The organism is Vibrio ezurae NBRC 102218, from assembly GCF_000467185.1.
In the GTDB taxonomy this organism is placed as follows: Bacteria; Pseudomonadota; Gammaproteobacteria; order Enterobacterales; family Vibrionaceae; genus Vibrio; species Vibrio ezurae.
The window spans coordinates 115343-171745 of the sequence record NZ_BATM01000020.1; the positions used below are offsets into that span (position 1 = coordinate 115343).

At 41.1% G+C, this 56403-nt stretch carries 60 protein-coding genes, 3 pseudogenes and 1 riboswitch (2 of these 64 only partly in view); of the genes and pseudogenes, 40 read left to right on the forward strand and 23 right to left on the reverse strand.

Going from position 1 to position 56403, the window contains the following annotated elements:
• Window positions 1–858: the 3' portion of a polysaccharide lyase 6 family protein gene (locus tag VEZ01S_RS07960; protein WP_021713508.1), read on the forward strand. 711 nt of this gene lie to the left of the window's left edge; only the last 858 of its 1569 coding nucleotides appear in the window; its start codon lies off the left edge, out of view; the stop codon is at window positions 856–858.
• Window positions 859–951: 93 nt separating this feature from the next.
• On the opposite strand, the gene VEZ01S_RS07965 is transcribed toward VEZ01S_RS07960, so the two are convergent.
• Window positions 952–1746: a hypothetical protein gene (locus VEZ01S_RS07965; RefSeq protein ID WP_021713509.1), complete on the reverse strand. Its 795-nt coding sequence runs from the start codon at window positions 1744–1746 to the stop codon at window positions 952–954.
• 355 nt (window positions 1747–2101) lie between these two features.
• Here VEZ01S_RS07965 and VEZ01S_RS07970 point away from each other — a divergent pair.
• The 3 genes and pseudogenes from VEZ01S_RS07970 (at window position 2102) to VEZ01S_RS07980 (ending at window position 5789) form a co-directional block, all read left to right on the forward strand.
• Window positions 2102–3910 (forward strand): annotated as a pseudogene (locus tag VEZ01S_RS07970) (cation:proton antiporter).
• Window positions 3911–4057: 147 nt separating this feature from the next.
• On the forward strand, window positions 4058–4717 hold the full coding sequence (locus VEZ01S_RS07975) for an NAD(P)H-dependent oxidoreductase (RefSeq protein WP_021713512.1): 660 nt from the start codon (window positions 4058–4060) through the stop codon (window positions 4715–4717).
• A gap of 316 nt (window positions 4718–5033) precedes the next feature.
• Window positions 5034–5789, forward strand: coding sequence for an SDR family NAD(P)-dependent oxidoreductase (locus VEZ01S_RS07980; protein ID WP_021713513.1), 756 nt, complete (start codon window positions 5034–5036; stop codon window positions 5787–5789).
• 68 nt (window positions 5790–5857) lie between these two features.
• Here VEZ01S_RS07980 and VEZ01S_RS07985 read toward each other — a convergent pair whose 3' ends face one another.
• Together VEZ01S_RS07985 and nadE are read right to left on the reverse strand one after the other, a co-directional pair.
• A complete protein-coding gene (locus VEZ01S_RS07985; RefSeq protein ID WP_021713514.1) occupies window positions 5858–6820 on the reverse strand; it encodes a transposase in 963 nt (320 codons plus the stop codon).
• A gap of 288 nt (window positions 6821–7108) precedes the next feature.
• Complete coding sequence (gene nadE / locus VEZ01S_RS07990; RefSeq protein WP_021713515.1) at window positions 7109–7936, reverse strand: NAD(+) synthase; 828 nt, start codon at window positions 7934–7936, stop codon at window positions 7109–7111.
• Between the two features lie 94 nt (window positions 7937–8030).
• On the opposite strand from nadE, the gene VEZ01S_RS07995 reads away from it, so the two are divergent.
• Window positions 8031–8555 (forward strand): nicotinate-nicotinamide nucleotide adenylyltransferase, encoded by a 525-nt coding sequence (locus tag VEZ01S_RS07995; RefSeq protein WP_021713516.1) that lies wholly within the window; start codon window positions 8031–8033, stop codon window positions 8553–8555.
• A 44-nt stretch (window positions 8556–8599) separates the two neighbouring features.
• Window positions 8600–9079: a hypothetical protein gene (locus tag VEZ01S_RS08000; RefSeq protein ID WP_021713517.1), complete on the forward strand. Its 480-nt coding sequence runs from the start codon at window positions 8600–8602 to the stop codon at window positions 9077–9079.
• A 46-nt stretch (window positions 9080–9125) separates the two neighbouring features.
• On the opposite strand, the gene VEZ01S_RS08005 is transcribed toward VEZ01S_RS08000, so the two are convergent.
• On the reverse strand, window positions 9126–9725 hold the full coding sequence (locus VEZ01S_RS08005; protein ID WP_021713518.1) for a hypothetical protein: 600 nt from the start codon (window positions 9723–9725) through the stop codon (window positions 9126–9128).
• 198 nt (window positions 9726–9923) lie between these two features.
• Between VEZ01S_RS08005 and VEZ01S_RS08010 the strand changes: the two genes are divergently transcribed.
• Window positions 9924–11054: a 1-acyl-sn-glycerol-3-phosphate acyltransferase gene (locus tag VEZ01S_RS08010; RefSeq protein ID WP_021713519.1), complete on the forward strand. Its 1131-nt coding sequence runs from the start codon at window positions 9924–9926 to the stop codon at window positions 11052–11054.
• An 87-nt stretch (window positions 11055–11141) separates the two neighbouring features.
• Here VEZ01S_RS08010 and VEZ01S_RS08015 read toward each other — a convergent pair whose 3' ends face one another.
• Window positions 11142–11444 carry a DUF406 family protein gene (locus tag VEZ01S_RS08015; RefSeq protein ID WP_021713520.1) on the reverse strand — a complete coding sequence of 101 codons (303 nt, stop codon included), beginning with the start codon at window positions 11442–11444 and terminating at the stop codon, window positions 11142–11144.
• A 216-nt stretch (window positions 11445–11660) separates the two neighbouring features.
• On the opposite strand from VEZ01S_RS08015, the gene VEZ01S_RS08020 reads away from it, so the two are divergent.
• The 4 genes from VEZ01S_RS08020 to VEZ01S_RS08035 all read left to right on the forward strand — a co-directional run bounded on the left by VEZ01S_RS08020 (window position 11661) and on the right by VEZ01S_RS08035 (window position 14916).
• Window positions 11661–12125, forward strand: coding sequence for a TetR family transcriptional regulator (locus VEZ01S_RS08020; protein ID WP_021713521.1), 465 nt, complete (start codon window positions 11661–11663; stop codon window positions 12123–12125).
• Between the two features lie 329 nt (window positions 12126–12454).
• Window positions 12455–12961, forward strand: a complete 507-nt coding sequence (locus VEZ01S_RS08025) for a DUF3087 domain-containing protein (protein ID WP_021713522.1) — start codon at window positions 12455–12457, stop codon at window positions 12959–12961.
• Window positions 12962–13141: 180 nt separating this feature from the next.
• The gene (locus VEZ01S_RS08030; RefSeq protein WP_021713523.1) at window positions 13142–14245 is read left to right on the forward strand and encodes an AI-2E family transporter; all 1104 of its coding nucleotides are present in this window, start codon (window positions 13142–13144) and stop codon (window positions 14243–14245) included.
• Complete coding sequence (locus VEZ01S_RS08035) at window positions 14245–14916, forward strand: potassium channel family protein (RefSeq protein ID WP_021713524.1); 672 nt, start codon at window positions 14245–14247, stop codon at window positions 14914–14916. Before VEZ01S_RS08030 ends, VEZ01S_RS08035 begins: the two co-directional genes overlap by 1 nt.
• Window positions 14917–14980: 64 nt before the next feature.
• Here the strand turns inward: VEZ01S_RS08035 and VEZ01S_RS08040 are convergent, their stop codons facing one another.
• Both VEZ01S_RS08040 and VEZ01S_RS08045 read right to left on the reverse strand, forming a co-directional pair.
• The gene (locus VEZ01S_RS08040) at window positions 14981–15523 is read right to left on the reverse strand and encodes a YaeQ family protein (protein ID WP_021713525.1); all 543 of its coding nucleotides are present in this window, start codon (window positions 15521–15523) and stop codon (window positions 14981–14983) included.
• Window positions 15524–15617: 94 nt separating this feature from the next.
• Complete coding sequence (locus VEZ01S_RS08045; protein WP_017029576.1) at window positions 15618–15827, reverse strand: cold-shock protein; 210 nt, start codon at window positions 15825–15827, stop codon at window positions 15618–15620.
• 350 nt (window positions 15828–16177) lie between these two features.
• Here VEZ01S_RS08045 and VEZ01S_RS16530 point away from each other — a divergent pair.
• A pseudogene (locus tag VEZ01S_RS16530) lies at window positions 16178–16294 on the forward strand (OsmC family protein); the annotation flags it as partial.
• Window positions 16295–16402: 108 nt separating this feature from the next.
• On the opposite strand, the gene VEZ01S_RS08050 reads toward VEZ01S_RS16530, so the two are convergent.
• The 3 genes from VEZ01S_RS08050 to VEZ01S_RS08060 are packed head-to-tail and all read right to left on the reverse strand — an operon-like array spanning window position 16403 to window position 19576.
• Complete coding sequence (locus VEZ01S_RS08050) at window positions 16403–17506, reverse strand: phosphoribosyltransferase (protein WP_021713526.1); 1104 nt, start codon at window positions 17504–17506, stop codon at window positions 16403–16405.
• On the reverse strand, window positions 17503–18363 hold the full coding sequence (locus VEZ01S_RS08055; protein ID WP_021713527.1) for a radical SAM protein: 861 nt from the start codon (window positions 18361–18363) through the stop codon (window positions 17503–17505). The genes VEZ01S_RS08050 and VEZ01S_RS08055 overlap by 4 nt, the downstream gene beginning before the upstream one ends.
• Window positions 18364–18418: 55 nt before the next feature.
• Window positions 18419–19576 carry a DUF6035 family protein gene (locus VEZ01S_RS08060; RefSeq protein ID WP_021713528.1) on the reverse strand — a complete coding sequence of 386 codons (1158 nt, stop codon included), beginning with the start codon at window positions 19574–19576 and terminating at the stop codon, window positions 18419–18421.
• A 505-nt stretch (window positions 19577–20081) separates the two neighbouring features.
• Here VEZ01S_RS08060 and VEZ01S_RS08065 point away from each other — a divergent pair.
• Window positions 20082–20477 carry an OsmC family protein gene (locus VEZ01S_RS08065; RefSeq protein ID WP_021713529.1) on the forward strand — a complete coding sequence of 132 codons (396 nt, stop codon included), beginning with the start codon at window positions 20082–20084 and terminating at the stop codon, window positions 20475–20477.
• 159 nt (window positions 20478–20636) lie between these two features.
• Here VEZ01S_RS08065 and VEZ01S_RS08070 read toward each other — a convergent pair whose 3' ends face one another.
• Window positions 20637–20930 (reverse strand): putative hemolysin, encoded by a 294-nt coding sequence (locus tag VEZ01S_RS08070; protein WP_021713530.1) that lies wholly within the window; start codon window positions 20928–20930, stop codon window positions 20637–20639.
• A 132-nt stretch (window positions 20931–21062) separates the two neighbouring features.
• Between VEZ01S_RS08070 and VEZ01S_RS08075 the strand changes: the two genes are divergently transcribed.
• Window positions 21063–21581 carry an NUDIX hydrolase gene (locus VEZ01S_RS08075; RefSeq protein ID WP_021713531.1) on the forward strand — a complete coding sequence of 173 codons (519 nt, stop codon included), beginning with the start codon at window positions 21063–21065 and terminating at the stop codon, window positions 21579–21581.
• On the opposite strand, the gene VEZ01S_RS08080 is transcribed toward VEZ01S_RS08075, so the two are convergent.
• The gene (locus VEZ01S_RS08080; protein ID WP_021713532.1) at window positions 21573–22346 is read right to left on the reverse strand and encodes an ion transporter; all 774 of its coding nucleotides are present in this window, start codon (window positions 22344–22346) and stop codon (window positions 21573–21575) included. The two genes, VEZ01S_RS08075 and VEZ01S_RS08080, sit on opposite strands and share 9 nt — an antisense overlap.
• 258 nt (window positions 22347–22604) lie before the next feature.
• Here VEZ01S_RS08080 and VEZ01S_RS08085 point away from each other — a divergent pair, with 258 nt between their 5' ends.
• Both VEZ01S_RS08085 and VEZ01S_RS08090 read left to right on the forward strand, forming a co-directional pair.
• Window positions 22605–23225, forward strand: a complete 621-nt coding sequence (locus VEZ01S_RS08085; protein WP_021713533.1) for a LysE family translocator — start codon at window positions 22605–22607, stop codon at window positions 23223–23225.
• A gap of 113 nt (window positions 23226–23338) precedes the next feature.
• Window positions 23339–23686 (forward strand): YajD family HNH nuclease, encoded by a 348-nt coding sequence (locus VEZ01S_RS08090; protein WP_021713534.1) that lies wholly within the window; start codon window positions 23339–23341, stop codon window positions 23684–23686.
• A gap of 109 nt (window positions 23687–23795) precedes the next feature.
• On the opposite strand, the gene add is transcribed toward VEZ01S_RS08090, so the two are convergent.
• Window positions 23796–24797 (reverse strand): adenosine deaminase, encoded by a 1002-nt coding sequence (gene add / locus VEZ01S_RS08095; protein WP_021713535.1) that lies wholly within the window; start codon window positions 24795–24797, stop codon window positions 23796–23798.
• Window positions 24798–24827: 30 nt separating this feature from the next.
• A riboswitch (purine riboswitch) is annotated at window positions 24828–24927 on the reverse strand.
• Window positions 24928–25127: 200 nt separating this feature from the next.
• Between add and nirB the strand changes: the two genes are divergently transcribed.
• The 11 genes from nirB (at window position 25128) to VEZ01S_RS08150 (ending at window position 36255) form a co-directional block, all read left to right on the forward strand.
• Entirely contained in the window at window positions 25128–27686 is a 2559-nt protein-coding gene (nirB, locus tag VEZ01S_RS08100; protein ID WP_021713536.1) for a nitrite reductase large subunit NirB, read from the forward strand.
• A gap of 14 nt (window positions 27687–27700) precedes the next feature.
• Window positions 27701–28024, forward strand: coding sequence for a nitrite reductase small subunit NirD (gene nirD, locus VEZ01S_RS08105; protein WP_021713537.1), 324 nt, complete (start codon window positions 27701–27703; stop codon window positions 28022–28024).
• Window positions 28025–28138: 114 nt separating this feature from the next.
• Window positions 28139–28972, forward strand: coding sequence for a formate/nitrite transporter family protein (locus VEZ01S_RS08110; RefSeq protein ID WP_040890447.1), 834 nt, complete (start codon window positions 28139–28141; stop codon window positions 28970–28972).
• A gap of 146 nt (window positions 28973–29118) precedes the next feature.
• The gene (gene cobA / locus VEZ01S_RS08115; RefSeq protein WP_021713539.1) at window positions 29119–29883 is read left to right on the forward strand and encodes a uroporphyrinogen-III C-methyltransferase; all 765 of its coding nucleotides are present in this window, start codon (window positions 29119–29121) and stop codon (window positions 29881–29883) included.
• A 335-nt stretch (window positions 29884–30218) separates the two neighbouring features.
• Complete coding sequence (locus VEZ01S_RS08120; protein WP_021713540.1) at window positions 30219–31061, forward strand: hypothetical protein; 843 nt, start codon at window positions 30219–30221, stop codon at window positions 31059–31061.
• A 344-nt stretch (window positions 31062–31405) separates the two neighbouring features.
• Window positions 31406–31807 (forward strand): VOC family protein, encoded by a 402-nt coding sequence (locus VEZ01S_RS08125; RefSeq protein ID WP_021713541.1) that lies wholly within the window; start codon window positions 31406–31408, stop codon window positions 31805–31807.
• A 323-nt stretch (window positions 31808–32130) separates the two neighbouring features.
• Window positions 32131–32877, forward strand: coding sequence for a nucleoside recognition domain-containing protein (locus VEZ01S_RS08130; RefSeq protein WP_021713542.1), 747 nt, complete (start codon window positions 32131–32133; stop codon window positions 32875–32877).
• Window positions 32877–33344 (forward strand): YjiG family protein, encoded by a 468-nt coding sequence (locus tag VEZ01S_RS08135; RefSeq protein ID WP_021713543.1) that lies wholly within the window; start codon window positions 32877–32879, stop codon window positions 33342–33344. Before VEZ01S_RS08130 ends, VEZ01S_RS08135 begins: the two co-directional genes overlap by 1 nt.
• A 9-nt stretch (window positions 33345–33353) precedes the next feature.
• On the forward strand, window positions 33354–34478 hold the full coding sequence (locus tag VEZ01S_RS08140) for a M20 family metallopeptidase (protein ID WP_021713544.1): 1125 nt from the start codon (window positions 33354–33356) through the stop codon (window positions 34476–34478).
• 220 nt (window positions 34479–34698) lie between these two features.
• Window positions 34699–35880 (forward strand): putative endonuclease domain-containing protein, encoded by a 1182-nt coding sequence (locus VEZ01S_RS16360; RefSeq protein WP_021713545.1) that lies wholly within the window; start codon window positions 34699–34701, stop codon window positions 35878–35880.
• 9 nt (window positions 35881–35889) lie between these two features.
• On the forward strand, window positions 35890–36255 hold the full coding sequence (locus VEZ01S_RS08150; RefSeq protein WP_021713546.1) for a hypothetical protein: 366 nt from the start codon (window positions 35890–35892) through the stop codon (window positions 36253–36255).
• Between the two features lie 282 nt (window positions 36256–36537).
• Here the strand turns inward: VEZ01S_RS08150 and VEZ01S_RS08155 are convergent, their stop codons facing one another.
• On the reverse strand, window positions 36538–37587 hold the full coding sequence (locus tag VEZ01S_RS08155) for an alcohol dehydrogenase family protein (protein ID WP_162889465.1): 1050 nt from the start codon (window positions 37585–37587) through the stop codon (window positions 36538–36540).
• Complete coding sequence (locus VEZ01S_RS08160; protein WP_021713548.1) at window positions 37581–38102, reverse strand: TetR/AcrR family transcriptional regulator; 522 nt, start codon at window positions 38100–38102, stop codon at window positions 37581–37583. Before VEZ01S_RS08160 ends, VEZ01S_RS08155 begins: the two co-directional genes overlap by 7 nt.
• Window positions 38103–38268: 166 nt before the next feature.
• On the opposite strand from VEZ01S_RS08160, the gene VEZ01S_RS08165 reads away from it, so the two are divergent.
• Together VEZ01S_RS08165 and VEZ01S_RS08170 are read left to right on the forward strand one after the other, a co-directional pair.
• Window positions 38269–39018: a DUF1223 domain-containing protein gene (locus VEZ01S_RS08165; RefSeq protein ID WP_021713549.1), complete on the forward strand. Its 750-nt coding sequence runs from the start codon at window positions 38269–38271 to the stop codon at window positions 39016–39018.
• Window positions 39019–39112: 94 nt separating this feature from the next.
• Entirely contained in the window at window positions 39113–39730 is a 618-nt protein-coding gene (locus VEZ01S_RS08170) for a beta-phosphoglucomutase family hydrolase (RefSeq protein ID WP_021713550.1), read from the forward strand.
• Between the two features lie 88 nt (window positions 39731–39818).
• Here VEZ01S_RS08170 and bamJ read toward each other — a convergent pair whose 3' ends face one another.
• The 4 genes and pseudogenes from bamJ to VEZ01S_RS08190 all read right to left on the reverse strand — a co-directional run.
• Window positions 39819–40292, reverse strand: a complete 474-nt coding sequence (bamJ, locus tag VEZ01S_RS08175) for a BamJ family beta-barrel-assembly machinery protein (RefSeq protein WP_021713551.1) — start codon at window positions 40290–40292, stop codon at window positions 39819–39821.
• Between the two features lie 8 nt (window positions 40293–40300).
• Window positions 40301–40918, reverse strand: coding sequence for a thioredoxin domain-containing protein (locus tag VEZ01S_RS08180; protein WP_040890448.1), 618 nt, complete (start codon window positions 40916–40918; stop codon window positions 40301–40303).
• 95 nt (window positions 40919–41013) lie between these two features.
• Window positions 41014–42318, reverse strand: a complete 1305-nt coding sequence (locus tag VEZ01S_RS08185; RefSeq protein WP_021713553.1) for an inosine/guanosine kinase — start codon at window positions 42316–42318, stop codon at window positions 41014–41016.
• 208 nt (window positions 42319–42526) lie between these two features.
• Window positions 42527–42994 (reverse strand): annotated as a pseudogene (locus VEZ01S_RS08190) (CreA family protein); the annotation flags it as partial.
• A 150-nt stretch (window positions 42995–43144) separates the two neighbouring features.
• On the opposite strand from VEZ01S_RS08190, the gene VEZ01S_RS08195 reads away from it, so the two are divergent.
• The 3 genes from VEZ01S_RS08195 (at window position 43145) to VEZ01S_RS08205 (ending at window position 45087) form a co-directional block, all read left to right on the forward strand.
• Entirely contained in the window at window positions 43145–43702 is a 558-nt protein-coding gene (locus tag VEZ01S_RS08195; RefSeq protein ID WP_021713555.1) for a hypothetical protein, read from the forward strand.
• Between the two features lie 127 nt (window positions 43703–43829).
• A complete protein-coding gene (locus tag VEZ01S_RS08200) occupies window positions 43830–44486 on the forward strand; it encodes an HAD-IA family hydrolase (RefSeq protein ID WP_235868469.1) in 657 nt (218 codons plus the stop codon).
• 88 nt (window positions 44487–44574) lie between these two features.
• Entirely contained in the window at window positions 44575–45087 is a 513-nt protein-coding gene (locus VEZ01S_RS08205; RefSeq protein WP_021713557.1) for a LabA-like NYN domain-containing protein, read from the forward strand.
• Between the two features lie 104 nt (window positions 45088–45191).
• Here the strand turns inward: VEZ01S_RS08205 and VEZ01S_RS08210 are convergent, their stop codons facing one another.
• Window positions 45192–45407: a DUF2986 domain-containing protein gene (locus VEZ01S_RS08210; protein WP_021713558.1), complete on the reverse strand. Its 216-nt coding sequence runs from the start codon at window positions 45405–45407 to the stop codon at window positions 45192–45194.
• Between the two features lie 192 nt (window positions 45408–45599).
• Here VEZ01S_RS08210 and VEZ01S_RS08215 point away from each other — a divergent pair, with 192 nt between their 5' ends.
• Window positions 45600–46691, forward strand: coding sequence for a ketoacyl-ACP synthase III (locus VEZ01S_RS08215; protein WP_021713559.1), 1092 nt, complete (start codon window positions 45600–45602; stop codon window positions 46689–46691).
• A 157-nt stretch (window positions 46692–46848) separates the two neighbouring features.
• Here VEZ01S_RS08215 and VEZ01S_RS08220 read toward each other — a convergent pair whose 3' ends face one another.
• Together VEZ01S_RS08220 and VEZ01S_RS08225 are read right to left on the reverse strand one after the other, a co-directional pair.
• Window positions 46849–47919: a DUF1254 domain-containing protein gene (locus tag VEZ01S_RS08220; protein ID WP_021713560.1), complete on the reverse strand. Its 1071-nt coding sequence runs from the start codon at window positions 47917–47919 to the stop codon at window positions 46849–46851.
• Between the two features lie 217 nt (window positions 47920–48136).
• A complete protein-coding gene (locus tag VEZ01S_RS08225; RefSeq protein ID WP_021713561.1) occupies window positions 48137–49795 on the reverse strand; it encodes an FAD-dependent oxidoreductase in 1659 nt (552 codons plus the stop codon).
• A gap of 167 nt (window positions 49796–49962) precedes the next feature.
• Between VEZ01S_RS08225 and VEZ01S_RS08230 the strand changes: the two genes are divergently transcribed.
• The 3 genes from VEZ01S_RS08230 to VEZ01S_RS08240 are packed head-to-tail and all read left to right on the forward strand — an operon-like array spanning window position 49963 to window position 51142.
• Window positions 49963–50289, forward strand: coding sequence for an ArsR/SmtB family transcription factor (locus tag VEZ01S_RS08230; RefSeq protein ID WP_021713562.1), 327 nt, complete (start codon window positions 49963–49965; stop codon window positions 50287–50289).
• Between the two features lie 10 nt (window positions 50290–50299).
• Window positions 50300–50722, forward strand: a complete 423-nt coding sequence (locus VEZ01S_RS08235) for a YeeE/YedE family protein (protein ID WP_021713563.1) — start codon at window positions 50300–50302, stop codon at window positions 50720–50722.
• A gap of 3 nt (window positions 50723–50725) precedes the next feature.
• Window positions 50726–51142, forward strand: coding sequence for a YeeE/YedE family protein (locus tag VEZ01S_RS08240; RefSeq protein WP_021713564.1), 417 nt, complete (start codon window positions 50726–50728; stop codon window positions 51140–51142).
• 221 nt (window positions 51143–51363) lie between these two features.
• On the opposite strand, the gene VEZ01S_RS08245 is transcribed toward VEZ01S_RS08240, so the two are convergent.
• Window positions 51364–52263, reverse strand: a complete 900-nt coding sequence (locus tag VEZ01S_RS08245; protein ID WP_040890497.1) for an endonuclease/exonuclease/phosphatase family protein — start codon at window positions 52261–52263, stop codon at window positions 51364–51366.
• Between the two features lie 285 nt (window positions 52264–52548).
• Between VEZ01S_RS08245 and nrdD the strand changes: the two genes are divergently transcribed.
• The 4 genes from nrdD to VEZ01S_RS08265 form a co-directional block, all read left to right on the forward strand.
• Window positions 52549–54669: an anaerobic ribonucleoside-triphosphate reductase gene (nrdD, locus tag VEZ01S_RS08250; protein WP_021713566.1), complete on the forward strand. Its 2121-nt coding sequence runs from the start codon at window positions 52549–52551 to the stop codon at window positions 54667–54669.
• A gap of 50 nt (window positions 54670–54719) precedes the next feature.
• The gene (gene nrdG / locus VEZ01S_RS08255) at window positions 54720–55190 is read left to right on the forward strand and encodes an anaerobic ribonucleoside-triphosphate reductase-activating protein (protein ID WP_021713567.1); all 471 of its coding nucleotides are present in this window, start codon (window positions 54720–54722) and stop codon (window positions 55188–55190) included.
• Between the two features lie 265 nt (window positions 55191–55455).
• On the forward strand, window positions 55456–56094 hold the full coding sequence (locus VEZ01S_RS08260) for a hypothetical protein (protein ID WP_021713568.1): 639 nt from the start codon (window positions 55456–55458) through the stop codon (window positions 56092–56094).
• 194 nt (window positions 56095–56288) lie between these two features.
• Window positions 56289–56403, forward strand: the start of a protein-coding gene (locus tag VEZ01S_RS08265; protein ID WP_021713569.1) for a GIY-YIG nuclease family protein. 281 nt of this gene lie beyond the right edge of the window; only the first 115 of its 396 coding nucleotides appear in the window; it begins with the start codon at window positions 56289–56291; the stop codon falls past the right edge of the window.

The window sequence follows — 56403 nt, forward strand, 5'->3', positions numbered from 1 at the left end:
CGTTATAACGGCAATAGCTGGGAAGCGATTCGCATCGGCGATTCTAAATCGTCACAGTGGCCTTCAAATAGCCAATTTGTCGAAAACCTATTGATTAGTATGGATGGTGAGCGCGAGCTGATCTCTATTAAGTCAGGCGGTAATGTTATCGGTGGCAACACCATTTTTGAAAGCAGCTCTTTGATTTCTCTTCGTCACGGTAAAGCCAACGTTGTGGAAAACAATGTAATTTTGGGCAACGAAAAGCTTCTTACAGGTGGCATGCGTATTTATGATGAAGATCATGTGATTCGCAATAACTACATCGCTAATACTCGTGGACGTGATGGCTTGATTGCAGGTAACGCTGATTTACGCGGTGCTATCGTCATTAATACAGGTATTATTGATGTTAAAAATGGTGAGAAACTGGACCAATCAGTTAAGGGTAAAGAACTTAACAAGCAGTGGACACCAAAAAATATCACGATTGAAAACAATACGTTAGTTGATACTGAGTGGGGGATTGTCTATGGCAACCAAACTCACCGCGTAAGCCTGTTTAATAACAAAGAGGTGGAGAGTATTTTCGGCGGTGTTGACGTTCACTTTAAGGATAACTTGATTGACAACTCAAAGAATCCTGAGTTTGTTGCAGTTCGTGCAACAAAAGATTTTCCTTTAGTTGGCGCGACTTATACTGATGAAGTGTATGTTGGTTCGGTAACGGACGCCGAGCTTATCTCTGACTATTCTACTAAGTTGCCTAAGATCACAAACGTGGATGGTTTTGAGTCAGCAGAAAAAGTGGGCGCAGATGCATCTACATTGAAAGTTATTACGGCTGATGTTGCTGGGCCTGATTACGTAATTAAATAACGTTTTCGTGTTGATTCGTTAGTCTGAATATGGGCGAACCTAGAATGGGTTCGCCTTTTTGTTATGTGAGATTCGTGAGCTACAGTGGAGCTATTAGGCTTTTAATCTAGATGTATACTGTCTATTTAATTGGTGATTGATGAGTTTTTTATAGGTGATGATAATTTCATTGGAAATGTCACTAGTATCTTGATACATGCGTAGTGCAGAAAGAGTAGTATCTTTGACTAAGTATTGAGTCGATTTTTCTAGCTGATGGATAGCTTGCTGCAGATTTTGGTTGCTATCATCGGTGATATCTTGGCAACGCTTTACTTTATTGAGTAGGTTGTTTGCTCGTCCTAATAATAGTTTAGGATTGCGTAATCCGTGTTCTATAACCGATCCAATGCAGATACGATACTGAGTAAGCGCATCAATGGTGTCTAATATGCTTTGCCATTGAGCATGGTATTCTTTCATGCATAAATCATCCGTATTGATGCTTCGCAGTACCGCACTATCACAACAAAAAATCAACAAACGGATAGCTTGCCCATGAATAACAAGCTGTTTAGAAAATGCTAACGGTTCATCATCTTGACTAAGTGTTGCAAGCCTAGTAGATAAAATCCGCCTTTCCGCACGACTTCCTAAATACGGGTAGTTAAGAATATTATCACTCATATTGTTGAGCTGCTGTTTTACGCTATTCATCCTACTACGGTTCATTTTTTCACAGGCTAATTTTTTATAGGTATAGGAGCGATGCAAGCGCACAACATCTATCGCATCCAATACGAAATCTATACTTTGCTTTCCCTGCTGCAAAGATGATTTAAACGGTGAGGCAAGACTTTGCGTGAACTTAGACTGCTTTGCTAGAAACATACGGCTTGATATATCCATAATCAGATCCTTCTATCTCAATATTTTCAGAATAATTAAAGCAAGTATGATGCCAATGGGTAAGTTGTTGTTTTTATGGAATAAATTTTCCTTCTTTTGGTGCCTGCCCTTAATATGTGAGCATTCTTGGTGCAGCTACTTTAGATATAGGGCAGACATGATTGTGAATATAAGACCTAGTACTTTCGTAGACTGTCCTTAAAACTGATGTTGGATTTAGTGCCTGTCCTAAATGCGAAATAGGTAATTTGGGGTAGTGTTGGGATTGGTTTCTTCAAATATCGTATAAGATAAATGGTATTAGGCTTTGAATCGACTAAGGTTTTTAAAGGTATTTTAAAAGTACAGAGTCATTATGCACGAAGATTGGGCTGCGCTGGGTATTGCAACAATAGGCATTGTCGGTTTGGGGTGCCAATGGTTAGCTTGGAGGTTAAAACTACCTGCTATCCTATTTTTACTTTTGGCTGGGATAGTTGCAGGCCCATTGACTGGATGGTTTCAACCTCAGCAAGTGATTGGCGAACACTTTTTTGCTTTAGTGTCATTGGCGGTTGCTGTTATTTTATTTGAGGGTAGCTTAACGCTCAAATTTTCTGAAATAAAAGGTGTGACCAATACAGTATGGTCGATTGTATCCATTGGTGCTTTGATCTCATGGGCTATAACCAGTATTGCCACTCATCACCTATTAGGTTTTGATTGGCCATTAGCATTGATGTTTGGAGGGCTCACTGTCGTCACTGGACCAACGGTTATTGTCCCTTTATTACGAACCGTTCGTCCTACCTCTCGCTTGTCCAATATTCTTCGTTGGGAGGGGATCTTAATTGATCCGTTAGGTGCTCTATTTGTTGTAATGATTTACGAGTTTCTGATTTCAAGCAATTCGTCTCAAAGTTTTGAAGTCTTTGGTATTATTTTGGTTATTGGATTTGGTTTGGGTATTGCTGCTGGAGCGACGATAGCTGAGCTTCTCAGACGACGATAGTTACCTGAATATTTGCAACCTTTTGCGGTATTGACGATCGTGCTGGCGGTATTTGCGGTCTCTAACTACCTAGAGTCTGAATCTGGACTTTTAACGGTCACCGTAATGGGAATATGGCTAGCAAATGCTCGAGACGTCAACATTCAGGCTATTTTGCACTTCAAAGAACATCTTACTGTTATGTTCATTACTGGTTTATTTATTTTGCTTGCTGCACGTATCGATCTTGAGGATTTTCATGCTTTGGGATGGAGTGCCATAGTATTATTTATGGTCATCCAATTGTTTTCGCGACCGTTGTCGATTTTGATTTCGACGGCCCGTAGTCGTTTACACTTTAAAGAGAAACTATTCTTAGCATGGGTCGCGCCTAGAGGTATTGTTGCCGCATCTGTTTCTGCGTTGTTTGCAATCAAGCTGTATGAATTTGGGATTGATGAGGCTAAGTTATTAGTCCCTTTAGTGTTTATGGTGATTATTGGGACTGTGGTATTACAAAGTGCAACAGCTAGACCTTTAGCCAATTTTCTGGGAGTTGCTGAGCGTTCACCAAAAGGCTTTTTAGTTGTTGGAGCGAATGATGTTGCTCGTGTTGTTGCTCGTGTTGTTGCTTTAGCACTTGCCAAATATGATTTAAGAGTAGTGGTGACTGACTCAAACTGGGACTACATTAGCCAAGCTAAAATGTCTGGCTTAGAGTTCTATTATGGTAATCCTACATCTAGCCATGCAGACGAATACTTGGATTTGATAGGGGTTGGGCATGTTGTAGCGCTAAGTCCTGATAAACATTTTAATATTATGGCCTGTATGCAGTATTTGTCTGATTTTGGAGAAAATAAAGTCTTTTGCCTCAAAGATTTAAAAGGAGACGATACGGATAAGCATGCAGTAAGCAAAGGATCTTTTGGCCAGATTTTGTTTGAAGGTAAACACAGTTTTAAAAAACTGGCGAGTTTAATCAATCAAGGTGCCGAAGTTAAACATACCACTTTGACAGATACTTTTACTTATCAAGATTACTTACATCAATACCAAGACACATTGTTACAGCCACTTTTTGTAGTGACTGTCCTTAAAAGAATACACATGGTAAGCGATCATACTTTATTGTTTCCTCAGCCAGGAGAAACGGTTGTATCATTGGTACGTAATCAGAAATCGGTGCCTTAACGTGTTGCAATATTGCTATTACCGATGGAGTCCCGTCTTATATTGTGGACTATTTTATCCATAATGATTGGTGTGAATACCTCTTTTAGAAAGATAAGCAACTTCGTAGTATATACGCAATCGACAACGCTTATGAGGAAATTCTATATGTCGCATCCAATTATTAAAGATCTAAACAGCCGTTATACTGCTAAAAAATACGACGCGAATAAACGTATTTCAGCTGAAGACATGGAAGTACTAAAAGAAGCCATTCGTTTATCTGCATCTTCAATTAATTCACAACCTTGGAAGTTCGTTGTGATTGAAAGTGAAGCGGCAAAACAGCGTTTTCACGATACTTTCGCAAATATGCATCAATTTAATCAGCCACATGCGAAAGAAGCATCACATATCATTTTATTTGCGCATAACCCTAAATATACCAAAGATGATTATCGCAAAGTAGTGGATGTAGAAGTGAGCTCAGGACACCTTCCTGCTGACATGTATGACACTATGCTAAATGGTGCATTTGGTTTTGTTGACTTAAATACTGACGAAACGGGCTTTAATGGCAGTTGGACTAAAGCTCAAACGTATATTGCAATAGGAAATACTCTACATACATTAGCTCGTATGGGCATTGCTTCTACGCCTATGGAAGGTGTTGATTCAAAGCTTATTGGTGAAATATTTTCAGAAGAACTGGGTGACTATCAATGTGATTTTGCATTGGCTATTGGTTATCATTTAGATGGTGAAGATTACAACTATGGAAAACCTAAAGCACGTTTAGCAAGTGAAGATGTGATCACTGTTATTTAATATTAATACTGCTGGTAGTGAATATGTCCTCAGGCGTTAGCCTTGAGGACTTTTTCATATTAGAGGCAACACTTTTATTGAGGGGACAGTCTTTGATTTATATAAGTTGAAGGGACTGTCCTCAATTTCGCTTAATTTTGATTTTTGTGAACTTAAATCGGAAGCCTTTAGAATAAGGTATTTAAATAAAAAGCATATTGTATTACAATTATGTGAGTTGCTAGAAGGGTGTTGAGTTAGCTTAGATATTTGTACCTAACTATTTGAAAACTAATCCTTTTAGTGAAGCCTAAAATTAAACAAAGAGAACATCAATATGTCTAATAAAGTAGCATTTATCTCAGGCGCAACTGGAGGCATTGGCTTCCAAGTTGCAAAACGTCTTGGTCAAGATGGATACACAGTTATTCTTAATGGTATCGAAGATGACAAAGGCGCTGAGCGTCTAGTTGAACTTAAAGAAGCTGGTATTGAAGCTGAGTACTACGGTTTTGACGTAACTGATGAGCATGCAGTAACAGCTAACATCAATGCTATTGGCGAAAAATACGGTCAAATCGACGTTGTAGTAAACAACGCTGGTGGCCTAGGTGGTCGTAGCCCAATCGAAGGCATGGAAACTGATTTCTTCCGTAAAGTAATGGCTCTTAACCTTGATAGCGCGTTCTTCGTATCTCGTGCTGCAATTCCATTCTTGAAGAAGTCTGATAATGCATCAATCATCAACTTCACATCAAACGCTGCTTGGAATGCTGGTGGACCAGGTGCTGGTATCTACGGTACTTCTAAAGCTGCAGTACACACTCTAACACGTGCACTAGCTAAAGAACTTGCTCCTGCGAACATTCGTGTTAATGCAGTATCTCCTGGCACTATCGATACTCCTTTCCACGCGCAAATTAAAGCAACTAAGCCTGAAGTCTTCGCTTCTTGGGCTAACAGCATCATGCTAGGTCGTCTAGGTCAACCAGAAGAAGTTGCTTCTGCTATTTCGTTCCTAGTAAGCAAAGATGCTTCATTCATCACTGCTGAAACGCTACAAATTGGTGGTGGTCAAGCTCTAGGTATTTAATGCCACATTAGTGCTTGAATGAACGTAAACGGCAGGTCTCAAATGAGGTCTGCTGTTTTTGTTTGTGCTCAATTTAACCAATACATGTGTATTTTTGATTTTCCCAAAAGAAGCTTTGCCTTCTTTGTCTCATAAAGTCTCTCGCTAATCGCAGTTGCCTTGTTATGTCCTAAGTGAGTACAGACCTTAAGCCAATTTTGTTGTTTAAACTTCAGTCTATGTAAAATATGAGGCAGTTGGATATTTAGTGAAGTTTTGCCATTTCTAAACTCTCGTGCTGTCCAGTCAACGAGCTCAATGTATTCCCATAAACCAAAAGGAATAGAGCTCTCATCTTCTTGGTTTCCTTGTTTATTGAAGGGTAATAGATAAGTTGGTGTATTCTCATTTTGCTCTAAGGCATTCAGCCTAGCTTTGAACGAAGTGAATTCGGAATTTTCAGGTGTTTGTGCCATACCAGCTCTGACTGGATTTAGGTCTACGTACGCCATAGCAGACAAAAGGGCCGAATGATCCAATAATGCCTGACTTTTAAATCTACTTTCCCAGAAATGTCCTTTGCAATTATCTTCTTTGTTTGCTCTACAGGAAATTTCAAAGTTTAGTTCTTTCATAAACCAACTAAGATCCCACAGCCGCGATCGCCATATTTCTATTATTTTATGGCATTTTATTTCTTCAGATTTGTGAGTTAATTCTTTCTTTAGCCAACGTTTTATTAATAAAGGCAGTTTGTGCTCAAGGGCCCACCTTTCTACTACTTCATTTTGTGACAAAGCTAATGCTTTGTTTTTATTGATATATAGAACAAGGTGATAGTGATTACTCATAATTGCGTAAGCACAAATATCGATACAATAGCTATAGGAAAGGGAGATAAGTTTTTGTTCTACCCACTGTTTTCTGTGGTCGTAACAAGTATGGGTTTCGTAATCGTGGCCGCACAGATAGCTTTGGCGGACGCAGCGAGATACGCAGTGGTAATAAGGAGTAGCATCAACGGATACAAGTTGTTTACGTGCGGTAGTCATAACCATAGCTCTTTGGCATTAAATAAAATTAGATAGTGTTTATTTAGTTGCCAATTGGGAAAAGATCACTGAATTGGTAGGAAAACCATACTTAATTTAATACTTAGACTGGGAGTTAAACTAGGAGATGGGAGGTTTGCAAATGAGGACTGTCCTCGAATAACAGCTGCATTTATTCCTATTTTCAAAATAGTAAATTATAAAGCTAATTTGGTGTGTGTCCTCGGAGCAGGTATGTCTACGAAGTAGATAGCAGCCACTAAAGTTGAGTGGCTGCTTTGAGGGTGATTAATCGTAGATTGTAGGAATTGGTAGGCGTTTATGCTGGGTGCGCATATAGATATCGATAATGGTTTGTTTTGCTTCTTCACCTAAAGGTTTGCCTTCGAGGAAGTTATCGATATCGTCATATGTAACACTTAGTGCATCTTCATCAGCCTTTTGTGGATCGAGCTCTTCTAAATCTGCGGTTGGTACTTTATTCACTAGAAGTTCTGGTGCACCGAGTGTTTTAGCCAATTGGCGAACTTGGCGCTTGCTTAGACCGAATAGAGGGGCTAAGTCGCAGGCACCATCACCAAATTTTGTATAAAAACCTGTGATATTTTCAGCTGAATGATCAGTTCCTAAAACTAGACCACCTACGAATCCGGCAATTTGGTATTGAGCAAGCATTCGTGCACGAGCTTTTAAATTCCCTTTAACGAAGTCAATTTTTTCTGCAGATTGAGGCATCAAATCTGTGCTTTCTAGCGCTACAGTTGTTGCTGCATGTAATCCATCAACACCTGATGCGATGTTGACCGCAACTGAGTGGGTTGGTTTGATAAAGGAAAGGGCTAATTGCGCCTCGTCTTCATCTTGTTGCTCTCCATAAGGTAGGCGCACCGCAATAAATTGATAGTGTTCATCAAATTCTTGGTTGAGTTGATCGACGGCAACCTGTGCTAAGCGGCCACAAGTTGTTGAATCAACGCCGCCACTAATGCCAAGTACCACTGACTGGCAACCAGCTTCGCGCATTTTCTTCTTGATAAAGTTAACACGTCGCTCAATTTCAAAGTCAACGTCGATGCTTGGGAGTACGCGCATTTCTTGGCGAATTTTCTGTTCCATTGATTAAATGTCCTAAATATTTACAGGCAACTTTTGATATCATATTGCAAATTCCGATTTAGCTCAATTTTCCAAACTATTGAGGGCAATAATAATGAACAAAATAGCGGTATTTGGCAGTGCCTTCAATCCTCCTAGCTATGGTCACCTCAGTGTTATCGAGCGCTTGTCTCACTTTGACCAAGTGTTATTAGTTCCGAGTATCGCACATGCATGGGGAAAGCCGATGTTAGAGTACTCAGAGCGTTGCACTATGATTGAAGGTTTCATTAGTGATATCGCCTGCCACAATGTTGCCCTGTCACGTATTGAACAGGAAATTAAAGCAGAGCAAGAGGGGAGTATTACTACTTTTCAGGTTTTGACAGCGCTACAAGACGATAATCCAGATACTGAGCTGACTTTTGTGATGGGACCGGACAATTTATTTAATTTTGCAAAATTTGATAAAGCAAAAGAGATAATGAAGCAGTGGAATGTACTTGCTTGTCCAGAAACAGTAGCAATACGTAGTACTGAAATACGAGAGAAACTTGCACAACATCAAGATATTAACCATTTAACGACTAAAAGCGTCGTTAAAATATTGCAAAATCAACACTTCTACCGCACAATTTAACATTACGTTGACAGATCTAGCATGGCAAGGGATAAGTGGATTAAGTGACACGACTCAATACGACAGTAGCACTGGTATGTGGCACTTTTATGGCAGGAGCCTCTGAGGCTTGTGTTTTTGATCGCGATCCAACGAGAACCGTTGTATTGGTTAATTCTACTTTGGAGCTATGTGACGACATTATCACTACAGTTGATGAACTGGTCGATGATCTATTAGTCACAACCCATTTAAAAGAAGAGTCAACAACGCTGGATTATTGGTCAAATTGGATGCTAAAAAACGTCGATGATCCTATTTTAACTCAGCGTGTTGAAGAGAGCTTTTTTGGTCTTGGTGTATTTCGGCCTTATGAAATGACATCTAATGACGATGAGCTTTCGTATGAAGAGTGGATTAAGACTTATGGTGTACAATTGAGTGTCGGTATCGGCGAAAAAGACAAACCTCGTGTGCGTCTAGACTATCAATGGCACGATCAGTTTGAAGATGTTTTTCATGTTCAATTTGAAGTCCCTTTTTAGACACTTTCCTCAAACTAATACCAATACTGCCATTGTTTGAAATAGGTTACTCTCCTAAAACAGCTAATCGTGCTGCGTTATAGCTTTGCTCGCTTCCAGCAAACAATACCTTGGCAATCTCAGCTTCTTTTGTGCCGGATAGACGCAGTTTTTCTGCTTCTTTGATGCGCATGACCATCTGATACTCAATGGATAGATCTTTGCTCTGACTATGCCATTGATTCAATTTGTGGCTTAAAGAGGTTGTCTGCAAATTGGGCATGATGTCCAGCAATTCATACTGCATCGCCATAAGTAAAACCTGTTGGTGTTCAGAAGGCTCAGGGACATGCGACAACCGAGCAAATAATGCAATAATCAGTTCACTTGCTTTGACATAGCCGGCTTTATTGGGAAAAGGCTTGCTCAGGCGCTGAGAGGCTTCAACGACCTTACAATGAGTATTCGGGAAGTAACTCAATGCAGACAAACAATTGGCCGGGAGCCAGAAGAAATTGCCTTTATCAATAGCGTATTCAAGCTTGCCTAAACGAACGGTCACTAATCCTTCTACCACATAAATAAGTTGGTGTTTAAGTGTGGGTTTTCTTGAGGTCAATGAGAGGTAGTCAAATTGTTTATCTTCAAATTGTATCGCGTAGTGCATGAGTAAGTTCAGTGTATGTTGAGCGTTATTTGATTAGGTTAGCGCGATATGATGTGTGATGCCAATAGCCACACCGTAAATAAATAGCGAATTACAGCTCTTCGTATGGTCTGACCTTATAAAATCCTGCGCTAACTTGCTGTAAATTGTTTGATAAGCGCGTAAAATCGGCATGATTTTTTGCAAATGATGATGAATATGTCTACTGATAACGATATTTACCAAGAGATTAGACCTTACAACAACGAAGAAATTGCCCCAGCAATTGGTCGACTCATTAACGATGAAGAATTTATTTCAGCAATTTTGAATCATAAATTCAATAATCACGCAAAGTGGTTCCAAGCTTTGATGTCACCACTGGTAAAACTGTATTTGAAAAACCGTTGGGGGAAATTGAACTCTATTGATTCAGTGCAAATTGAGGTCGAAAAGTATTTAAAGAAAGCCCTTGATAGCACTACAGATAGCGTGACGTTTGAAGGTCTTGATAAGCTTGATCAAGACACGCCATATTTGTTTATTTCTAATCATCGTGATATCGCTATGGATCCTGCGCTAGTGAATTATGGTTTGCATAATACAAATCATAAGACCGTTCGTATCGCGATAGGTGATAATTTATTGAGTAAACCGTGTGCAACGGAGTTGATGAAGGTCAACAAAAGTTTTATCGTGAAACGTTCGGCAAAAGGGCCTCGTGAGATGATGAAAACCTTAGGTTTGCTTTCTTCTTATATAAAACATTCGTTAGAAACGGGTAATTCTATTTGGATTGCACAAAAAGAGGGCCGAGCAAAAGACGGAAACGATTTTACCGATCCTGCCATCATTAAGATGATTCAATTGGAAGGGCGTAAACGTAAAATGCCCTTTGCTGAATATGTGAAATCATTGAAAATTGTCCCTGTAGCAATCTCTTACGAAATCGATCCTTGTGATATCGCCAAAGCTAACGAGCTCTATCAAAAAGCAGAAAAAGGTGAGTATCAAAAATCCGAGTTTGAAGATATTGAAAGTATCGTCAAGGGCATTACGGGTTATAAAGGACGTGTGAACGTGAGTTTTGGAGACGTTATTGACAGTGATCTTGAATCTCCAGAAGCACTGGCTGATGAAATTGATCGCCAGATTCATGAAAACTATAAACTTTTTCCGATTAATCTATTGGCTGCAGGCGTAGCCGATAGCACTATCGATCAGGTGACAAAAGACAAGTTTGACGAAAAATTAGCGCAGTTAGAAGAGGGGGCCAAAAGCTTCTTAATTGATGGCTATGCAAATCCTGTCAGAAATGTATCGAAAGATACCTCTGAGTTGGTCGCTTAGATTATTCTCTGCGTTCGAATACAGTAGATAAAGAAAAGGTGAACTTAGTCTGACTAAGTTCACCTTTTTCATTCAGCTAACCGAATATTAGCGAGAAAGAGTACGGCTCTTAAGATCGAAGATAAGTTTTTCTGCACTAACTTCAAATTTTAGTTTAGCGTGAAGCTCAAACTGGCCATTGTTTTCTACGATTTCAACTTGTTCTTCAACGGCTGAGTTTACTTCTTTAGCCAGTGCCAAATAGTTTTGAAATTCAACTTCTACCGCTTCTTTACTTGAAGAAAAAAGTGAAACCTCTGAAGTCTCATCACCCACGTTGATAACAAAGCCCATCTCGCCTGCAACACCGCATGCTTCACAAACTTCAGGTTCTTTTGTTACTTTTGACATAGTCAATCTCCTATAACGATTTGTTTCAGTTTACATAGCAATGGAGGGATCAGCTACAAAAATATTTGTAAGATCTAAACATTTATTTGAAAACGTGTATTGAGAATGTCATTTTGTCATTTGATTGTCAGGATAACGGCTGATACATTGAATCTCCGTTCTGGCTGTATGAGTATGATCTAAAACAAGATTCATTATCGTATATAGGTCAGTGGTATGCCAAAGCGCAGTAAAGAAGATACAGAGATAACCATCAGTAAAATTATGGATGCGGTAATAGAGCAGTTACTGACTATGGGTTATGACCAAATGTCGTATTCCACATTAAGTCAATCCACAGGGGTATCTCGTACAGGAATTAGTCATCATTTCCCTAAGAAAATCGATTTTGTACTGAAGCTTGAAGGGCGCCTTTTTGAGCAATTATTAGCGCATCTAAATATTAGCTCCCAACTATCGGATTTTTCTAAAAGCTGGGTAGACTCTTTAGAGTCAGCGGAATTTCTTGCCATACTGCGTTTGATGCTTCATCACATCACTATCTTTGATGGTGCACATCAGTTCACACAACAAGGTCTAAACCGTCTATCGGCCTTGTCAGTTGAGATGTACGGTGAACAAGGGAAAAAAGAGTTAGAGCGTTTATTAGGACTGTCTATTATTCGTTTATCAAGTTCCTAAATAACATCCACACCTTCGTAGTCACATATATTCTGAGGACAGGCACCGAATGTAGTAGGGACAGGCATCAAATGTAATTGGTACAGGTTTCTTATGTTGAGGGGTTAGTTTCAAGGACAGGCACTTTAAAATGATTTGCTCAAAATTATAATATATGGCACATATTCAATCGGTTGAGTTGTGTATAATGCCTGCCGCTGTAAGTTTTGAACGGTAGTACTACTCAAGCTATGCGTCTTGATAGGTTGGAATGCTTGTTCTGTGAGGGGCGATTTTAAATCTCATCGTCACGGTCATTTACTAAACATTGCACAAATAATGGATCGTTAATGCAATTATTGAACATCAACAAGCAACAATATCGTGAGCGTTTAAATGTGGTTATTATTGCCTGTATTGCGGGTCTAACCGCATCGAGCTTAGTGATTTCTCAGACTTTGATTCATTTTATTCCATCTGAATCAGGCTCTCATTTTCATTGGAACGCTCTGGGCGTTGTGGTGAGTGCTGGTCTATTGGGGATGACATTACTGAAACTGAAAACTCACCCAAAGATGAAGGAAGTAGTGTATGTTTGGGAGTTAAAACATGCGCTTAACTTAATTTATCGCAAGAATAGACAGCTACTTGAACAAGCTAAACTGGGCAATGAGCAAGCGATGCTCGCGTTGCAGTTTAGTTATGATGGCTCACGTCAGTTATGGCAGTTGGATGACAATACTATCACTATGGACAGCTTAAATCGGTCGCAACAACAGCTTGATGCTTGGGTTAATCAGTACGGTGTGACATTGGATATCACCCAATACCATTCAAAAATTTTAAAGTCATTTTAATTATATTCTTAAAGCTCATTTGCCTATGTATTAACTTTTACCTATAAGCCTTTTTATATCAAACGTTACTCACAATTAAACACTTTATTTCTCAAAACATAAAAAGTTTCTCAGTTGTTCATAACTTATTTAGAAAAGCATCTAAACTACAGTTAGAAGATTGTATTACAAGGACTTTTTATGAACACTTCTCAGGATTTCTCGAAGCAGGCAATTGACGCTTTTATCAAAATCGTTATTGTTGGAATACTACTTTATCTGTGTTTTCAGATACTAAAACCGTTCATTTTACTCATGATATGGGGTGCAATTATCGCCACAGCGCTCTTTCCTTTGGTCAAAGGTATTGAGAATAAGATAGGTTTATCACAGTCAAAATCCAGTTGGCTATTGTCTCTATTTGGAGTGATGTTGCTCATTTTACCGTCCTACTTTATTGGGGACAGTCTATTTAGCAGTGCAGGGGATGTGTACGATCAAGTTCAAAGTGGCAGTTTGCATCTTAAACCGCCATCAGAGAGTATCAAAGCTTGGCCTATCATTGGTGAAAGGCTATATAGCACCTTACTTGGTTTTTCAGCCAATTTGACGGCAGCACTTATCCAACACTCTGAACACGTTAAAGATATTTTAGGCGCCGTTCTTTCTACTGTTGGGAGTGTCGGAGGCAGTGTTCTTCAATTCACGATTTCGTTGTTGATTGCTGGCGTCTTTATGGCAAACGCACAGTCTTGTGAAAAATCTTTTCGACAAATATCGATACGTTTAGCAGGAAGCTACGGAGCTCAGTTTACACAAGTGTCCGTATCGACGGTTCGTAGTGTAGTCCAAGGTGTTATCGGGGTTGCAATTATTCAATCTGTGATGGCTGGAGTCGGACTGTATTTTGCTGATATTCCATTTGCTGGAGCCTGGATGCTCGCGGTACTAATTGTTGCCATTATTCAGCTTCCTCCTATTTTAGCGTTAATTCCAGCGCTGTTTTTTGCATGGACAACCGATACCACATGGGTTGCCGGTATTTTCACAGTATGGTGCGTATTGGTTAGCGCCAGCGACGCTATGTTAAAACCTATGTTGATGGGGCGAGGCACAGATATTCCTATGTTAGTGATTTTGCTTGGTGCAATTGGCGGGATGGCAATGTCAGGTATTGTTGGCTTGTTTGTAGGTGCGGTCGCGCTGGCGGTCACTCATCGCTTGTTTCTTGCTTGGCTTGCTCAGTCCGATGCTGAAGTTATCCAGCAACAGCCGGATCATACTCTGACTCAAAAAGAGACGTAATGATGGCGAAAATATCAGAGCGCGATAATTTCCTATATCTGTTTGTGGCGTTGGTGGTCTTATTGGCGAGTTGTGCCATTGTAGAGCAATTTTTGGGTACAGGGCAGAGCGTTATTTTATTAGGATTGCTGTTTTGTATGTCTGCATCCATTTTTGGTATCGAAACGGCAAAAGTGAAAACTCGTGGTTGGTTGAGCTTTCTGGTCGTACTGGTGATGTTCTCGTCATTGGCGTCTATTTTTAAAGCCGCTAATCTTTCGATTGTTTCTCTGCTCGCCTTGATCGTGTTTGTTGGTCAATATTTAAAGCACGCTACGTTACTGATACTAAAAGCGCCAAGCATCGACAGAAATCAGATTGTAGGATCAATCTGTATTTATTTGATGATGGGCTTGTGGTTCGCTTTTGTGCAACTGCTATTGCTGGAGTTATTAGACGGAGGGTTTAATGGGATTGAATACCAGCCTTGGTTAGATAACCTGTCAAAAATGATTTACTTTAGTTTTATCAGTATGACCTCGGTAGGTTATGGTGCGATTTCACCAAGTGAGCCTCTCACTCGATTTATTGCGTATTTTCAAGCGATTGCCGGCGTATTTTATCTTGCGATATTGGTATCGAGTTTAGTCAGTGCGGGACTGTCCTCAAAAAGTACGGATGAAGAGGGGTAAAGTGATAGTCGGCACAGGTATATGAATTGACGTGATAGAGCATTAGTCCTATCACGTCTTCGATTTATTGTGTTTGTTGCAATTCAGTGACGGTAATTTCTGAATTTACATCACCTAGGGTGGCAAACATGGAGTTTCCTGAAATCATTAGGCTGAGATCGTTGGTGCGTTCAAGCCCTGTGACTAGTTCACTGATAGGGGCAAAGTCAAATTGGGTAATATTGACCTTAAGATCGCGCAGCGCCGATTGGTTTTTAGAAAACCACACATCCGATTTATTTTCATTAAAGGTATAAATGTGCGTTTGCTTTGATTTCCGAGCGGCTTTTTTGACTCGGTCGGAAGAAGGTTCACCGACTTCAATCCAAGTCTCAATATCACCAATATCTGAAAGCTCCCAAATATCGGGTTCTTCTTGATCTGACAAGCCTTTAGTAAAGGTTAGGTTTGGAGTCGCATTTAAACCAAAGGCTAAAATACGAACAAGCATACGAACTTCGTTTTCAGAAGGGTGCTTTGCTACCGTTAGGTTAATATCTTCAAATCGATTACGGTTCGTGTCTGCAATATTTACACGAAACTTAAAAATAGTGGGTTTGAGCGCCAAAGTGAGAGTTCCAGGGAGTGGATATAGGCGGATGATTATATAGGGAATAGCAATTAAAAGTAAGCCAGTAAGCTACTGGCTTACTTAGCGCAAATTATACCGCGCGAATTTGTTCTGCTTGTGGGCCTTTTTGACCTGTAGTAACAACAAATTCTACTTTTTGGCCTTCAGCAAGAGTACGGAAACCGTCGCCTTGGATAGCTGAGAAGTGAGCGAATACGTCTGGACCGTTTTCTTGTTGAATAAACCCAAAACCTTTAGTTTCGTTAAACCATTTTACGGTACCAGTAACTGTGTTTGACATTGTCAGTTTTCCTTTACATTTTAACTAAATTTGGCCTGTTGCGACCATTCTAAGAGCTTGAAAATAAGTTGTATTGGCCGCTGATAAGCACACAGGAGATCACTCTCGAAGATACGCTACAACATCCAAAACAAATTTTTCTGGCCTGATTCAGTGTATAGAGCAGAGTGGATAAGTCAATGAAATCACAGGTATAGACAAGGGTACAATTTGTAAAATTGTTAAACGTCTTCAATTTTTTCCATATGAAACTTAAACTTGCTCGTTTTGCAATGTGATCGTCATCTTTTTGATTGTGAGTTGCTTAGTGCACTCTATACAATAAGAGCAAACTCGCAGAGAAGTTAATTATGCAAGCGACCGTATCTTGGGTTGAAGGGTTTAAACTTATTGGTGAGTCCGAGTCTGGTCACTCAGTAGTACTTGATGGCAGTGGCGGTGAAACAGCGCCAAGCCCAATGGAAATTGCATATTATCCGTAATTTAACTAAGTTTTAATATATGCCTATGCCTATGCCTATCGAGTAGAGAGCCACTTCATAGAGTGGCTCAATCGAAGCATTAAGATCCTTTATTTAGCTGCTTGTACCATACAAACGAGCACCCATATCTTTTTTCCCAGTAGGTCTATCTTCTTTATTCGAAAATCCTAAACAATGGAAAGTAACTTTGTTGCTAAGAGCTTGTAGCTTAGGAAGTGATTTAATATTGATGCATAGACAGATAACATGAATCTGTTTGTTGTAGTTGTTTGGTAATTTTTTCACAATATCTTCAATTGTTGCGCCTGTATCAATTACTGAGTCAATAATAATAACATCTTGATCCATGGAAAATAAGTCGATATTATCGCTACCTTGATGGTATGTAGAGTATTGTCCATCGAAGTTATGAACAAAGCCATTTGCTATGAAGTTACCTGAGCGATCCATTGAAATGACTTGATAGTTTTTCTTTCCGATATCTATCTTTGAATGAAAAGGTTCTTCAATTAAACGTCCAATTTCAAGGTGTCGCTCCCTAAGATCCGAAGGTTTAAGATCAAAATCAAACTGGTCTTGATACTTGCTTCTTAACTCTTCGTTTTGAGGTAATAAGTAGCTATTCAAAAATGTAACGTCAGAGAATCGTTTGCTTGTAAATTCGCCATTTTCATAAGTAGAGTTTAAAAAACCAAATTGAAGATTGTTTTTAAGACAATAATTCTCGGCTGCCTGAAATTCTATTTCTGAAAGCTCTTTCAACTTGTTTTGGCTTTTTAAGTTTCGGAAACGAGTTTCAGCAAGATTGTCATTTTTAATATTTATATTGATTTGGGCAGATGATGCATTCAAAAATATCAATCCATCGCTAACAGAACGATTTTCATTAGCCATTGCACTGATTCTAATTCCTTGTTCAAGGTTATCTACAAACATATGCCCATCGAAAAATGAGAATTTATTTATTTCTTTGTCATAGTAAAGTTGATAATGAAACTTGTTTATTATGACTTCCCGTTGCTCGATTGGGAGGTTGTTAATTTCTTTTAGGGATAGACTTTCACTATCTAAAAATGCAAACAATCGAGATGATGTTTGAACAGCAACACCACCTTCAACACTGTCTGCAAGAAGCTTTGTTGCAGTGGTTTTACCTGAGCCTTCTAAGCCAACCACGAAGTAAAGTTTGTTATTCATTTATTATTATTCTCTTTTAAGTATTGAATAGACCTATCCGCTATTCTCTCCAAGTTACCTGAGCTTTGAACCGCTACTTTTATGCTTGATTCTCTATTGATTGTGGCACATGAGTAGCACGCATCTTTCGGGTTTTTATCAGATAGGTAATTAATTACTTGTTTTAAGCTTGTTTTTTCGTTGACAAGTAACCCTTGGTCATCCAAGCCTTTTTTGGCGATTCGAGAGCAACTAAAAATGCGGCTACGCTCTAAGCTGACATCAAACTTCCTGTAAAAACATGTTTGCCAATGGTGTTCAGTTTCTTCTCTACTGTTATACACTTCGGAAAGAAGGTCATCCCAAGCATCTTTTCGTCTAAAATCGATGTTGCCTTTAAAATTATGTCCTTGAAGAAATTCAGTCCATGCAGATTCAAAAGTATTTGTTTTGATATAGTCACTAATAACAATGCTATCTAAAATACTAAGTAACTGAGGTGGTAAGCCTTTCGGGTATAGTCCATTTGTTACTAATTCAACTTCTCTTGATACGCCTATATCTTTTATCTTCCTTACAGTTGTGTACAAATCTTTAAAAAGGGTTGCTTCACCGCCAGCAATTATGATTTTGTTGATTTTTACGCCACAGCGTTTTAAGTTTAATAAAGCTTCTATATGTTCATCTATGCCCAGCTTACTGTAAGGGGGCAGTTGATTTGGGACGTTAAAGCCACAACCAATGCAGTTTAAATTACATTGTGAATTGACAGATATCTCTAACTCTCGAATGACCCCCTCAGAGAATACATTAGCCAATTTTCTTGTTCTTGAAGAAGAGTTATTTGCCAAGCTATTTGTTTTTTGTTGTTGCTTCAAAGTGGTTCCTTGCCTTGTTGAATATGTTTAATTGCATTATGAAAAAATAGAGCGATTAAGTTATTTCGTGACCGCATCGACTGCATACTGTTAGTCTTCCCATCTTTCGTGGTTTTCCGATATTCATGCACTTTCTACATATTAAGGTATCTCCCAACGATTTTTGGGAAGAGAGCGTATGAAGAGGCTGTTTTGCTCTGTGGGTTTTATCTTTGTATTGCTTAGGATTTGGGAAATGAGCGTAAGAGCGTTCTAATTTATCGAGACGCTTTTGTGCTTCTTGTTCTTGCTTTATCGCTTCATTCCTAAGACGTTCTTTTTCCTCTTGTTCTAACTTTAGTCTCAGCTTTTCGTCATTAATCTGTTTAATTACCTGTGATCTGAGCTGTTCGGTATCAATGAAGTATGTCTTCTTACTACTCTCATCATATTTGAGCATAGAAAAGTCAACAATTTCAGAAACCCACTGATGAGCAATTGATAACTCTTCTGTCATGTATGGTTGGCGATAATAGCATTTCAGGACAAGTCGATTATTGAGTTCAGATTCATGATTTGCTTCTTGATTGAAAACAAAAATATTTGCTTTGTTCGCATAGGCAATATCGAGAGTTGTGAATTTGTCAGGAGCAAAATCAAGGAAAACCCAAGTTATATACGCCTCGTTATTTTTGTAAAACTCTTCTCTACTAATAATAACATCAAGGAAAGTGGTTGATACTTGAAGCTCAAATACGACTTCTCGTTTGTCAGATAGTAATTGAGCTGAAATATCAGGTCTTCGCCAGCGTTTAGCAATCCCCACGGGATTTTTCTCCCTGAACGTTTTTTCAATATGTATTTCATCAGTAAAGAGAGGATCAGACTTTAAAAGTTCGGCTAATTTTTGTTTACCTTCTCTGTGCAATCTGCCTTCTTTTTGACCGTTGTACTTCATTGCCCGAATCTCTTCCATAGTAAGATTCGTAGTTGTTTTGATGGGACAATCTTCGGAGTCTTTCACATGAGCAAAGAAGGTTGTTCGCTGTGGTGTTGCTCGTAAAACCACGGGTTGAAAGCAAACATTGCATAGAGCGATAGGATTAGTTTTCCTATTTTTGGCAATTGCAGTCCTTAGTTCGAAAAACTCTTGTTCTTCGCAAGCATCTAAGAACTCATTTGCGTCAATTACCTTGTCTTCGTGTGCCATAAAAACCGAAGTCATATTCCTCATAACGGTTTCCTCAACCATTCCATCAAAATATATTGTGCACCTTATCGCTCGTGTGCAAAAATACAGTATGAAAGCATGTGAACCATATCAGGTTTTGTGTATAAGTGATTAAATTCAACCACCTATCATCAATAAATGTCAGATGTAGTTTACGTAAATACGCTTATTACTAATCTGTATCAAAGTTGTTAGAGGTGTAATAAATGAAGATAATCCAGGTCGATGCTGAGAATGTTGTTATATAATGCCTTGACTAAGCCGAGAGTATTAGATGAAAAGCTTCGGGCAGAACTTGGTTTACCAAGGCAGATTTTTACTAAAGCTATTAATTCTCTCTCGTCAAGCAACAAGATTATTTGTTCTCCCGACACAAAGAAGAAATGGGTTCAACGATAGGTTTAATCAAATACGATGGTAAACTAAGAACCATTGACGAAAGTAGCATCGATACAGAGAAGCCACTCTTTAGAGTGGCTTCTTCACGATTAGATAGGAAGTATGAATTATGAAAGCAGAAGTTAAGTGGATTGAAGATCTGAAATTTGTTGGGAAAACAGATAAAAATCAAGAGATTACAATAGCGAGTGGCGACAGCACTTATTTATCACCAATGGAAATGGTATTACTCGCCGCAGGGGGGTGTAGCTCTGTTGATGTTGTGGATGGATTAAAAACGGCCAATCAGAACGTAACTGGCTGTGTGGCTAAATTATCAAGTACTCGTCGTGATACAGCGCCTAAATACTTTACCCAAATCAACATTCACTTTGAGGTCTCTGGAGATGAACTTGACCCTGCTATTGTGGCAAAAGTAGCGCAAGATTCTCTTGAAAAGTACTGCTCAGTTTGCCTAATGCTTGATAAAGGGGTGCAGATGACGCACTCATGGGAAATTATATAGAGGCTGGCTACTAATGTAAGCTCGCAAAATGCATGTTGATGAAACGTCATAGGTGATTGGCATTAAGTGCTTACCCTGTAAGTAAAAACCCCCGAAGAAGGTATTCAACGGGGGTTTTTAAATCTTCAACCAACCAATGATCAGTGTTTGAAATATTGACTATTTTGCAGTCATATCATCGGTTTGAGCTTGGCTATCTGGACGCTCATCTTCGTGGTTTTGATAGTAATACTCCCAGATCTCGTATTTTTCACTGTCAGAGAGTGCACAGTAAGTCACACGGCTATTGTTCTCGGTGGTACGTATAATGTCATAATCTTGTTGTACACAATACATTGCCGCTTTGCTGGTTGTTGCATCCCAGTCTTTTACCGCGTATTCGTTATCTTTGCTCGCACAGCCTGCAAGTAACACAGTGCCAGTCATCATAGATAATAGGAGGATTTTCTTCATTACTATTGGCTCCAAAGAACTAAATTATTTTAACCTGTTTGATTCAGTGTACGAGATATCGCAGTTAATTCAATAGTTAACCAAAAACTCCGTGTTAAAATAAAGGCAATTATCCTTGTAAAAATGAATTCAATGCGACACCTACATACCCAAGTTCATCCCAGTTTAGCAAAACTTGATCAGCAGACGATCATTCAAAGAAAAGCCACTAGAGCCATCGCTTTACGAGGTGAGCAAATATTATTGATGTACACCGAGCGTTACCATGACTACTCCTTACCCGGAGGAGGCCTTGATGAAGGCGAAGATGTTATTGCAGGTTTAGTGCGTGAGTTGCAAGAAGAAACGGGCGCACAAAATGTACGTGATATAGCACCGTTTGGCGTCTATGAGGAGTTTCGTCCTTGGTATAAAAACGAGGCGAATGTCATGCACATGCACTCTTATTGCTATGTTTGTCTGGTAGATGAAACGTTAGGTCGACCGAATTTAGAGGAATATGAGATCAATAATGGTATGACGGCGGTATGGGTGAACATCCACGAAGCTATCAAGCACAATGAAAACACCATTGCCAAAAGCGCTAAAAAAGGTTTAAGTATTGAACGAGAAACCTTTTTATTGCACTTAATTGCAAAAGAGCTACTTTAAGTTTTGTTGCTTAATGAGATCTTTTAGCTCACTGATTTCATCGTGCAACGCATGGATGTCGTCTTTTAGTGCTTGGCGCTCTTTGATTTCTTGTTGCTGCTCTTGTTGTTCCCCTTCAAGCATAAACCAATTTGCGACTAACCCGGTAAATGTACCAAACAAGCCAACGCCAGCGGTCATTAATATGGCCGCTACCATTCGACCAAAAGTGCTGACAGGGTAGTAGTCACCATACCCTACGGTGGTGATGGTAACGAAAGCCCACCACAGTGCGTCACTGGCATTGTGGATGTTGGAATCAGGCAGTCCTTTTTCAAATTGCAAGATACTAATCGCGCCGAAAATCACCAACAAAACAGACACGCTAGCGACAATGGTAAATGTGCCTTTCCGGCGATTGTGAAATAAGAAGTTAAGGATGATTTTTGTTGAGCGAATTGCTCTTAGGATCCTAAAGAAGCGGACCAAATGTATAAAGCGCCCATAACGCAGGGTATCCACCATTGGGATACTCGAAAGAAGATCAATCCATCCCCATTTCATAAAAACCCATTTATTGGGCGCGCGGAAAAAGCGTTGAAAGAAATCTATTAAAAATACACCACAGACGAAGGTATCTATAATGGTCAACAGATCAAGGGTATCTTCTGGAAGATCAAAAGCGTTTTCTACAAAGAGCGTAAGCAGTACATAAATGGAAAGAATAAGCGTTAAAAACTGTATTGGGCCTAGCTCTCGTTGTGCTTCTTGTAATTTTGGATTCATAGTTAATGACAATTAAAGTGCGATGAGTAAAGAGCCTAAATATCGCTACAGAGCGTTAGGCGAAATGAACTTGTGCGAATGTATCTCAATCGATAAGAATATTATAGTGCCAGTGGTCAGGTTAATATCAAGAGTGCGATCACAGACCGAAGTGGCGAATTAAATTGTTATAGCACTATTATTTATGACATTAATTGCAAAAGCATGTCGTTGAGTATAATTTGGACGACTGCGTTTATTTTGTACGAGATGTTAATTTTGGATATCGCCATCTTATGGGTATTTATACCTACTTTTTTGTTTGTCTCCATTACGCCGGGGATGTGTATGACGTTGGCATTGGGCCTAGGGATGAGTATCGGCTACAAGCGAACATTGTGGATGATGCTAGGCGAAGTACTAGGCGTTGCGCTGGTGGCGATTAGCGCCGTGCTGGGTATTGCTGCAATTATGATAAAGATGCCAGCATTGTTTATGGGCTTTAAAATAGTAGGTGCAGCCTACTTAAGCTATTTAGGCATTCAAATGTGGCGCTCTAAAGGAAAGATGGCGATTTCTGAATCGAATATCGCCTCGTCGGGTGCCAGCAACTATGCGTTAGCCGCACAAGGTTTTATTACCGCTATTGCTAACCCTAAAGGCTGGGCGTTTATGATCTCCTTATTACCTCCTTTTATCAGCCCCCATTTCCCGGTCGCTCCGCAATTGCTGATTTTAGTTAGCATTATTATGTTTTCTGAATTTATCTGTATGAGCGTTTATGCCTCAGGGGGGAAAGGGCTTAGGATGATGCTTGCCAATAGTGATAATGTGAAGCTGATGAACCGCATAGCGGGCAGTTTAATGATTGGGGTTGGCGTTTGGCTGTTTTTCACCTAATCAAGGTGCTGACCATACCTTTGCGATAAATGTGTGCTGACATCTCTGCATCACAGGACAAAATATGCTAGTTTATCGGCTATATCAGTGGCTAAATTAATGTGGAAATAAAGATGTCTTCTTCAGATTTTACAGGCAGCAGTGCTGCCTATGCTCGTAAAGAGTCCGGCTATCGCGATAAAGCACTGAAGCTTTATCCTTGGGTATGTGGTAACTGCGCGCGTGAATTTGTGTATTCTAATCTTCGTGAATTAACCGTTCATCATAAAGATCATGATCATACTAATAACCCTGAAGATGGGAGTAATTGGGAGCTGCTTTGCTTGTACTGCCATGATCATGAACATTCAAAGTATACCGATCATGAGCGTTATGGTGTGGATCCTGTTGCTCGCGCAGATGAGCATCAAGTCGCGACACATAACCCATTTGCAGATTTAGCCAAAATGATGAAAAAATAACGTCATTGATACGGCTGATTCGTTCTTGCCAGTTCAATCAAAAATGCCCAGTGAAACTCACATGGGCATTTTTATATTTTTCGTTTTATCGTGTTCGTGACAACGAGAATTATAATTCGTCGATGTAATTTCTCAGCTCTTGTTTTATCGCGTCGCTGGCAAAGCTTTGCTCAACACTATTGAGATAAATCGCGACATAATCTTTTTGTGAAAGATAGAACTGTTCACACACTTTTTGCACTTCTTGCGTCATCGTTGTATTGGATACTGTTCTATTGTCAGTATTGATAGTAACGGCAAGCCCTTGCTTATAAAAGCGCTTAGCAGGATGTGACTCAATATCTTGGACCGCTTTAGTTTGTACATTGCTACTAGGACAAGTCTCTAGACCCACATTGCCATTACGAACGGCTTTAAAGCCCCCTGAATGATCAATGATGTGGATGCCATGGCCAATACGTTCTGCTTTTAATAATTCAATCGCGTCTTGTACATTCTGACCGTTGCCTTGTTCTCCGGCATGGATAGTGACGTGGAAGCCTTTTTTACGTGCTGCTTTGGCTTCTTTGACAAAGTCATGGCAGAAACCAGCAAGTTCTGCACCTGCAAGGTCGAACGCTACCACGCCTTTACCTATGTATTTTGCACCCGCTTCAATGACCTGTGGAATGTCATCTTTTGGCATGGTACGCAAAATGCACAAAATGTAATTACCACGAATATCATAGTCAAGCTCTGCGCGTTTCATTCCTTTGACTACAGATGAAATGATTTGCTCAACCGTTAGCCCGTTGCGAACATGCAATAGGGGCGCAAATCTCAGTTCAAGGTATTTAACGTTTTCTTTCGCGGCATCTTCAAAAACTTCGTAGGAAATTCTTTCAAGAGATTTTTTGGTTTGCATCACTTGAAGAGGCAATTCAAAGCGAGTGAGGTACTCTTTCAGATCAACACACGTTTCAGGTGCAATCATCAGGTTACGAATCACTTCAACATCTTGGCTGGGTAATTCGATGTTTTGATCGTTAGCAAGATCAATGATGGTTTCTGGGCGAACACTACCATCTAAATGGCAATGTAAGTCAATTTTTGGCAGAGAGCAAAAATCCATAAGTCGTCACCTTTATTAAGAGACATTAATAAATAAAGACAATGACTTCATAATCAAAGGTTATTGGCCTTTGGTAGAAACTCCCACACCGTATCAGAGGGATTATATGAAGCGCTATTGCGGGCTGATTCTAGCAACACAAACGCCTTGTTACAAACTGTAAAGAACAAGAAAAATGGGAAATTATTGTGAATCAATAACTTAATTGTAGTCTTGTATGACAACTACCCAAACAGGGGTATATTTGGTCAAAATTGATTCAGGTCAATTATGCAATGTCGTTCCTACTTACAATCGCCAAAGTTTCGTAAATTTTTAAAGGAATCCACTATGAGCAAGATGAAGCTGGTTATCATCGGTAACGGCATGGTTGGACATCGTTATATTGAAGATCTTGTTGAAAAAACAGATGTTTCAAAGCTGGATATTACTGTGTTCTGTGAAGAACCACGTATCGCCTATGACCGCGTCCACCTCTCTTCATATTTTTCTCACCATACCGCTGATGAGCTTTCTCTTGTCAAAGAAGGTTTTTACGAGAAACACGGGCTTAACGTTTTGATTGGCGAGCGTGCGATTAACGTAAACCGCGAAAATCGTATTGTACACTCGAGTACAGGTCGTGAGGTGGCGTATGACAAATTGGTAATGGCGACAGGCTCTTATCCATTTGTGCCGCCGATTCAGGGTAATGAAAGCAAAGATTGCTTTGTCTATCGCACTATTGAAGATCTGAAATCCATTGAAGCGACCGCGAAAAACAGCAAAGTTGGTGTGGTTATCGGTGGTGGACTGTTAGGGCTGGAAGCGGCTGGTGCGCTACGTGCATTGGGCGTGGAAACACACGTGGTTGAGTTTGCGCCAAAACTGATGGCTGAACAGTTGGATCAAGCCGGTGGCGATCAACTTCGTCAGAAGATTGAGCGTATGGGCGTTAAGGTTCACACCAGTAAAAATACTCTAGAAATTGCCCCACAAGGTAAAGAATTACGTAATGTCATGCGTTTTGCCGATGGCAGTGAACTTGAAACCGACTTTATTGTGTTCTCAGCCGGTATTCGTCCGCAAGATAAACTGGCGCGTCAAATGGCATTAGATATCGCGCCTCGCGGTGGTATTGCGATCAACAACCATTGCCAAACCTCAGATGACAACATTTATGCTATCGGTGAATGCGCGTCGTGGAATCAACATTTTTACGGGTTAGTTGCGCCGGGTTACAAAATGGCAACCGTAGCGGTAGACCATATTGTAGGCAATGAGAGTCAATTTGAAGGCGCAGACATGAGCGCAAAATTGAAACTACTTGGTGTAAAAGTAGGTTCAATTGGTGATGCAAATGGCCGTACACCTGGCTGTAAAAGCTTTGTTTATCAAAATGAAGAATTAGAAGTCTATAAGCGTTTAATTGTTTCTGAAGATGGCAAAAAACTGCTTGGTGCGGTTATGGTGGGTGACACCTCTGACTATGGTGATTTATTGCAACTGATGCTCAATGAAATTGAGCTTCCAGAGCACCCAGACACCTTGATTCTACCGGCGCATGCTGGAGCCGAAAAACCAACACTTGGCGCCGATGCTCTGCCAGAGAGTGCGGTTATTTGTTCTTGTTTTGATGTAACAAAAGGCAAAATCGCACAAGCGGTCGCCGATGGTCACCATACTGTAGCGGATATTAAAGCCGTCACCGGCGCCGGCACGGGCTGTGGCGGTTGTATTCCTTTGGTGACGTCTGTACTTAATGCCGAGCTTGCTAAAGCGGGTGTCGAAGTGAAAAGCGATGTCTGTGAACACTTTGCTTATTCACGCCAAGAGCTATTCCACCTTATTCGCATTGAAGAGATCAAAACCTTCGATGAATTATTAGAGAAATACGGCAAAGGTTACGGCTGTGAAGTGTGTAAACCTTTAGTGGGCTCTATTTTAGCCTCTTGCTGGGGCGAGCATATTCTTACGCCGCAACTGGTTAAGCTACACGATACCAACGATAACTTCTTAGGTAACATCCAAAAAGACGGCACTTATTCTGTTATCCCACGTATGGCTGGTGGTGAAGTGACTCCGCAAGCCTTGGCTGCATTGGCAAATGTAGCGGCGGAATACAACTTATACACCAAAGTAACTGGCGCACAGCGTATTGGTTTATTTGGCGCACACAAAGACGATCTTCCAGCGATTTGGCGCAAGCTGATTGAAGCAGGTTTTGAAACAGGCCAAGCGTACGCGAAAGCACTGCGTATGGCGAAAACCTGTGTTGGTTCAACGTGGTGTCGCTATGGCGTTCAAGACTCTGTGGGTCTTGGCGCTATGATTGAGAATCGTTACAAGGGCATTCGCACGCCGCACAAAATGAAGTTTGGCGTATCGGGCTGTACTCGTGAATGTGCAGAAGCACAAGGTAAAGATTTAGGCATTATTGCCACTGATGCTGGCTGGAATATGTACGTATGCGGGAATGGCGGAATGAAACCGCGCCATGCAGACTTGTTGGCCTCTGATCTTGACCAAGCAACACTGATCAAATACATCGATCGTTTCATGATGTTTTACATTCGCACTGCGGCGCCACTGCAACGTACGTCGGTGTGGCTTGAAAATCTTGAAGGTGGCGTTGATTACTTACGTGACGTGATTGTGGAAGACAAACTCAATATCAACGCGCAACTTGAAGCGGACGTGGCGAAGCTGGTTGAAGAGTATCGCTGTGAGTGGACTGACACTATCAACGATGAGCAACAGTTGACTCGTTTCTCGCACTTTATCAACTCAGATCTACGTGATGATAACGTTGAATTTGTTGAAGCGCGTGAACAACACCGTCCGGCGACCTTTATGGAGAAGCATCCTGAAGCGAAGGGCAATATTTTTCACGAAGCGATCATTGATTAATAAGGGGAGTCACGATGAGTTATCAATCTATCTGTAATATCGACGATATTGTTCCGGGAACAGGCGTTTGTGCATTAGTGGACGGCCAGCAAGTTGCGGTATTTCGACCTGCACAGGATGAGAAGGTGTTTGCCATTTCAAATACAGATCCTTTTGCACAATCTAATGTGCTTTCTCGTGGGCTGATTGTGGAACACAAGCAAGAGCTATGGGTTGCGAGTCCATTAAAGAAACAACGCTTTAACTTGAGCACAGGCGTGTGTATGGAAGACGAACGTTTTAATGTTCGTACTTTTAAAGCGCGTGTTGTTAAAGGTTTGGTTGAAATTTCTGCCTAAAAGATTAAATAGCGAAAAGGTTCCTTGCTTTGCTTTGCTTTGCTTCGTTGAAGTACGGGAGCCTTTGACTATTCAATTTTAACTTTTAATTTTAACTTTTATATGGATAGCAACATGAATGATTTTAAACCTGCAGAGTTTGTTCAAACAATGGTCGATGTTGGAGAGGCCAAAGTAAAAACCAGCACTAGAGATTTGATCCTACGCGGCATTATGGCCGGCATTATCTTGTCTTTGGCGGTCGTTGTCGCGATCACAGCGATAGTTCAAACTGGCATTGGTGTCGTGGGGGCATTGGTCTTTCCGGTAGGTTTTTGTATTTTAAGTCTAATGGGTTATGACTTGGTAACAGGCGCTTTCGGTTTAGCGCCGCTGGCAAAACTGGATAATCGTCAAGGTGTCACTTGGGGTAAAATTTTACGTTGTTGGGGGCTTGTGGGGTTAGGTAACCTTATCGGTTCGCTGATTGTTGCTTATTTAATTGCGGTATCTCTTACGGCTAATTTTTCAATCGAACCTAACGCCGTAGCACAAAAATTTATTGCCGCTTCTACTGCACGTACCGTCGGTTTTGAAAACCTAGGGGCGGATGGCTGGATCACCTGCTTCGTGCGTGGCATTTTCTGTAACTTGATGGTGTGTCTTGGTGTGATTGGTAATATGACTGCGCGCACCGTAGCTGGTAAAGTGACAGCGATGTGGTTACCTATCTTTATCTTCTTTGCTTTGGTGTTTGAGCATACCGTAGTCAATATGTTCTTGTTCCCACTAGGCATGATGTTAGGCGCCGATTTTGGCATTGCAACTTGGTTGAACTTTAACCTCATTCCAACCATTCTAGGTAATATTGTCGGCGGATTGTTCTTTACCTGTATTCCTCTTTATCTGACTCATTTAAAAACAGCGCCATCTGTCGATGCGTCGAAAGAGCAAGCTGTAAAAGCATAGTGCTTAGGTAACGGTTTTTGGATAATGAAATGGTTTTGTGATGAGCATTCATTACAAAACCATTATTTATAAGTGACCGAAACTGCTATCGGAAAATAATAAACGTGACCGGGTCACTTGTTGTAAGTGAAATTGCGAGCTTTTATATGACATTAAAATCAACTCAATCACCAACACATCCTTGTGGGTTTGTTTCTTTAGTGGGGGCCGGTCCTGGCGATCCTGATCTATTAACTGTAAAAGCACTACGTTTGATTCAAAACGCTGAGGTAGTGGTTTACGATCGTTTAGTGTCAGATGAGATCATGGCACTGGTTAATTCAGAGGCTGAGCGTATTTATGTTGGTAAGCGCCTTAACCATCACTGCGTTGCGCAAGATCAGATAAATCAAGTATTGGTCGAGCAAGCTCAGCAAAACAAACAGGTCGTACGTTTAAAAGGCGGCGATCCATTTATCTTCGGACGTGGCGGGGAAGAGTTGGAGAAGTTGGCGTCTGAGCACATCCCATTTGAAGTGGTTCCCGGCATCACAGCCGCCGCTGGGTGTACTGCTTACGCGGGTATTCCCTTGACCCATCGCGATCATGCGCAAAGTGTGCATTTTATCACCGGTCACTTGAAAAAAGAGGGCATGGATATTGACTGGGCAAGTCTATCCAAAGGCAATACGACGCTAGTGTTTTATATGGGATTGAAAGAAAGTCCCAATATTCAACAAAAGCTGATAAGTGCTGGTCTGTGCCAGCAAACTTCCATTGCAATTATTGAACGCGGCACTACCTCGCAGCAGCGAGTACTGACTGGCGAGCTTTCGCAGTTATCAAGCCTTGCCAAGCAGGCGGTCAGCCCTTCGTTGATTGTGGTGGGTAGCGTGACTAGCTTGCATTCTCAACTGAGTTGGTTTCGTTGATGTCTAAGGTGTTTATATATCGGAGCTGAATAACTAGAGCAAGCGCTCGCTGCTGATTCAATGGCTCTATTTTTGTTTATATTTCACTCGCAAAGTGTATTAGGCGTTGTTTGCTAGAGGTATGGTATTGGAGTGATGCTTTATATGTATAAATCAGGCAGATAAAAGACGGTTAGATTACGTTATTTTCAGTTTCGATTGTGATGTATGTAGAGTTTTCATAGATTGACGGCATGAATGATAGGAAAATAATCCATTGTTACTATAACAAGTTGTAATATTAACGCTTAGAAAGATTACTCAACGTAGCCATTACTTTAGCAAGGAAGCTAGACATGAAAAAGCCTTCTCTGAGGGTTGCGACATTCTCAGGAACTGTAGTGTATTTCTTAGGGTTAATGTTAGTGACAACACTTTCAACCTATCAAGGATACTCTGCGTCTATTGCTCAAGCATCCTTCTTTGAACATAGCTGGAAGTGGATAGTCAGTATCCTCTTTTGTTGGGGGTTATTGCTGATATTTGTAACCAGTGCCAGACAAACATTGAGAGCGATTTGGGCGTTGGTGGCGATTATCGCTGCACTAGCGATTGGGTGTTTTGCTCGCTCGCACAGCAAAGATCCTGTGCAAGATGATCCTGTCCCTTCGATGAGTGTGATGGCGACGACATTGCAACATACTCCCGAGCCTATCGTACTTCCACAACCGACCGCATTAAGCTCAAGCTTTCAACAAGCGGTTATGGAATCAGGGTGGTATTCCATCTTGGATCTTTCACGCCTGCAATACGATCGTAACTTGATTGAAAGCTACGCAATTATCAAGGACACACGCTCCGTTATTTTTGATCATTTACTAAAAAATCAACAGAAAATACATATTCTAGAACAGCGACTTTATGAGAATGAAGCGAGCGCTGAAATTGAAGAAAACTATATTGATGCACAAATCCTACATGAGAAACAGCAAAAGAAACTGTGGGAATCCGAGTTGTCTGCCATCAAGGAAGTGCAAAGTATCATTCAAATGCTCGATGCTAATCGAGAGGGGTGGGTGATACAAAATGGTACGATTATGTTCTATTCCAACGTCGATACGCGACAATTTGAAAATATTACCTCTAGAATCAAAGCCATCGCTGCTCATCAAAAAATGTTGATTGAAGGACAAAATTAGTCGGCAAATACGTCAATGCACCAGTATCACTGTATGACTGTGAACTCCCTAGTGTGAATGGTACATTTGTTATTACGACTTAGTCTCAATTCATAGCCTTTAAGTTACCTCCACTCAGAGCACCCCCGCTCACTGTAAAGCTTCCTGAACCCATGATTTGTTTACCTACGCGCTAAATAGTCATTGGGCTGCAATGCTGTTCGATTTGATCGTTACTTCCTCAATACATTGTCGTCGTAGCACTCAAACTTGAAGTGTGTGTCCTTAAATAGTTAGGGTGTAAATTTCATGACTTAGTCTCTTTGTTGTAAATTGAAGATGTTATTTGTATTTAGGAGCCTGGAATGAGCAATGTGGTTAAGCAGAAAATTGGGAATGTCGCTTTAGTTGTCGAAAACTACGATGATGCTATTGCGTTTTATACTCAAAAATTAAGTTTTACTTTGGTTGAAGATACCGACCTTGGAGGTGGGAAGCGCTGGGTACAAGTCTCACCACCGAATTCCGATGGTACAAACTTGTTACTGGCACAGGCCAGTAGTGAAGAGCAGAAAATGGCAATTGGGAATCAAACGGGTGGGCGCGTATTTTTATTTTTGCAGACCAACGATTTTTGGCGAGACTACCAAGCAATGCAAGAAAGGGGCGTTATCTTCCATGAAGAACCACGAGTGGAGGACTATGGAACCGTCGTGGTGTTTGAAGATTTATACGGAAATAAATGGGACTTACTGCAACTCAATTGAGTGTTTAGATTAGGTGTGTATTTGTAATATATTCATATGCAAATTATTGGATTTGGATGCCCGCTCGCTACCTCGGGCATTTGTCTTTTTATTATTTTTTAGAAGTATAAATAGACCTTATATGCACGCTGTTTTATATTTAATTTCGGTTAATCCTTTATCTTTAGTATTTATGGTTGCTCACAAAATCAATACGATATTTTGTTCTTTATGTTTTTTTAGGAAAATTTATTGATTGTCATCAATAAGATTTGAATGAAGATGCGCATAATACCGCCTAAAGGGCATTTCTATATGCTGTTGTTAACTAAAAAGAGGTGGTTATGACTCAGCCGTTTGATAAAGACGCTAAAGTCGGAATTGGTAGTTACGTGGCGTTAGCTTTTGCTGTCGTGTTTTTTTCTGGATTCATGCAATCAAATGAGTGGTATGGGGTTTTTGACTTTACAACTCTAAATGGTTCTTTTGGTAAGGTTGCTTATTCAGTGTCTGAAACGGCGGATGGTGTGCAGGCTGCTACAACCTCTTTACGTGGTAAAGGTGGTAGTGGTGCTCGTGACGGTTTCATTTTTGCATTAACTCTTATCCCAACCGTGATGTTTGCTCTAGGTATGATCAACGTTCTTGAGCATTACGGTGCTCTTAACGCTGCTCGTCGACTGTTGACTCCTCTTCTTCGTCCATTAATTGGTATCCCAGGTAACTCAGGTCTAGCGTTGATTGCTTCCTTGCAAAGTACCGATGCGGGTGCGGCAATGACTCGTCAGTTAAAAGATGAAAAGCATTTAACTAAGCGTGAAACTGATATCTTTACCATGTTCCAATTTACCGCAGGTGCTGCAATTGTGAACTTCTTCTCGTCAGGCGCAGTGTTGTTTACTTTGACAAACCCTGATGGCTCTATTGCGGTTCCGTCGTCGATTGGTCTGGCTGTAATTGTTATGTTCGCCTTTAAGTTTATTGGTGCAAACTTGTTCCGAGTTTATCTAAACATTACTGAAGGTAAAGAAGGTCAAGGCAACGAGAAGAAAGATAAGCAAGAGAAAACATTGACTGAGGAGACAGCATAATGAGCGAAGTCAAAGCGAAAAAACCTATGGTGACAGATATCTTTGTTGAGGGTGCTAAAAAAGGCTGGGTTATCGCAACTACCTCAACCGTTCCAAATGTTTTAATGGCGTTTGTTATCATCAAAGCATTGCAAATTACGGGTGCTCTAGATCTTATGGGTTCTATCTTTGCTCCTGTGATGGCCGTTTTTGGTCTGCCGGGCGAAGCTGCTGCTGTGTTAATTGGTGCTTGGATGTCAATGGGTGGCGCAGTGGGCGTGGTTATTACTTTGTTTGACCAAGGTATTTTAAATGGTACTCATATTGCGATTCTGGCTCCTGCTATTTACCTGATGGGCTCACAAGTTCAGTATATGGGTCGTATCATGGGGCCAATCGGAACAGAAGCTCGTTACATTCCAGTGATGATTGCGATTTCAATCATGAACGCATTTGGCGCTATGTTTGTCATGAATATGATTCTTTAAGGGCTCACGATGAATTTTTCCCTAAACGAATATCTAGAAGAGCTTCGTCCTTTAATTGATGTAGATTGCGGTACTTATACCGTTGCCGGTATTGAGGTGATTGCGAACCTCATGGCTGAAAAATATCAATCAATGCAGGGTTGGACAGTTAAGCGCATTGACTGTGGTAAAGCGGGTGTAGGGCTTGAAATTCGCAATCAACCTGACGCCGATCAAATCGATGTGATGATGATCGGGCACATGGATACGGTGTTCCCTGTAGGCACAGTGGCTGAAAGGCCAATGTCTTTGGATGCAGATAAAGCCTATGGTCCAGGTGTTTCTGACATGAAATCGGGTTTGCTGAATGTGGTATACGCATTACGCAATCTAGATCAAGATGTGTTAGATAAACTATCTATCTGCATCTGCATGAACCCAGATGAAGAAACCGGTTCTATGGATTCGGTTGATTGGATTCAAGCGACAGCTAAAAAAGCTCGCAATGTGTTAGTGATTGAAGCGGCGCGCGCGGACGGTGGCTTAGTTAAAGCTCGTAAAGGCATGGCACATTACAAAATTACCTTCAATGGTAAAGCGGCTCATGCTGGTAACGAGCCAGAAAAAGGCCGCAGTGCAATTACTGAAATGGCTAACTGGATTTTAGCAATTAATGCGATGACCAATTTTGAGTCAGGTACAACACTAAATGTCGGTGTCGTTTCTGGGGGTGCAGGGGCGAACATCGTGCCTGATCTTGCCACTGCCATTGTTGATGTTCGTTTTTGGGATAATGCGGAATACGATCAAATTGATGCTCTTCTTAAACAAATGATCGAAACACCATTTGTTGAAGGTGTCTCTATTGCCATCGAACGTGAAGCTTACAAACCCTCCATGGTACCTTCAGAACTCACTGAACCGCTAATGGCAATGGTGCAAGAGTCGGCTGATGAGTTAAACATCGATATTAACTGGAAAGAGGTCGGCGGTGGCTCAGATGCAAACAATACCGCAATCTTAGGCGTGCCAACACTCGACGGTTTAGGCCCTATTGGTGCTGGTTTCCATAGCGCAGATGAATATCTGCTGCTTGAGTCGATAGAACCACGCATCAAATTGCTAATGAGTGTGCTGACCAAGCTCGCTAAGTAAATTCATTTCTTAACTTTAACTAAAAGCCGTGAGTATGGTTACTCGCGGTTTTTTTCAAAATTATTCTCGTATAAAAATATCAAATCCAATACGCATATATATTTATATGAAGCAAAGCTTATGTGGTATATATTTCATATGCATTAAATCATTTTTAATATAAAAATCACTGAATGTTGATCTATAACATACTCTATTATTTCTCTGGTTCTTTGTCGCTATGATCAATAGGGAATTTCCATTAATATATTTGAATAAATATTTAATGGTTTTTGGTGATGAAGTGTTGAGTTGGAATACTTGGAAACAACGATATTCAAAACAAATAGAGCATGTGGCAGGTTATGAGGAAGCATTTGTTGATCGAGTCCTGAGTCAACTACCTGACGTAACGCCTAATGATGTTGTTCCTCAATATCACTTTAAAGATGATAATGGGAAAAATCGTTATATTGATTTTATGATAATTAATAAAGCGAAAGGTTATTGCCTCCCAATTGAACTTGATGGTACTTATAAAGATGTTAATCATCAACGATGGAAAGACTTTTTAGTTCGTCAAAATTCACTGATTACTAAGTTTGGTGTTGTTTTAAGGTTCACAAATAAGCAAATGCTGTTTGAATCAGATAAAATAATTCGTAAAATCAATGATACTTTATATATTCAATCAAAAAATAAAATGACCGATGAATATAAACAAAAAGAGCGAGAGAACTTAGTATCTTGGTATGATGATAAATTAAATAGTTTAGAAGAGAAGAATAGTACCGAAATAAAATCACAAATCAATGATCTTAGATCTTTAATTTTGGATATGCAATTAAAGAACGATACTAATAATAACCTGGATGCACCTCAAAAAAGTAACAATAGAAATAAAGGTATAGTTATTGGTGTTCTTGTATTAATGTTAGTTATTGGTGGAGTATTCTTTATATCTAGTAGTGATAACATTTCTGATATCAATGAATCGACTCCAACTAAAATAGAACCTCAAAATATTAGCAATTTGGAACCGAAATCTTCACCAGTTAATACATGGAAAGAAGTTTCAGACTCCGAAATAAAACAAGTATTATCTTCTGCTTCTTGGATGCCTAATGATGCAGTATCTTCTAAATCTGCATCGAAGTACGTTGGTGATTATAAAACTATTTGTGGTGTTATTTCACAAATTAGTGATTTTTCTAAAGGTACATATTTTAACTTTGATGAAAAATTCCCTAAATCAACATTTAGTATGGTGATTTGGAATACTGACGCAAAAAACATATTAAACGGTAGGTTATCGTTTAAGTATTTGCTACATAAAAAGGTATGTGTATCAGGAAAGATTGCCAAATACAAAAGGCATATACAAACTACGATAAATTCCAGAACGCAACTAGATGTTTTTTAAGGAAATAAAATGAAAAAATCACTCATATCATTATTTAGCATGCTTATTATGTCATTTAGTGTCCATGCGACCGAGGCAAGAATAGAAGCATATAAAGCTCCTTTTCATGTAGGTGAAACCGTAATGGCGTGTGGAAAAGTAGCACAGGTATCTCAGGGAAAGAAATCGCAGTATTTAAATTTAGATAAATCTTATCCAAATCAAACTCTAACAATATTAATATGGAATAGAAACCTTAAGCCCTTTGAAGAACGTTTTGGTAAGTTAGATAATCTTGAAGATCAAAAAATCTGTGTTCGTGGAAAAATCACTGAGTATAAGAATAAGCTTCAAATTCAAGTTTCTAATCCTCAGTACCTACGCTTAATGAAATAAAAGTTTTAAGAATAGACAGTGGTGTTAATTTGTAAATAAGTTTATTTCTTAGCTCTAATGAAAAGCCGCGAGTATAATTACTCGCGGCTTTGCTATTTCTGATTCGAGATAATATGGCCGTTACTTTCGAGGACAGGCACCAAATCCGGCCATAGATTCTCAATGAGGTTTTAAGGACACACACTGAATCATTCGTTAACTTGTAAGGACAGGCACCGATATGAATCTAAAAATATACAATTTAATCAATAGCTAATGGTGGCTGTGATAGTTCTTAAATTGTCATTCAATTGTTAGAACTATTTTCCCTACGTGATTCTTTTCTTGGAATACGGTTTGCGCTGTATGAATCTCTTGAAGTGGGAAGGTTTTCGCGACTAAAGGTTTAATGTGGCCTTTTTCGATGTGCGTGATGAGATTTTTGAATACTTGAGGCTCTAAGATCGTACAACCAAAAAAGCTAAGATCTTTGAGGTACAAGGTGCGTACATCCAAATTTACCATAGCGCCACCGATAGCTCCGGATACTGCGTAGCGTCCATGAGGGCGTAATACTTCTAGATATTGTGACCATTGCTCGCCGGCTACTAAATCAATGACAACATCTACGCTATTTTCACCTAGTGCTTCTACTAACTGACAATTTCTTGCCAGTACTTCATCTGCACCGAGCGCTAACATCTGTGAGTTTTTGTTTGGGCTATTGATCGCAATAACATAAGCCCCGCGCGCTTTTGCTAGTTGAATGGCTGCTGATCCGACACCACCAGAGGCACCAGATATCAATACGCGATCGTTCTTGGTTACATTTGAACGTGTTAACATGTTTTCAGCTGTAGAATATGAGCAAGGAAAAGAGGCGAGTTCTATATCAGTGAGTTCTGATTCGATTCGGTAAGCATGTGCTGATGAAACAACAGTATATTGGGCAAAGCCTCCATTGCATTCAGATCCAAAGTACCAAGGGGCTGTGAGTTTTTGTCCATTTGATTCTGTTAAGCAAGGTTCAATTAATACACGTTCGCCAATTCGTTTCTTGTTAATTTGAATTCCCACAGCAACGATTTCCCCACAAACATCTGCGCCTTGGATTCTAGGGAATTGCAGAGCACTACCGCTCCAACTAGCATCACCGCTATTTTCAGTTTTAGAGTACCATCCTATACGAGTATTGATGTCTGTATTGTTAACTCCAGCAGCCATTACGCGGATTAACACTTCATTATCTTGCAGTTGTGGAACCGCAATATCTTCACGGTATTGCAAAACGTCAAGGTCACCATGACCCGTTAAAACAACACCTTTCATTGTGCAAGGAATCTTAGTCATGATTGTTTCTCTTTTAGTAGGGTTAAAATAGCCAGATGTGCCGATTGTATGGCTTCATCACCTAAAACGGGCCAAGCACTTGATACGCCTTCGTGCAGTAAAAATAACTGCGTCGCCAAATCTGGGCGAAAGCTCTGCATTCCAAGAAATTGCCGAACATCTTCTTTATGCGTTTTGACTGTTTTATTGATGACATCATGATTTGGAAATGCAGCAAGAGCATTCGTAGACATACAACCGTTAGGTGCATTGTGTTGCATCCAAGATTTGAGCTTATTGAATATGTGTATTACAGCGTCCTTGCTAGGTTTAGGTGAATCTTCAAGTAAATAAGCAAGATAGCGCTGATGTCGGTGCTCTAATGCTGCGACGATCATCTCTTCTTTTGATGGGTAGTGTTTGTATAGGGTGCGTAAACTGACTCCGCACGCTTCTTTTAGAGTAGCGACACTTGGTTCGACAAATCCTAACTCACTAAAAGCTTGCTCTAAACTGGCTGCGATGTGATCTTTTAACATAAACTCTGTTCTTTATATAAAGGGTAGAATGACTGCTCTACCTTTAGGGTAGAGTGTTTGTTCTACCTCTGTCAATTAATTTCGCTTTTTGACAAGCGTGCCATCAATGAAAGATAAACCGAACAACAACGGTCTTTAAATAAACAGTCAGTAGAAGGAGTCTCAGATGCGGTTTATTTTATCGGCGCTATTTTCCCCCTTAGTCATGCAAATAATGTTGCTAGGCACAGCGAATGCGAAAAGTGATTATCAGGTATGGTCACATCAAGGAAAGCCGGCTCGTATTATTGAGCTTTTTACCTCTGAAGGGTGTTCGAGTTGTCCACCAGCGGATACGTATTTGTCGCAATTTTCTACTAGTGATGATTTGTGGCAAGGGGTGATCCCGTTAGCCTATCATGTTGATTATTGGGATTATATTGGTTGGAAAGATCGTTTCGCTCATCCGTCTTTTAGTCAAAAGCAACGCCTTTATCGCAGTTATGGTGTCGTGGCGAGTGTCTATACACCAGGTTTTGTTGTGGATGGCAAAGAGTGGCGAGGCTTTTTCAATCCGCTTAATCGCACTTTGCCACAAGCTTCAGGATTGTCTGCGCCTAAATTGCAATTAGAGCGTAGCAAAGATAATTACAGTGTCACGTTTTTGGGCGAGGGAGCGTTGACCGTTCATATCGTATGGCTGGTGATGAATGAAAACACAGCGGTTAAAAACGGCGAAAATAGAGGAAAAATCTTACATCATGACTTTATTGTGTTGGAACAGCAAATAAAAGGTCAGCAAGCACAAGGTCAAACTCAGTGGACGTTTTCACCCAATGATGGAGATAACAATGCAGAGATAGACGCTGTTGCCGTCTGGCTGACTAAGCCGGGAGAGTTTGCTCCGTACCAAACGGTAGCCGGTTGGGTTCGATAAGTGGTTTGAAATAGATTTGTTGCATTTATGACATTGTTTTGTCTTGTGAGTTTGTTACAGTGGTGATAATACCTAATTTAAAGAGAGCAGATGGATGCAGCCAAAACTTGAAAAGTATCAAGGACTTATTTTTGATATGGATGGAACTCTTATCGACACTATGCCTGCCCATGTAGCCGCTTGGCAGAAAACCGCTGATGAATTTGGTTTTGATTTTGATCCGACATGGCTACATAGCCTAGGCGGAATGCCTAGCTCTAAAATCGTGTTAGAAGTGAATCGTCGTTTTGGTTTGGATCTTGATCCTGTCTTAGTCTCGGGCTTTAAAATGCAGCAGTTTGCCAACAGTGACTCAAAAGGGGAGCTGATTGCGATCACACATCAAGTATTACTGGATCATATGGGGGACAAGAAAGTCGCTATAGGCACAGGGGCACAACGAGAAGGTGCACACGAATTGCTTAAAGCGCGTGGTGTGTTTGATTTTTTTGATGCTGTGGTAACGGCCACAGAGGTAAATAATCATAAACCGCTCCCAGATACGTTTTTATTAGCGGCGGAACAAATGAAATGTGAGCCGAGCCAATGTGTCGTATTTGAAGATACATTATTAGGGCTACAAGCCGCTCATGCAGCAGGAATGGATTGTTATTTAGTGACCGAGGCTGGCTTTGTATTTAAACCAGTAACAGAAGCGGCGTTTACTGAATAAGCTCTGAAGAGCACAGTATTTCACTTGTGATTAATGATAAAAGGGCTGCCAAGATGCAGCCCTTAGTTGTTTATTTAATGTCTAACGTTTATTTAACGTCCAACAGCTCTACATCGAAAATCAATGTTGCTGATGCAGGAATTGGCCCGTTGCCGCCTTTACCATAAGCAAGGTTGCTAGGAATATAGAAACGGAACTTATCACCCACGACCATCAATTGTAGGCCTTCTTGCCAACCATGGATCACTCGATTTAGCGGGAATTCGATTGGTTTATCGCGATCTACAGTGCTATCAAATACGGTGCCGTCAATCAACGTGCCATGGTAGTGCACTTTTACCGTGCTTTTAGGAGCAGGGTGAACCTCACCATCACCTTTTACTAACACTTCGTACTGCAAACCACTGTCGGTGGTCACCACACCTTCACGTTGCCCATTTTCTTTAAGGAAGGCTTGGCCAAGAGCGATGTTTTCTTTGCCCGTTTTGTGACTGGTCCAAACTCGATAAATCATAAATGATGCCAATAGCACCACTATGGCAGGAATGAGAAACTTAGACATATGAAATATTATCCTTTAGAAAGTAAGAAATTGATTGTATTGGCAATAGATTGCACATCATCGTGAGCCGATGTAATCACCATGTATTTGCCGTTTATGATAAAGGTCGGAACCGAATTTATCATGCCTTTACCGGTAATATCTGCAGCGTTTGTGACTTCAACGAAAAGTTTTTCTTTTTGCTCTTGACTCAACTCGTATGGAGAAGTCATACCTTGGTGATGAAAGGCATCCACCAATTTTTGTTTTTTCTGCTCAGAGGTTAAATCATCGCTGGCATGATAGAGACTAAACAGCTCGTTTATCATCTCAGAATCAGGCTTTCCTGACTTAGATTGCATTGCTGCCGCATAATAAAACATGGCGGCCGCTTGAGCACTTTCATTGAAGGTGACATGGACTTTTCCAATCGGCTGTCCAATACCTTGCTCTATTTCAGGAAGATATTGCTCCATTTGCAGGCAGTGCCCACACGTTAAAGAGAACACTTCCACTACGGGTTGCTGTATTAGTTCACTAATATCATTGGGAAGTTTTGAATATTGCTTGTTCAATTCTGGCGTTTGATTTTCGCTACAAGCGGTCAGTAAAATCAAAGAAGCAAACAGCAGGCTAAGTGTTTTCATTATTTTTATCATAGTCTGTACCGTCTTAATCGTAGGGTAGGTAAGTTAAGTGAGCGATAACGATAGAGGTTATCTATCGCTATCGCCGACGAGATTTAGCGGTCCCAGTAGGCTTCTTCAAGACTGTCTTCTCGTTCAGGCAGTGTTTTAGAAAGACGAGGGGAATGCTGAGTCAGTAACTCATAGCTAACGCGGTTTGCGTATTTGCAAATTTGCGATAGCGATGAATACGTCAAATATGGCGCGAGATGCTTTTGTGACGCAGGCACATTCTGTTTGTGATAGGTGTTTGCCGCAATATCGTGCAGTAATGCAGACAGAGCGCCATCGCCCGCCCCATTAGTGTTTTTAATTTCAAGCGGCCCGCCTAAATAAGGGGAAATGTGCGAGTAAATTCGAACTGGATCTTTACAGTCGGTATAGCGCATTGGGCGGCTGTACTCGAATTTATTAAATTCAGGAATATTACCCGGCAATAAGATCGATTCGGTAGGGCGTTTACGATCGTTTTCGGTATATCCTGCCATATACAGGCCAACGGAGCCGGCGGTACATAGCACTAAATCTACCCACTCTAGAGTTTTATCAGCGGCAAGAAGCGGATCTTTTTCACCTGTTAAGGCTTCACCTTCTTCTTCGTTCATTGCCACTATAGTGACATTGGCTTTAATAAACTGCTGCCACCAATCGCTGTTGCCTTCAATAACGTACTTTGTGCCTAGTGTTAATACGACAGGGACATTGTTCGCTTTCGCCAATTCCACTGCACGTTGCACCGCTTGTGGCATTGGATCTTCTGGTTTTCCTCGCATCAAATATGACGACACGACTAAAGCACTGGCCTTTTCGAACACATGCTCAGGAATGCTCTGTGGAAGCAACTGGTTCATGTGCCCTTCATTAATCGCAAAGGTACGCTCACCGTCATCGGTAATTAGCGTATAGCAGCGTCCAATCGAACCATCAACTTTTTGTAGGTGGTTAAGGTTAACTCGTGAAGAAGTGCGGCATAAGTAGCGATAAGCGTAACTGCCTACATCAATGTTCTTCGACATTACACCAAGTAGCACAGATTTACTGTCGGCCAATACCGAATAATTGTGCAGAGTATTACCTATTGTATCGCCAGGGTGCTCATGCGTAATTAATTCGTTTTCTACTAACTCTTGATAAAGAGCGTCAGCGACTTCTTGCTCAACGACTAAGGAGTGACCTTTGCTCAAAGAGTATTTCGCCAAAAATTCATCATTAACACGCGCTTCGATATCGACAATCGTTTGTCCTACACCAACAATGGTCGGTCTTGCTAGTTTGGGAGTTTGGCGAATTTGATTCACTAGAGGATCGCGAGAATGGATCGGGAAGTAATGCTTTGACTTTCTTTGACCTGGAAACTTCATAATATCGTAATGTAGAACAGAGATATGTGGAGTATATCACAGGGAAAACTTCACATATCCATAATTGCTTAATTTATCAACGCTTAAACGCGAGAGTAGTTAATTAGTAAACAACATCGCTGTTTTTAGAGGTTGCATCCCCGACAGTCATTGGTTTTGTCTCGTTGACAGGGGCTTGCTGACTAGGCTCAGAGGTCGAAGGGGCGGGTGCACTTCCTTCTGGGTATTGATAGGCCTTTGTGCCCCACAATGGAACGGTTGAAAGACTGTGCTTATAACTGCCTGACGTTTCTTTTGTAGAGTAGGAAACGTACATTAGAGTCTGTGAATTCTTGTCTAGGATACGGCGGATCTTCATGGTTTTAAAGAAGACACTTTTTGATTTTTGGAAAACAATGTCACCTGACTTTGATGTATCTATTTTCGCGATCATGTCCGCGGTGATTTCACCCGTTTGACGACACGATATGGCCGAATCAGAAGGATCAGCAAGATCTAGGTTAGCCTCGATACTTGCGACGTGACACGTGACTCCAGTAACAATAGGATCGACTAAGATGTCAATTTTGATGTCTTTAGTAGTAAAAAGCCCTAAAGAGACGTCACCGACTTCATTTCTGTCGCATCCGGCAAGAGCCAGTGCAAGGATTGGAGCGAGAATAGCCATTTTTTTCATTGCGTGTTCCGAGAAATTATATCGTCTATTAAGTAAGTTAGAGTTTAACACATCCTCTTCAGCTTGTTTAAATAAGCGTTTGTTTGATAAAGAATTGTTCAGGCTTTATTCCGGGTGTATCCTTAATAAAATTTCAAAACGAGCACCATTATGAGTATTGAGAAGTCAGAACCTAGTATTGAGCAACTCCAACAGCTGAAAAATCAGTGGCTTTTTTCTCAGGTAGAAGTGGATTTTCCAACTCGTGAAAGCGTGTTGGGTAAAGCCTGTTATCTTGATCTCATAGAAGCGACGAATACCATTACCGCCTTTGATATTGATGAGCTTCAAGATAGCGACTCATCGGCTCAATTTGATTGGGTCAAAGCCGATTTTCATAAACTTACGGTGTTGTTTTCACAGTTTTATGCCAGTCACAGTCGCGTTCCAGTAGCGTCTAAAGAATACCTGCAAGAGTTTTTTGCTCAGATTATTTTAGATGAATCGACCCCACATTCATTGTGCTTAGGCTTCGCAGGTCCTGAGGTGGCCGCAGTGGCGATCGTCTCTTGTGTAAAAGAGCGAGTGCTCGTTTCAGATTTACTATTGGCTGACTCATGCAGTGAAAAAGCAGAAGTGTCCGCAATCCTCAATGTTTTTGGCCGTGAGTTGATGGATAACCAAGTAAATCACAGTATATATGTGCATCGTTCTCGCTACATTAAGTGATCTGGGTCTGCTAATGAAAAACTATTCATGGCATAGATAACAGTAACTTATTAAGCCTTTTCACACGCGAGAGATTCTTAGTTATAAATGGAGTTATAACAAGTCAGGTGCTATGGAAAAGCCATCTATGAAATGTGTGATCTTTGACTGCGAAGGAACGCTAGTTGATAGCGAAAAATTGTGCTGCCAAGCTTTGGTGAGCGTGTTTAATAGCGTCGATGTTAAATTAAGCCTCGACGAAGCACTTGCGCACTTTAATGGTGGCAAGTTGTCCGATATTTTAATGCAAACCACTAAGCGTTTGGGAATTAAAGCCGACATCGACGAACTGGTCTTAATGTATCGAGAGAAAAGCAAAGTGCTTTTTCAAGACCAATTAATGCCTTCAAAGAATGCGGTCATGGTTCTAGATAAGCTCAAACAGTTAGGCATTGAAGTGTGTGTAGTTTCTAATGGCCCATTGAGTAAATTAGAATCTCAACTGGAAATTAGCGGTTTAGCCCGTTATTTCAAAGGCAGCATGTTCAGCGCTTTTGAGGCGAACAGTTGGAAGCCAGATCCTGATCTTATTCGATATGCAGCCATGAGGATGGGATTTCAGGGCAAAGACTGCTTGTTTGTTGATGATACCCAGCAAGGTGTGCAGGCCGGGTTAGCCGCGAATATTACCACCTTACATTATCGCCCCAATCACCTATCACCAAAATCGACAGCAGAGGGTGCAATCAGCATATCCGACTTAAGTGAACTGCTGCAATTTTGCATTGAAGAACCGACATATTAACTGAGATTTAGCGCTTAGTGTTCGTGTTTAAGTGGCGTATACTCAGTTAAAATTAAACGGGGATCTGCAAGTTAAAATGAATCAAGCTATGGCCGAACACTCAGCGTCAGAAAAAACATCGACGTCTAAAAAACAAGTGGCTATCTTTGCTGATGTGCAGAATATCTACTACACTACTCGTGATGCGTATCGTCGCAACTTTGATTACAACGCATTTTGGGCACTGGCAATGGAATATGGCGATATTGTTTCCGCCTATGCTTACGCTATTGCGAGTCAAGATCCTAAGCAGCGCCAATTTCATCATATCTTAAGAGGGGTAGGATTTAAGGTTAAGTTGAAACCTTATATCCAGCGCGCTGACGGCAGTGCTAAAGGGGATTGGGACGTTGGTATTACTATCGATATTATGGAAACCGCCCGCGATGTTGATACCATTATCTTGCTTTCAGGGGATGGCGATTTTGAGTTGTTAGTTAGACACGTTGCTGAGCGCTATAACTGTAACGTCGTTGTATTAGGTGTCCCACAATTAACCGCCAACGGTTTAATTGAGGCCGCCAGTGAATTCATCCCGATAAAAGACGCACTTTTGAGATAGTCCGTATTCAGCTCTCAAGTTCATCTTTGTTTGTCCGTAAATAAAGAGCCAGAGCGCCACTAAGCTTATGAGCTTATTCGGGCGCTCTGTATCAATCTTCACTGTTATTTTTGCTCTGACTCTGGTGCATCAGCGTTTGCATCGGTCGCGTCATTTTCCGTTACCGCAACTTGCCCTTCTGCAGCTTGCGCCGCTTCTTGTTCCATCTTTGCCCGTTCACTTTTAGAAATGTATTTAGGCTTGTTTGAACTGTGCAGTTTAGAATTTTGCTTCTTTATTTTCTTTTTTAATATTTGATTGATCTTTTTCTTACGGTTCATTTTTTAACCTTGATTAGCATGACGGCGCTAAGACTAACATAAACCAATAAGGTGCGCTGTAATTTGCGTAAAGATGCTTAAAATCACGCTTTACAGAATCTATAGTAGAAGCGATTAGGCTTTGCCTTTTGTATTTTGGGAATGAACGTATACTCTTAAAATACTTAACAAAATGCATAATGAGTAGGGTATATGACAAACAGGTATGCAGAAATTTCAGGCTGGGGTAAATGTTTACCACCCTCGATATTAAGTAATGAAGATCTGAGTACATTCTTAGAGACCTCTGACGAATGGATTAAGCCAAGAACGGGCATATCCGCACGCAGAATCAGTCATGTTCAAACCTCAGATTTGGCAACGGTGGCCGCTCAAAGAGCCATGGATTGCGCGGGAATAGACGCCGACGATCTCGATCTTATTATTGTCGCGACCTGCTCACCTGATACGTTAATCCCTAATATTGCTTCTAAAGTACAAAATAACTTATCGGCATTTAAGGCGGCCGCTTTTGATCTTAATGCAGCCTGTACTGGATTTGTATATGGGCTTGAAACCGCCACTCGAATGATTCAAGCCGGCAGTTACCAACATGTGCTAGTAATCGGTGCTGAAAGGTTGAGTTTCTTTATTGATTGGACACAGCGCGATACAGCGGTGTTGTTTGGTGATGGCGCAGGAGCGGTGGTGCTTTCGCAAACAACGCAACCCGTAGGGCTACTAGAAAGCAAACTAGGCTGTGATTCTGAAGGACGTGATATTTTAGCGGTGCCAAGCTTTGGCACATCGATGCAAAGATTTGCTGAGGACAACGGCTATTTTACATTTAATTTTGTCGGAAGAGAGATTTTTAAACGTGCAGTAAAAGGAATGGGGAGCGCGGCTCAGCATGTGCTTACACAGGCGCAATTGTCGACCTCTGCCATTGACCTAGTGATACCTCATCAAGCTAATGTGCGAATTATTCAAACTTTGTGTGATATGGCGGGGATTGAGCAAGAAAAAGCGTTTATAAATATACAAAATTACGGAAACACGTCTGCTGCGACTGTGCCAATAGCAATCTGTGAAGCGGCTGAGCAAGGGGTGATTAAACCGGGTTATGAAATATTGACGGCAGCGTTTGGTGCGGGATTAACTTGGGGGGCTGGGCGCATTCGTTGGGGACAACGAGTGACTCCAATAAAAGAGAGCCGTGCAAGCTTACCAGATTGCGAACAAAGTGCTTTGCAATTATTGGAGCAGGCGATTCTACATTGTAAGAGCAATCCGAATCGCAATTAAGCGAGTTGTCTCTGCTCGTCACGCCCCTACATCTTGAACGAAAAAATGGCAGCGAGCGTAAGCGATGCTGCCATTTTTATGACGAAGGCCAAGTGCCTATAATCGGTTATTCACTAATCAGGTATTCACTGTCAATGGCTAATGGATGTCGATTTGCTTAGCTTTGTTTTAGCGCAGCAATAATCGGATCTTGTGTTGCTTGCATCACGTTAGGGGTGACGCCGTAATGACGTGTGGTAAAGGTAAAATCTTGCCCTTTAGTATCGATATTATTCTTAGCGGTGTCTCCGCAGTTAAAAGAGACGGTGATCGTACCATCTTGGTTAGTATCCCAAGTATTTGAGCTAATGTGACGTACGCCTTCCATTAGGTATTTGTCAGAATCATACGCAGTAATCGAGGTGAAAAATTTATTTTCTGGGTCGTTAAAGGTCGCGCTGTAACAGACGTTGGCTTTTAACTTAGCGCTGTTGGCGTATTTGTTCCCCACAAAAGCCTCTGGGCTTGCGCCGCCCCAGCCAGCCGCGTTTTCTAGGTTCCACTGATGCAAGTCCGTGACTTGTTCACTGGTGCGAGGGAAGGTATAGGTGAATTTATCCATAGAGTTGACCTCTTTGGTGTAGTTTTGCACCCAAGTTTCCACTTCGTCATAGTTATACGGCTGAACTTGGTAATCTGTAGCAAAGTTAAAATCAGCGACATTGACCTTGTCTAATTGCTCAACCGCGTGCTGGATGCCTTTTTCTGTGCCTGAGCGATAAATCAGCATTGCGTACTCTGATTCAACAGCAAGTTCATACACACCATCTTCAACCACATAGTGTTGCCCATGACCACGCTCGGTCACCACTTGCACGGCTAAATAGTTGTCTGTCTTTGGTATCGAAAAGCTCACCTTGCCATTTTCGGCTTTAACGATAGCCACGCCATATAAGGTATCGTCGTTCATCTGCACCGTTGGCGCCGCTTTGCCGCGTGGGGGCAGATTCTGCATGATCACAAATTGAGAGTTGGCTCCTTTACTGGCCCAGTTTCGATAATTGCGTGCGGTCTCAGCGTGCGAGAAGTTCTGTGCCGTGACAGTGAGTGCTTGTGCTTTTGAGTTGTGTACGTTTTCAGCAGCCATCACATTTGGCGCTAGCGATACTGTAGTAAGCAGGGCGGTAGTGAGCACTACATGAGAAGAAAGTGCACGAGAAACAAATGTATTTGAGCGAACGTTAAGCATGGTTGTAACCTCTAAAATGAAAACAGAAAAGATGCGTTTTTAAGTCAATAAAACAATCGGTGAGTCACAAGCTCCGTTTGTCACTGTGTTGCTTTAAAGAGACTTTAAGAGGGTTTAGAGGGAATTTGAAATGACGTTAATCAATAGCAGATATTCAATATATGGATATGCTCATGAAATCAATGACCTAGGAGCGAACACCTAGGTCATAAAATAATTAGGCGGTGGCGATTTTGTAAGTGCGATAGCCACCGAGTAAGTTTTTCGCTTTATAGCCATTATTGACTAGCTGTCGATAGGCCACGTTGCCACGCAGGCCAACTTGACAATAAATGATGATCTCTTTGTCTTTTGGCAGTTCGTGCATGCGCTGACGCAGTTGATCGACAGGAATATTGATGTCCCCTGCAATATGATTACCGTTTTTGCGCTCGGCTGGGTTTCGTACATCAAGCAGTAACTGCTTATCAGTTAAATGTGCAATTTCGTTAAAGTGAATAGGGGTTGCGTCGCCCTCTATGATGTTATTTGCCACAAAAGCGGCTTGGTTAATAACATCTTTAGCACTGCCAAAAGGTGGCGCATAGGTGAGCTCTAGATGTTGTAGCTGCTGCACGCTCATGCCAGCGCGTTGCGCGACCGCCATTACATCAATGCGCTTATCGACGCCGTCTTTGCCCACCGCTTGCGCGCCGAAAATTTTGCCTGATTGTGGGTCAAACAACATTTTAAAGGAGACAGTTTCTGCGCCCGGGTAGTAGCTAGCATGACTTGCGGTATGCACATACACTTTTTCATAAGCTGTGCCGCTTTGCTGCAATTGTTTTTCATTCATGCCGGTTGAGGCAACCGCTAAGTCAAATACCTTACATATGGCGGTGCCTTGCGTGCCTTGATAGCGTTGCTCTCTACCCAGCATATTATCGGCGGCCATGCGCCCTTGACGGTTGGCCGGCCCTGCAAGGGGAACAAGAGTGGGGTTACCTGTGACAAAATCTTGCTCTTCAACTGCGTCTCCTACAGCGTATATAGAAGGATCGCTGGTCTGCATTTTCGCATTGGTGTAAATGCCGCCAGTCGCGCCGATACATAGCCCAGCTTGTTTAGCGAGCTGAGTTTCGGGGCGTACGCCAATTGCCATGATCAAAATATCGGTATCTAGGGACTCACCGTTGCTGAGTTGAAGCTTTAGTGATTCGCTGTTTTGATGACGAAGGTGCTCGACCGATTGCAAGGCCACGCCAAGTTTAAGATCGATGCCTTTATTGCGGATCTCCTCATGGACAAAGCCGGCCATTTCTCGATCTACTGGCGTCATTACTTGCTCGGCCATTTCAATTAAACTGGTTTTGATGCCAAGTTGCTGGAATGCTTCCATCACTTCAAGGCCGATGAATCCGCCGCCCACGACAGTGGCGTGCTTAGGTTTATTACTGCATAGCGTATTTAAAATACGATCCATATCGGGAATGTTACGCAAGGAGTGAGTGAGAGGGTTATCAAGCCCTGAAATAGGCGGAATTATTGGCGCAGCACCGGGGCTAAGCAATAGGAAGTCATAGCGTTCGGTATATTCACTGCCATCAATGAGATTTTTAACCGTGACGCTTTTTGCTTGGCGATCAATGGCAATCACTTCGTTCATCACGCGCACATCAACATTAAAGCGAGCTAAAAAGCTGTCCGGTGTTTGCAGTAACAGTTTACTTCGATCTTTGATGTCACCACCAATGTGATAGGGCAGACCACAGTTGGCAAAGGAAACAAATTCGCCCCGTTCAAACATGATGATTTCTGCGTCTTCACTTAAACGACGTGCACGAGCCGCCGCTGATGCACCACCTGCTACGCCACCGACGATGAGAATTTTAGTCATTGCTATCACTCCAAACTTAGGGTTGATTGATGTTGTGTCGTTATAATATAAGTTAATTCTAATATTAGTCCAACTAAATTTGCAATTACTTATTTAGGGTTGACTAATATAAAGAATTAACTAGACTAATCCAATGTTGCTATCCAACCCTAAGCTGAGTTTATCGTATGAATATAGAAGATAAATTAACCTCAGAGGCCACCTCAATGAAAGTGCTCAAAAGCAAAGCGGACAATGTCGCGTCTGTGCTAAAAGTGCTTTCACATAGTGAGCGTTTGATGGTGCTGTGTCAGTTGATGGAAGGGGAAAAACAGGTCGCTGACTTGCAAAATGGCTCTTTGCTACATCAATCTGCACTCTCTCAACACCTTAAAGTGCTGCGAGATAATGAGCTTGTACAAATAAGAAAAGAGTCGCAAAAAGTGTTCTACTCGCTAAAGAATAAACAGGTAGAGCAACTCATTACATCCTTATATCAAATCTACTGTCGTTAGGGAGAAAATTGTGGAATTTACTGTGCCTTGGGCTTCATTGTTTGGCGGTATGCTGTTAGGTGTATCCGCTTCGATATTGCTGTTATTTAACGGAAAAATAGCAGGAATTAGTGGCATCGTGTCTGGTTTGTTAAAAAATAAAGTGGGTGATAAAGGTTGGCGCTGGCTATTTGTATTAGGCTTGATTGCGGGCGGATTACTAGGGACAACGGCGTTTGGCGCGACGATCCCAACTAGCTATGACAGTCAGTTGTGGGTGCTACTGCTCGGCGGTTTGCTGGTGGGTATAGGCACTAAAATCGGCAATGGCTGTACATCAGGCCACGGCATTTGTGGTATTGGTCGTTTATCTAAACGTTCGCTAGTGGCAACCTGCGTCTTTATGCTAGTAGCGGGTGTTACCGTGTTTGTTCGTTTACATTTGTTGGGGTAGCTCATGTTTAAAATAGTGTCTTTAATCGCTGGCGTGTTGTTTGGTTTAGGTATGGCGGTTTCCGGTATGGTCGATCCGGTTAAAGTGATCGGATTTTTAGATGTAGCGGGCAATTGGGATCCCAGTTTAGCCTTTGTTATGGGCGGTGCGCTTAGCGTATTTTTACCTGTCTATCTTCTAGTGATAAAGAAACGAGAAAAATCTGTGCTTGGTTTGAGCTTTTCGTTAGCTACTAACAACGCCATTGATAAACGCTTGCTCACTGGCGCGAGTATTTTTGGCATTGGTTGGGGCTTAGTCGGGGTTTGCCCAGGACCGGTTATTTCATCGTTAGGCAGTGGCAATATTCAGGCAGTGCTGTTTGTCATCGCAATGCTCGCGGGGTTTTTCCTAGGTGACAGGGTCACCAATAATCAATAGTGAACTGTGGCATACCTATTACATAGCAAGATAATGAATACTCCTTAATACGACTAATAACTCAGGGCCTGTTGCTTTATAATTAGTCACTGTATATTTATACAGTATCCGTATCTAGGGGGACAGAATAAAGTTGTCCCCGTTTTTATTGCACATCTAATGCTCAACATGTGTGCGAGTGCCTTCATAAATAAGGCGTTTAGAGCGATGAATACCTCAATTTAATGCTGCAAAGAAAACGACACTGGGCAGTGATCGCTGAGTTGATAGTTCAGTACATCCTGCTTTGCGTAGACATTTTGTTTTGGCAGGGTGTGGTTTAAGTCCGAACTGACGATGATGTGATCAATCAAGCTTCTAAATCTATGAGTTTGCTTTGGATTTCGGTTAGAGCGGATTTCACATGTTGCTTGGCTGGTGCGACTGGCCAGTGTCGCTTTAGCGGTATTTTTGCTGAGAATTTGCCATACCCAGTCGCCCTTATAAGCCAGGTTATGATTAAAGTCGCCGAGAACAATATAAGACTGTCCTTTATTTTCTCGCTGTTTTATCCATTGATTTAACTGCTTTGCTTGTTGTTCAACGATGTTGCAAGAGCGATTAGGGTTCTTTTTGCCTTGGCAGCCTGCTTTCAGATGTACGGATAATAGATGCAGGTGACTTGAGTCTTGGTTTGATGTAATTTCTATATAAGTGGCAAATCTAAGCTTACCGTGTTTTTCGACGTTTAAATCAAGGTCGGGATGTTCAATAACCTGAAGGTTTTTATTGAAGGCAAAACCCGTGTATTGGTTGATGTCTCGAAATTGCTTGGCCGAGTGTTTGGGGAGCGCACGTTCAGACAGTACCACCGTATATTGAGACCCCACCACCTGTTGAATGGCTTGAGCGCTATCGACTTCTTGAAAGGCTAACAGATCCGGATGGATACTTTCGAAGTAACGGGAGAGGGTAGCGAAGTCATTTTTATCCCGCTGACTTTCTGAAAACTGTGGATAACTTTGCGTGGAAAGCCATGCTAGGTTCCAAGTGGTTAATTTTAAATCGGCCGCATACGCACCAGTGGACACGCTTAAGATCAGCAACATTAAGCTTGCAAATGCAAGTGATTTTTTTCTCATAATTATTTTCAAAATTTGATATTCCTGTTCATCGCCCATCGTAAAAGTACTTTAAAAATTGCAACCCATACTAAAAAAAAAATACCTTTTTTTTCGTTATGTGAGAGATGTAATTTACTTCATAAAGATCGTTCCTTAAATAGAACACTCGACCCTTATCTTGATCTAGATCAATAAAATAATATGGCGCATCTCGTTAAATACGCCCACAATATGTAGTGTCGAATATTCAGTTAAATACCCTATATAGTGTATCTGTGTATATACTGTGGGTAAGGAGAAATTGTGAAACCAGTTGTGTTAAAAAGAGATGGCTCTCTTGCCCCTTTCGCTAAAGATCGCATCGTCGCGGCTATTAAAAGTGCAGGATCAGACGTTGATCAATGCCTAACAAACTATGCCGAAGACGTAGCAAAGCAGGTTGAGGGACAACTGGCGGGTATCCAAGAAGTGGATATCCAGCAAATCCAAACATTAGTTGAAAATGAACTGATGCAAGGCCCGTACAAAGGATTGGCTCGTGCGTATATTGAATACCGTCATGATCGCGATAAAGCACGAGAGAAGAAAAGTGTGCTTAACCAAGAGATCCAAGGTCTTATCGAACAATCTAATGCTGACCTGCTGAATGAGAATGCCAACAAAGATGGTAAAGTGATCCCAACTCAACGTGATCTTCTTGCGGGCATTGTGGCTAAGCACTACGCCAAAACACACATTTTACCTCGTGACATCGTACAGGCTCATGAGCAAGGCGATATCCACTACCACGATCTCGATTACGCACCGTTTTTCCCAATGTTTAACTGTATGCTTATCGATCTTAAAGGCATGTTAACACATGGATTTAAGATGGGTAACGCTGAGATAGATACGCCAAAATCCATTTCTACAGCAACCGCGGTCACCGCGCAAATCATCGCACAAGTGGCGAGCCACATTTACGGCGGCACGACCATCAACCGTATCGATGAAGTGCTTGAACCCTATGTGATGAGCAGCTACGAAAAGCATTTAGAAGTAGCCAAAGAGTGGGATATTCATGATCCAAAAGCATTTGCACGCTCTCGCACTGAAAAAGAATGTTATGACGCATTCCAATCTTTAGAGTATGAAGTCAATACTCTGCATACCGCAAACGGTCAAACGCCATTTGTGACCTTTGGCTTTGGTTTAGGCGCATCTTGGGCTTCGAAACTGATTCAAACTTCGATTTTGAAAAATCGCATAGCAGGTCTTGGTAAAAACAGTAAAACAGCTGTTTTCCCTAAATTAGTCTTTGGTATCAAAGATGGCTTAAACCATAAAGCCACCGATCCAAACTACGATATTAAGCAACTGGCGCTAGAGTGTGCGACCAAGCGTATGTACCCAGATATTCTTAACTACGACAAAGTGGTTGAAGTTACGGGGTCATTTAAAACGCCAATGGGTTGCCGTAGTTTCTTAAACGTTTATGAAGAAAACGGCGAGATGATCCACGATGGTCGTAATAACCTTGGTGTGGTGAGCCTTAACCTTCCTCGTATTGCACTGCAAGCGCAGGGCAGTGAAACACGCTTTTATGAGCTATTAGATGAGAAGTTGGCAACAGCACGTCGTGCATTAGAGACTCGTATTACTCGTTTAGAAAACGTGAAAGCACGCGTTGCTCCTATCCTATACATGGAAGGTGCGTGTGGCGTTCGTCTAAACCCTGATGATGCAGTGTCAGAAATATTTAAAAACGGCAGAGCGTCTATTTCTCTTGGCTATATTGGTATTCACGAAACAATTAATGCCCTATACGGCACTGAGCAACATGTGTTTGATGCGGCTCAATTGCGTGAAAAAGCGTTGGCAGTGATTTCTTACCTAAAACGCAATGTGGATACGTGGACCGAAGAGACGGGTTACGGCTTTAGTCTATACGGTACGCCAAGTGAAAACCTGTGCAGCCGTTTCTGCCAAATTGATACTAAAGAGTTTGGTGTAATCAAAGGCGTTACAGACAAAGGTTACTATACCAACAGCTTCCACTTAGACGTGGAGAAAAAGGTTAACCCGTACGACAAAATCGACTTTGAAATGCCATATCCTGCGATTTCAACGGGTGGTTTCATTTGTTATGGCGAGTTCCCGAATATGCAGCGCAACGTCGAAGCATTAGAGAATGTCTGGGATTACGCTTATACGCGCGTGCCATACTACGGAACTAACACGCCAATCGATGAGTGTTATGAATGTGGATTTAACGGTGAGTTTGAGTGTACGAGCAAAGGCTTTACCTGTCCTAACTGTGGCAACCATGATTCAGCTAAAGTATCGGTCACTCGACGCGTATGTGGTTATCTAGGTAGCCCTGATGCACGTCCGTTTAACTTCGGTAAACAAGAAGAAGTGAAACGTCGCGTAAAACACTTATAAGTAAGTGACATAGCAATACCTTTTAAACAATTAGCACGAGCAACACATTGATGAACTACCACAATTATTACCCAGTTGACGTGGTCAACGGGCTAGGAACACGCTGCACCTTGTTTGTTTCGGGATGCATTCATCAATGTCGTGGCTGCTACAATCAATCAACTTGGTCTCCGAGTGCTGGGCATTTATTTACCCAAGAAATGGAAGACCAAGTGATTGCTGATCTTAACGACACCCGCATCAAGCGAAAAGGGCTGTCACTGTCTGGTGGCGATCCCCTTTATCCGGGTAATCTTGAAGCAATCTTTAAGCTGGTAAAGCGAGTAAAAGAAGAGTGTCCCGGAAAGGATATCTGGATGTGGACCGGCTACGTTCTCGCCGAGCTTAGCGAAGAGCAACAACAAGTGGTCAACTACGTAGATACTTTGATTGATGGCAAGTTTGAAAAAGACTTAGCCGACGCTCGTTTAGAATGGCGAGGCAGCTCAAACCAAGTCATTCACCGCTTTACATTAGATTAAGCGCCTGCAGGTTACTTAGCGTCTTGTTATGAGATGTTGAGTGATGTCTGTTATCAAAACGACCTATTAAGGGACAGATTTTATAATCTGTCCCTTATTTGATTCTAATCAAATTAAAAATAGAAATATAACGAGTAATTCAAGCAGGTTCGTAACGTTCGATATTTTTAGCTTTAATGATTAAGGTACAATCGTTTAGGAAGAGCAGTAGAGTTGATCGCTACTTAATTGATAATTGAAGCTTCTTTTTTAAATAGGCGGAGAAATGGACAAGGAAGAAAAAACAAAGCCTCTACGAAAGTGGAATGATTTAGCAAAAGAAAATACTGAAAATGCGATTGTAGCATCCATGTTTGTAGCAACACTGAAAACTACTTCTAATTTAGATACTTTAAACAATTGGCTCCTCGTGGCAACGGGGGCAGTTGCATCCTTCTTATTGGCAAATATTAACAATATCTCAGAGTTTCTTGGACGTAATGCTATTGTAGAAGGTGGTTATATATTATGCATTTCATGTGTGTTCGGTCTATTTGGAAAAATAATGGGCATGCGTTGCAAAATGGCTCAAGAAGTCAGTGAAACCGTTATGCACACATTCCGCGAACATATGAAAGCTCATGGTGAAGAAGAGGTGAAAATTCACGAGGGAGCGAAATTTTGGGGGATTTCACTTGATACAGGTGTGCGAATTGAAAGGATTATTTCAGAGTATTTAGCTCTATTTCCTAAGCCCATTCGATGGCTTGCAAATCACTACTTTAAAAAAGAAAAGAATAACCCTCAAATTGCTTATGTTAGCCAAATGAGAAGTTTGCAGGTACAAAGTGGAGCAATATTAATTCAAGCGACTCTGTTTATATATTTCTTTGTAGCGATGTTTTCTGCGATATCGAGGGTCTAGCAAATTGCTCAAGCAGACTGCTGATGTTCGACCGTTTAACTCTCTGGATTATGATGGTTTCTTGAGTGTTCTGCGAGTTTAATGAGTATTGATTCATTCAATTTAATACAGCTAAAACACTCGATATTTTTGTTTTATCGATAAACTCTCGGCCAAAAGTTTTAGTCGATGAATTAGATGTTATAGGTAAATTGATGTTAAATAAGTTGATTCAAATAGGTTTTAAGAAAGCTGGCGATTGGAGTCTGGTTAATGAGGTGCCATCGCTTCATATTGAAAGTGAGGCATTTTCTAAAAATGTCCTTTATT

Coding starts and splice junctions, on each gene's coding strand:
- VEZ01S_RS07965 (WP_021713509.1), bottom strand. CDS start 1,746: ATGGATATATCAAGCCGTATGTTTCTAGCAAAGCAGTCTAAGTTCACG.
- VEZ01S_RS07975 (WP_021713512.1), top strand. CDS start 4,058: ATGTCGCATCCAATTATTAAAGATCTAAACAGCCGTTATACTGCTAAA.
- VEZ01S_RS07980 (WP_021713513.1), top strand. CDS start 5,034: ATGTCTAATAAAGTAGCATTTATCTCAGGCGCAACTGGAGGCATTGGC.
- VEZ01S_RS07985 (WP_021713514.1), bottom strand. CDS start 6,820: ATGACTACCGCACGTAAACAACTTGTATCCGTTGATGCTACTCCTTAT.
- nadE (WP_021713515.1), bottom strand. CDS start 7,936: ATGGAACAGAAAATTCGCCAAGAAATGCGCGTACTCCCAAGCATCGAC.
- VEZ01S_RS07995 (WP_021713516.1), top strand. CDS start 8,031: ATGAACAAAATAGCGGTATTTGGCAGTGCCTTCAATCCTCCTAGCTAT.
- VEZ01S_RS08005 (WP_021713518.1), bottom strand. CDS start 9,725: ATGCACTACGCGATACAATTTGAAGATAAACAATTTGACTACCTCTCA.
- VEZ01S_RS08010 (WP_021713519.1), top strand. CDS start 9,924: ATGTCTACTGATAACGATATTTACCAAGAGATTAGACCTTACAACAAC.
- VEZ01S_RS08015 (WP_021713520.1), bottom strand. CDS start 11,444: ATGTCAAAAGTAACAAAAGAACCTGAAGTTTGTGAAGCATGCGGTGTT.
- VEZ01S_RS08020 (WP_021713521.1), top strand. CDS start 11,661: ATGCCAAAGCGCAGTAAAGAAGATACAGAGATAACCATCAGTAAAATT.
- VEZ01S_RS08025 (WP_021713522.1), top strand. CDS start 12,455: ATGCAATTATTGAACATCAACAAGCAACAATATCGTGAGCGTTTAAAT.
- VEZ01S_RS08030 (WP_021713523.1), top strand. CDS start 13,142: ATGAACACTTCTCAGGATTTCTCGAAGCAGGCAATTGACGCTTTTATC.
- VEZ01S_RS08035 (WP_021713524.1), top strand. CDS start 14,245: ATGATGGCGAAAATATCAGAGCGCGATAATTTCCTATATCTGTTTGTG.
- VEZ01S_RS08045 (WP_017029576.1), bottom strand. CDS start 15,827: ATGTCAAACACAGTTACTGGTACCGTAAAATGGTTTAACGAAACTAAA.
- VEZ01S_RS08050 (WP_021713526.1), bottom strand. CDS start 17,506: ATGAATAACAAACTTTACTTCGTGGTTGGCTTAGAAGGCTCAGGTAAA.
- VEZ01S_RS08060 (WP_021713528.1), bottom strand. CDS start 19,576: ATGAGGAATATGACTTCGGTTTTTATGGCACACGAAGACAAGGTAATT.
- VEZ01S_RS08065 (WP_021713529.1), top strand. CDS start 20,082: ATGAAAGCAGAAGTTAAGTGGATTGAAGATCTGAAATTTGTTGGGAAA.
- VEZ01S_RS08070 (WP_021713530.1), bottom strand. CDS start 20,930: ATGAAGAAAATCCTCCTATTATCTATGATGACTGGCACTGTGTTACTT.
- VEZ01S_RS08075 (WP_021713531.1), top strand. CDS start 21,063: ATGCGACACCTACATACCCAAGTTCATCCCAGTTTAGCAAAACTTGAT.
- VEZ01S_RS08080 (WP_021713532.1), bottom strand. CDS start 22,346: ATGAATCCAAAATTACAAGAAGCACAACGAGAGCTAGGCCCAATACAG.
- VEZ01S_RS08090 (WP_021713534.1), top strand. CDS start 23,339: ATGTCTTCTTCAGATTTTACAGGCAGCAGTGCTGCCTATGCTCGTAAA.
- add (WP_021713535.1), bottom strand. CDS start 24,797: ATGGATTTTTGCTCTCTGCCAAAAATTGACTTACATTGCCATTTAGAT.
- nirB (WP_021713536.1), top strand. CDS start 25,128: ATGAGCAAGATGAAGCTGGTTATCATCGGTAACGGCATGGTTGGACAT.
- nirD (WP_021713537.1), top strand. CDS start 27,701: ATGAGTTATCAATCTATCTGTAATATCGACGATATTGTTCCGGGAACA.
- VEZ01S_RS08110 (WP_040890447.1), top strand. CDS start 28,139: ATGAATGATTTTAAACCTGCAGAGTTTGTTCAAACAATGGTCGATGTT.
- cobA (WP_021713539.1), top strand. CDS start 29,119: ATGACATTAAAATCAACTCAATCACCAACACATCCTTGTGGGTTTGTT.
- VEZ01S_RS08120 (WP_021713540.1), top strand. CDS start 30,219: ATGAAAAAGCCTTCTCTGAGGGTTGCGACATTCTCAGGAACTGTAGTG.
- VEZ01S_RS08125 (WP_021713541.1), top strand. CDS start 31,406: ATGAGCAATGTGGTTAAGCAGAAAATTGGGAATGTCGCTTTAGTTGTC.
- VEZ01S_RS08130 (WP_021713542.1), top strand. CDS start 32,131: ATGACTCAGCCGTTTGATAAAGACGCTAAAGTCGGAATTGGTAGTTAC.
- VEZ01S_RS08135 (WP_021713543.1), top strand. CDS start 32,877: ATGAGCGAAGTCAAAGCGAAAAAACCTATGGTGACAGATATCTTTGTT.
- VEZ01S_RS08140 (WP_021713544.1), top strand. CDS start 33,354: ATGAATTTTTCCCTAAACGAATATCTAGAAGAGCTTCGTCCTTTAATT.
- VEZ01S_RS16360 (WP_021713545.1), top strand. CDS start 34,699: ATGATCAATAGGGAATTTCCATTAATATATTTGAATAAATATTTAATG.
- VEZ01S_RS08150 (WP_021713546.1), top strand. CDS start 35,890: ATGAAAAAATCACTCATATCATTATTTAGCATGCTTATTATGTCATTT.
- VEZ01S_RS08160 (WP_021713548.1), bottom strand. CDS start 38,102: ATGTTAAAAGATCACATCGCAGCCAGTTTAGAGCAAGCTTTTAGTGAG.
- VEZ01S_RS08165 (WP_021713549.1), top strand. CDS start 38,269: ATGCGGTTTATTTTATCGGCGCTATTTTCCCCCTTAGTCATGCAAATA.
- VEZ01S_RS08170 (WP_021713550.1), top strand. CDS start 39,113: ATGCAGCCAAAACTTGAAAAGTATCAAGGACTTATTTTTGATATGGAT.
- bamJ (WP_021713551.1), bottom strand. CDS start 40,292: ATGTCTAAGTTTCTCATTCCTGCCATAGTGGTGCTATTGGCATCATTT.
- VEZ01S_RS08180 (WP_040890448.1), bottom strand. CDS start 40,918: ATGAAAACACTTAGCCTGCTGTTTGCTTCTTTGATTTTACTGACCGCT.
- VEZ01S_RS08185 (WP_021713553.1), bottom strand. CDS start 42,318: ATGAAGTTTCCAGGTCAAAGAAAGTCAAAGCATTACTTCCCGATCCAT.
- VEZ01S_RS08195 (WP_021713555.1), top strand. CDS start 43,145: ATGAGTATTGAGAAGTCAGAACCTAGTATTGAGCAACTCCAACAGCTG.
- VEZ01S_RS08200 (WP_235868469.1), top strand. CDS start 43,830: ATGAAATGTGTGATCTTTGACTGCGAAGGAACGCTAGTTGATAGCGAA.
- VEZ01S_RS08205 (WP_021713557.1), top strand. CDS start 44,575: ATGGCCGAACACTCAGCGTCAGAAAAAACATCGACGTCTAAAAAACAA.
- VEZ01S_RS08210 (WP_021713558.1), bottom strand. CDS start 45,407: ATGAACCGTAAGAAAAAGATCAATCAAATATTAAAAAAGAAAATAAAG.
- VEZ01S_RS08215 (WP_021713559.1), top strand. CDS start 45,600: ATGACAAACAGGTATGCAGAAATTTCAGGCTGGGGTAAATGTTTACCA.
- VEZ01S_RS08220 (WP_021713560.1), bottom strand. CDS start 47,919: ATGCTTAACGTTCGCTCAAATACATTTGTTTCTCGTGCACTTTCTTCT.
- VEZ01S_RS08225 (WP_021713561.1), bottom strand. CDS start 49,795: ATGACTAAAATTCTCATCGTCGGTGGCGTAGCAGGTGGTGCATCAGCG.
- VEZ01S_RS08230 (WP_021713562.1), top strand. CDS start 49,963: ATGAATATAGAAGATAAATTAACCTCAGAGGCCACCTCAATGAAAGTG.
- VEZ01S_RS08240 (WP_021713564.1), top strand. CDS start 50,726: ATGTTTAAAATAGTGTCTTTAATCGCTGGCGTGTTGTTTGGTTTAGGT.
- VEZ01S_RS08245 (WP_040890497.1), bottom strand. CDS start 52,263: ATGAGAAAAAAATCACTTGCATTTGCAAGCTTAATGTTGCTGATCTTA.
- nrdG (WP_021713567.1), top strand. CDS start 54,720: ATGAACTACCACAATTATTACCCAGTTGACGTGGTCAACGGGCTAGGA.
- VEZ01S_RS08260 (WP_021713568.1), top strand. CDS start 55,456: ATGGACAAGGAAGAAAAAACAAAGCCTCTACGAAAGTGGAATGATTTA.